Annotated in this window: 49 protein-coding genes and 1 pseudogene (2 of these 50 cut by a window edge); 20 read left to right on the forward strand and 30 right to left on the reverse strand. The window is 74.9% G+C overall.

Annotated elements, in window-relative coordinates; genetic code table 11:
• On the forward strand, positions 1 to 458 hold the final stretch of the coding sequence (locus ACH4N1_RS22350; RefSeq protein WP_398099420.1) for a SpoIIE family protein phosphatase. 1,609 nt of this gene lie to the left of the window's left edge; only the last 458 of its 2,067 coding nucleotides appear in the window; its start codon lies off the left edge, out of view; its stop codon occupies positions 456 to 458.
• 169 nt (positions 459 to 627) lie between these two features.
• Here the strand turns inward: ACH4N1_RS22350 and ACH4N1_RS22355 are convergent, their stop codons facing one another.
• The 3 genes from ACH4N1_RS22355 to ACH4N1_RS22365 form a co-directional block, all read right to left on the reverse strand.
• Complete coding sequence (locus ACH4N1_RS22355) at positions 628 to 2,004, reverse strand: alpha-lytic protease prodomain-containing protein (RefSeq protein WP_398099421.1); 1,377 nt, start codon at positions 2,002 to 2,004, stop codon at positions 628 to 630.
• 253 nt (positions 2,005 to 2,257) lie between these two features.
• Positions 2,258 to 3,610, reverse strand: coding sequence for a serine/threonine-protein kinase (locus ACH4N1_RS22360; protein WP_398099423.1), 1,353 nt, complete (start codon positions 3,608 to 3,610; stop codon positions 2,258 to 2,260).
• Positions 3,611 to 3,796: 186 nt separating this feature from the next.
• Positions 3,797 to 4,969 (reverse strand): ROK family protein, encoded by a 1,173-nt coding sequence (locus ACH4N1_RS22365; protein ID WP_398099425.1) that lies wholly within the window; start codon positions 4,967 to 4,969, stop codon positions 3,797 to 3,799.
• A 194-nt stretch (positions 4,970 to 5,163) separates the two neighbouring features.
• Here ACH4N1_RS22365 and ACH4N1_RS22370 point away from each other — a divergent pair, with 194 nt between their 5' ends.
• Positions 5,164 to 7,281, forward strand: a complete 2,118-nt coding sequence (locus ACH4N1_RS22370; RefSeq protein ID WP_398099426.1) for an alpha-galactosidase — start codon at positions 5,164 to 5,166, stop codon at positions 7,279 to 7,281.
• Between the two features lie 82 nt (positions 7,282 to 7,363).
• Here ACH4N1_RS22370 and ACH4N1_RS22375 read toward each other — a convergent pair whose 3' ends face one another.
• The 3 genes from ACH4N1_RS22375 to ACH4N1_RS22385 form a co-directional block, all read right to left on the reverse strand.
• Positions 7,364 to 10,396, reverse strand: a complete 3,033-nt coding sequence (locus tag ACH4N1_RS22375) for a glycosyl hydrolase (RefSeq protein WP_398099428.1) — start codon at positions 10,394 to 10,396, stop codon at positions 7,364 to 7,366.
• A 164-nt stretch (positions 10,397 to 10,560) separates the two neighbouring features.
• The gene (locus ACH4N1_RS22380; RefSeq protein ID WP_398099429.1) at positions 10,561 to 11,427 is read right to left on the reverse strand and encodes an alpha/beta hydrolase fold domain-containing protein; all 867 of its coding nucleotides are present in this window, start codon (positions 11,425 to 11,427) and stop codon (positions 10,561 to 10,563) included.
• Positions 11,424 to 11,981, reverse strand: a complete 558-nt coding sequence (locus ACH4N1_RS22385) for a quercetin 2,3-dioxygenase (protein WP_363089630.1) — start codon at positions 11,979 to 11,981, stop codon at positions 11,424 to 11,426. Before ACH4N1_RS22385 ends, ACH4N1_RS22380 begins: the two co-directional genes overlap by 4 nt.
• A gap of 194 nt (positions 11,982 to 12,175) precedes the next feature.
• On the opposite strand from ACH4N1_RS22385, the gene ACH4N1_RS22390 reads away from it, so the two are divergent.
• From ACH4N1_RS22390 to ACH4N1_RS22400, 3 genes are all read left to right on the forward strand, one after another.
• Entirely contained in the window at positions 12,176 to 12,652 is a 477-nt protein-coding gene (locus ACH4N1_RS22390) for a MarR family winged helix-turn-helix transcriptional regulator (protein ID WP_398099431.1), read from the forward strand.
• A gap of 116 nt (positions 12,653 to 12,768) precedes the next feature.
• Positions 12,769 to 13,185 carry a polyketide cyclase gene (locus ACH4N1_RS22395; protein ID WP_398099432.1) on the forward strand — a complete coding sequence of 139 codons (417 nt, stop codon included), beginning with the start codon at positions 12,769 to 12,771 and terminating at the stop codon, positions 13,183 to 13,185.
• A complete protein-coding gene (locus tag ACH4N1_RS22400; RefSeq protein ID WP_398099433.1) occupies positions 13,185 to 13,613 on the forward strand; it encodes a MarR family winged helix-turn-helix transcriptional regulator in 429 nt (142 codons plus the stop codon). The genes ACH4N1_RS22395 and ACH4N1_RS22400 overlap by 1 nt, the downstream gene beginning before the upstream one ends.
• 194 nt (positions 13,614 to 13,807) lie before the next feature.
• Here the strand turns inward: ACH4N1_RS22400 and ACH4N1_RS22405 are convergent, their stop codons facing one another.
• Together ACH4N1_RS22405 and ACH4N1_RS22410 are read right to left on the reverse strand one after the other, a co-directional pair.
• Positions 13,808 to 14,788 (reverse strand): polysaccharide deacetylase family protein, encoded by a 981-nt coding sequence (locus ACH4N1_RS22405; RefSeq protein WP_398099435.1) that lies wholly within the window; start codon positions 14,786 to 14,788, stop codon positions 13,808 to 13,810.
• 32 nt (positions 14,789 to 14,820) lie between these two features.
• Positions 14,821 to 15,819 carry a glycoside hydrolase family 11 protein gene (locus ACH4N1_RS22410; protein WP_398099437.1) on the reverse strand — a complete coding sequence of 333 codons (999 nt, stop codon included), beginning with the start codon at positions 15,817 to 15,819 and terminating at the stop codon, positions 14,821 to 14,823.
• Positions 15,820 to 16,141: 322 nt separating this feature from the next.
• On the opposite strand from ACH4N1_RS22410, the gene ACH4N1_RS22415 reads away from it, so the two are divergent.
• A complete protein-coding gene (locus ACH4N1_RS22415) occupies positions 16,142 to 17,032 on the forward strand; it encodes an SDR family oxidoreductase (RefSeq protein WP_398099438.1) in 891 nt (296 codons plus the stop codon).
• 47 nt (positions 17,033 to 17,079) lie between these two features.
• Here the strand turns inward: ACH4N1_RS22415 and ACH4N1_RS22420 are convergent, their stop codons facing one another.
• Positions 17,080 to 18,036: an anti-sigma factor RsbA family regulatory protein gene (locus ACH4N1_RS22420; RefSeq protein WP_398099439.1), complete on the reverse strand. Its 957-nt coding sequence runs from the start codon at positions 18,034 to 18,036 to the stop codon at positions 17,080 to 17,082.
• Positions 18,033 to 18,851 carry an MEDS domain-containing protein gene (locus ACH4N1_RS22425; RefSeq protein WP_398099441.1) on the reverse strand — a complete coding sequence of 273 codons (819 nt, stop codon included), beginning with the start codon at positions 18,849 to 18,851 and terminating at the stop codon, positions 18,033 to 18,035. Before ACH4N1_RS22425 ends, ACH4N1_RS22420 begins: the two co-directional genes overlap by 4 nt.
• Before the next feature lie 284 nt (positions 18,852 to 19,135).
• Between ACH4N1_RS22425 and ACH4N1_RS22430 the strand changes: the two genes are divergently transcribed.
• On the forward strand, positions 19,136 to 19,699 hold the full coding sequence (locus ACH4N1_RS22430) for a Dps family protein (protein ID WP_398099442.1): 564 nt from the start codon (positions 19,136 to 19,138) through the stop codon (positions 19,697 to 19,699).
• 130 nt (positions 19,700 to 19,829) lie between these two features.
• Here the strand turns inward: ACH4N1_RS22430 and ACH4N1_RS22435 are convergent, their stop codons facing one another.
• From ACH4N1_RS22435 to ACH4N1_RS22465, 7 genes and pseudogenes are all read right to left on the reverse strand, one after another.
• Positions 19,830 to 20,222 carry an STAS domain-containing protein gene (locus tag ACH4N1_RS22435; protein ID WP_398099444.1) on the reverse strand — a complete coding sequence of 131 codons (393 nt, stop codon included), beginning with the start codon at positions 20,220 to 20,222 and terminating at the stop codon, positions 19,830 to 19,832.
• Between the two features lie 140 nt (positions 20,223 to 20,362).
• A pseudogene (locus ACH4N1_RS22440) lies at positions 20,363 to 20,902 on the reverse strand (B12-binding domain-containing protein); the annotation flags it as partial.
• Positions 20,899 to 22,509: a PP2C family protein-serine/threonine phosphatase gene (locus tag ACH4N1_RS22445; protein WP_398099573.1), complete on the reverse strand. Its 1,611-nt coding sequence runs from the start codon at positions 22,507 to 22,509 to the stop codon at positions 20,899 to 20,901. The pseudogene ACH4N1_RS22440 and the gene ACH4N1_RS22445, both read right to left, overlap by 4 nt.
• A 132-nt stretch (positions 22,510 to 22,641) precedes the next feature.
• Positions 22,642 to 24,222 (reverse strand): FAD-dependent oxidoreductase, encoded by a 1,581-nt coding sequence (locus tag ACH4N1_RS22450; protein WP_398099445.1) that lies wholly within the window; start codon positions 24,220 to 24,222, stop codon positions 22,642 to 22,644.
• 44 nt (positions 24,223 to 24,266) lie between these two features.
• The gene (locus ACH4N1_RS22455) at positions 24,267 to 25,001 is read right to left on the reverse strand and encodes a methyltransferase domain-containing protein (protein WP_398099446.1); all 735 of its coding nucleotides are present in this window, start codon (positions 24,999 to 25,001) and stop codon (positions 24,267 to 24,269) included.
• Positions 25,002 to 25,057: 56 nt separating this feature from the next.
• Positions 25,058 to 26,248: a lycopene cyclase family protein gene (locus tag ACH4N1_RS22460; protein ID WP_398099447.1), complete on the reverse strand. Its 1,191-nt coding sequence runs from the start codon at positions 26,246 to 26,248 to the stop codon at positions 25,058 to 25,060.
• 242 nt (positions 26,249 to 26,490) lie between these two features.
• Positions 26,491 to 27,111, reverse strand: coding sequence for an RNA polymerase sigma factor (locus ACH4N1_RS22465; protein ID WP_398099449.1), 621 nt, complete (start codon positions 27,109 to 27,111; stop codon positions 26,491 to 26,493).
• Positions 27,112 to 27,587: 476 nt separating this feature from the next.
• Between ACH4N1_RS22465 and ACH4N1_RS22470 the strand changes: the two genes are divergently transcribed.
• From ACH4N1_RS22470 to ACH4N1_RS22495, 6 genes are all read left to right on the forward strand, one after another.
• Positions 27,588 to 28,838, forward strand: coding sequence for a polyprenyl synthetase family protein (locus ACH4N1_RS22470; protein ID WP_398099451.1), 1,251 nt, complete (start codon positions 27,588 to 27,590; stop codon positions 28,836 to 28,838).
• Entirely contained in the window at positions 28,835 to 30,379 is a 1,545-nt protein-coding gene (gene crtI / locus ACH4N1_RS22475) for a phytoene desaturase family protein (RefSeq protein WP_398099453.1), read from the forward strand. The genes ACH4N1_RS22470 and crtI overlap by 4 nt, the downstream gene beginning before the upstream one ends.
• Positions 30,376 to 31,407: a phytoene/squalene synthase family protein gene (locus ACH4N1_RS22480; protein ID WP_398099455.1), complete on the forward strand. Its 1,032-nt coding sequence runs from the start codon at positions 30,376 to 30,378 to the stop codon at positions 31,405 to 31,407. The genes crtI and ACH4N1_RS22480 overlap by 4 nt, the downstream gene beginning before the upstream one ends.
• Positions 31,404 to 32,420, forward strand: coding sequence for a DUF5914 domain-containing protein (locus tag ACH4N1_RS22485; protein WP_398099457.1), 1,017 nt, complete (start codon positions 31,404 to 31,406; stop codon positions 32,418 to 32,420). The genes ACH4N1_RS22480 and ACH4N1_RS22485 overlap by 4 nt, the downstream gene beginning before the upstream one ends.
• Before the next feature lie 631 nt (positions 32,421 to 33,051).
• On the forward strand, positions 33,052 to 34,254 hold the full coding sequence (locus ACH4N1_RS22490; protein ID WP_398099459.1) for a cysteine desulfurase-like protein: 1,203 nt from the start codon (positions 33,052 to 33,054) through the stop codon (positions 34,252 to 34,254).
• A 155-nt stretch (positions 34,255 to 34,409) separates the two neighbouring features.
• The gene (locus ACH4N1_RS22495; protein ID WP_398099461.1) at positions 34,410 to 36,521 is read left to right on the forward strand and encodes a SpoIIE family protein phosphatase; all 2,112 of its coding nucleotides are present in this window, start codon (positions 34,410 to 34,412) and stop codon (positions 36,519 to 36,521) included.
• 34 nt (positions 36,522 to 36,555) lie between these two features.
• Here the strand turns inward: ACH4N1_RS22495 and ACH4N1_RS22500 are convergent, their stop codons facing one another.
• Positions 36,556 to 36,780 carry a hypothetical protein gene (locus ACH4N1_RS22500; protein WP_398099463.1) on the reverse strand — a complete coding sequence of 75 codons (225 nt, stop codon included), beginning with the start codon at positions 36,778 to 36,780 and terminating at the stop codon, positions 36,556 to 36,558.
• A gap of 486 nt (positions 36,781 to 37,266) precedes the next feature.
• Between ACH4N1_RS22500 and ACH4N1_RS22505 the strand changes: the two genes are divergently transcribed.
• Positions 37,267 to 38,412 carry a PP2C family protein-serine/threonine phosphatase gene (locus ACH4N1_RS22505; protein WP_398099465.1) on the forward strand — a complete coding sequence of 382 codons (1,146 nt, stop codon included), beginning with the start codon at positions 37,267 to 37,269 and terminating at the stop codon, positions 38,410 to 38,412.
• A 111-nt stretch (positions 38,413 to 38,523) separates the two neighbouring features.
• Entirely contained in the window at positions 38,524 to 39,699 is a 1,176-nt protein-coding gene (locus ACH4N1_RS22510) for a spore photoproduct lyase family protein (RefSeq protein ID WP_398099467.1), read from the forward strand.
• A gap of 113 nt (positions 39,700 to 39,812) precedes the next feature.
• On the opposite strand, the gene ACH4N1_RS22515 is transcribed toward ACH4N1_RS22510, so the two are convergent.
• The 5 genes from ACH4N1_RS22515 to ACH4N1_RS22535 all read right to left on the reverse strand — a co-directional run bounded on the left by ACH4N1_RS22515 (position 39,813) and on the right by ACH4N1_RS22535 (position 44,788).
• On the reverse strand, positions 39,813 to 40,691 hold the full coding sequence (locus tag ACH4N1_RS22515) for an SDR family oxidoreductase (protein ID WP_398099575.1): 879 nt from the start codon (positions 40,689 to 40,691) through the stop codon (positions 39,813 to 39,815).
• Between the two features lie 100 nt (positions 40,692 to 40,791).
• Positions 40,792 to 42,417: a phytoene desaturase family protein gene (locus ACH4N1_RS22520; protein ID WP_398099469.1), complete on the reverse strand. Its 1,626-nt coding sequence runs from the start codon at positions 42,415 to 42,417 to the stop codon at positions 40,792 to 40,794.
• A complete protein-coding gene (locus tag ACH4N1_RS22525; protein WP_398099471.1) occupies positions 42,410 to 42,898 on the reverse strand; it encodes an SRPBCC family protein in 489 nt (162 codons plus the stop codon). Before ACH4N1_RS22525 ends, ACH4N1_RS22520 begins: the two co-directional genes overlap by 8 nt.
• Before the next feature lie 178 nt (positions 42,899 to 43,076).
• Positions 43,077 to 43,946 (reverse strand): restriction endonuclease, encoded by an 870-nt coding sequence (locus tag ACH4N1_RS22530; protein ID WP_398099473.1) that lies wholly within the window; start codon positions 43,944 to 43,946, stop codon positions 43,077 to 43,079.
• A gap of 347 nt (positions 43,947 to 44,293) precedes the next feature.
• The gene (locus ACH4N1_RS22535; RefSeq protein ID WP_398099475.1) at positions 44,294 to 44,788 is read right to left on the reverse strand and encodes a hypothetical protein; all 495 of its coding nucleotides are present in this window, start codon (positions 44,786 to 44,788) and stop codon (positions 44,294 to 44,296) included.
• Between the two features lie 121 nt (positions 44,789 to 44,909).
• Between ACH4N1_RS22535 and ACH4N1_RS22540 the strand changes: the two genes are divergently transcribed.
• Together ACH4N1_RS22540 and ACH4N1_RS22545 are read left to right on the forward strand one after the other, a co-directional pair.
• Positions 44,910 to 45,557: an HAD family hydrolase gene (locus ACH4N1_RS22540; protein WP_398099477.1), complete on the forward strand. Its 648-nt coding sequence runs from the start codon at positions 44,910 to 44,912 to the stop codon at positions 45,555 to 45,557.
• 121 nt (positions 45,558 to 45,678) lie between these two features.
• A complete protein-coding gene (locus ACH4N1_RS22545; RefSeq protein WP_398099479.1) occupies positions 45,679 to 46,980 on the forward strand; it encodes a phytase in 1,302 nt (433 codons plus the stop codon).
• A gap of 53 nt (positions 46,981 to 47,033) precedes the next feature.
• On the opposite strand, the gene ACH4N1_RS22550 is transcribed toward ACH4N1_RS22545, so the two are convergent.
• The 3 genes from ACH4N1_RS22550 to ACH4N1_RS22560 all read right to left on the reverse strand — a co-directional run bounded on the left by ACH4N1_RS22550 (position 47,034) and on the right by ACH4N1_RS22560 (position 51,015).
• Entirely contained in the window at positions 47,034 to 47,906 is an 873-nt protein-coding gene (locus tag ACH4N1_RS22550) for a DUF1932 domain-containing protein (RefSeq protein WP_398099481.1), read from the reverse strand.
• 257 nt (positions 47,907 to 48,163) lie between these two features.
• Positions 48,164 to 49,648, reverse strand: a complete 1,485-nt coding sequence (locus ACH4N1_RS22555; protein ID WP_398099483.1) for an MFS transporter — start codon at positions 49,646 to 49,648, stop codon at positions 48,164 to 48,166.
• Between the two features lie 314 nt (positions 49,649 to 49,962).
• Positions 49,963 to 51,015, reverse strand: coding sequence for a helix-turn-helix domain-containing protein (locus tag ACH4N1_RS22560; protein ID WP_398099485.1), 1,053 nt, complete (start codon positions 51,013 to 51,015; stop codon positions 49,963 to 49,965).
• A 310-nt stretch (positions 51,016 to 51,325) separates the two neighbouring features.
• Here ACH4N1_RS22560 and ACH4N1_RS22565 point away from each other — a divergent pair, with 310 nt between their 5' ends.
• Positions 51,326 to 52,651 carry a lipase family protein gene (locus tag ACH4N1_RS22565; protein WP_398099487.1) on the forward strand — a complete coding sequence of 442 codons (1,326 nt, stop codon included), beginning with the start codon at positions 51,326 to 51,328 and terminating at the stop codon, positions 52,649 to 52,651.
• A 29-nt stretch (positions 52,652 to 52,680) separates the two neighbouring features.
• The gene (locus ACH4N1_RS22570) at positions 52,681 to 53,193 is read left to right on the forward strand and encodes a molybdenum cofactor biosysynthesis protein (RefSeq protein WP_398099577.1); all 513 of its coding nucleotides are present in this window, start codon (positions 52,681 to 52,683) and stop codon (positions 53,191 to 53,193) included.
• Positions 53,194 to 53,200: 7 nt separating this feature from the next.
• Here ACH4N1_RS22570 and ACH4N1_RS22575 read toward each other — a convergent pair whose 3' ends face one another.
• From ACH4N1_RS22575 to ACH4N1_RS22585, 3 genes are all read right to left on the reverse strand, one after another.
• Positions 53,201 to 53,650 (reverse strand): ATP-binding protein, encoded by a 450-nt coding sequence (locus ACH4N1_RS22575; RefSeq protein WP_398099489.1) that lies wholly within the window; start codon positions 53,648 to 53,650, stop codon positions 53,201 to 53,203.
• Between the two features lie 212 nt (positions 53,651 to 53,862).
• Positions 53,863 to 54,717 (reverse strand): chitosanase, encoded by an 855-nt coding sequence (locus tag ACH4N1_RS22580; protein ID WP_398099491.1) that lies wholly within the window; start codon positions 54,715 to 54,717, stop codon positions 53,863 to 53,865.
• A gap of 211 nt (positions 54,718 to 54,928) precedes the next feature.
• On the reverse strand, positions 54,929 to 55,201 hold the full coding sequence (locus ACH4N1_RS22585; RefSeq protein ID WP_398099493.1) for a hypothetical protein: 273 nt from the start codon (positions 55,199 to 55,201) through the stop codon (positions 54,929 to 54,931).
• A gap of 232 nt (positions 55,202 to 55,433) precedes the next feature.
• Between ACH4N1_RS22585 and ACH4N1_RS22590 the strand changes: the two genes are divergently transcribed.
• Positions 55,434 to 56,066: a hypothetical protein gene (locus ACH4N1_RS22590; RefSeq protein WP_398099495.1), complete on the forward strand. Its 633-nt coding sequence runs from the start codon at positions 55,434 to 55,436 to the stop codon at positions 56,064 to 56,066.
• A 156-nt stretch (positions 56,067 to 56,222) separates the two neighbouring features.
• On the opposite strand, the gene ACH4N1_RS22595 is transcribed toward ACH4N1_RS22590, so the two are convergent.
• Positions 56,223 to 56,400, reverse strand: partial view of a M4 family metallopeptidase gene (locus tag ACH4N1_RS22595; protein ID WP_398099497.1) — the 3' portion only. It continues 2,093 nt past the right edge of the window; only the last 178 of its 2,271 coding nucleotides appear in the window; its start codon lies beyond the right edge, outside the window — the gene reads right to left on this strand; the stop codon is at positions 56,223 to 56,225.

Genomic DNA, 56,400 nt, shown 5'->3' on the forward strand with positions numbered 1-56,400 from the left:
ACGCGGATCTCGAACTCGACCCCGGCTCGGTGCTCCAGCACCTCGACAAGATCACCCGCGGCCTGGAGCACTACATCGTCACCTGCCTCTACGCCGTCTACGACCCCCGTACGGGCCAGTGCCGGATCGCCAACGCCGGCCACATGCCGCCCGCGCTGGCCGGCCCCGGTCATGAGCCCCGGCTGCTCGACCTGCCCACCGGGGCGCCGCTCGGCGTCGGCGGCGTGCCCTTCGAGACCACCACGACCGACCTGGCCCCCGGCGACATGCTGGTCCTCTACACGGACGGCCTCGTGGAGACCCGTCAGCACTCCATCGACGACCGTCTCGGCGTGCTGCTCGGCTTCCTCGACGAGCCGGGGCGTCCCCTGGAGGAGACCTGCGACCTGCTCCTGCACGGCCTGCGCCACCCCGAGGACCACGACGACGTCGCCCTTCTCGTCGCGCGGACCGCGTAGGCGACGGCCGGACCGCGCAGGCGACGGTTCGCCGGGCCGTCGCCTGCGCGCCGATCCGGCGCACCTGCCGCCGGGCGAGCCCTCGGTGCTCCCCGCCCACCGCCCCGGCGGGACGGGCGGGTCCGGCGGCGGGATCCATTCCGCCGCCGGGTCCGGCGCGGTCCGGCGGTCAGGAGCGCTGCCACAGTGCCGGGGCGGCCTCCGGCGATCCCGTGCCCTGCGCCTGGTGGTTCTGCAGGCATCGGTAGCCGACACCGCCGAAGGAGACGGTCTCCCCCACCTCGTAGACCCGGCCGGGGGCCCAGGTGTCGGTGGGGGTGGCCGGCTGCGGAGCGGGCGTCACGGCCTCGCCCGCGGTCTTCAGGGTCAGCCCGTACTGGCTCAGGAGGGGGTTGACCGGCTGGAAGAACGTGGTGCCGCCGCGCGTGCAGTCCCCCGAGCCGCCGGAGGTGACGCCCTGGGCCTGGGTCCCGGCCAGGAACGGCCCGCCGGAGTCGCCGGGTTCGGAGCACACCGTCGTCCGGGACAGGCCGTCGACGGTGCCCTCGGCGTAGGTGACGCTCACGTCGTGCTGCTCGACCGTGCCGCAGTGCCAGCCGCTCGTCGAGCCGGAGCGGCACACCGACGCCCCCACGAGCGCCCGGACCGAGCCGGAGACCTGGACCTTCGCGCCGCCCTCCCCCCTGACGTCGGGGGTGGCGGTCCAGTTGCCGTTCACGCCCACCCAGGCCATGTCCTTGCCCGGGAAGACGGACGCCTGGAACGATCCCTGGTCGGTCCCGTCGGAGCCCGTCGTCGTGTCCCCGGCCCTGCCGCAGTGGCCCGCCGTGGCGAAGCCCTGCTGCTCCGCCCTGGTGACGGAGAAGCCCACGGAGCAACGGGCGGTGTCCTCGATGTAGTAGGCGTCGCCGCCGACGATGTCCGCCATCGGGCGCGGGCGCTCGGCCGACACCCGGATGCCGAGGCCCTTGCCCTGGACGCCGGCCGCCTCGATGAAGGCGGTCGCGGCCGACCGGCTGGTCGCCTGGACCACGACCCGGTTCGCCCTGACGTCGACGTACCAGACGGGCGTCTCGGCGGTCCGGACCCGGCCGGCCGCCTCGTCGAGGGCGTTCTTGAGGGAGAGCAGGCCGCTGAGGGGGGTGGTGACGACGGCGGCCTGCGCGCCCTCGGCGCGGATCGCGGGTACGTCGGCGGCGTCGGTGGTGGCGACCGTGAGGCCTTCGGAGGTCCGGCCGGTCACCCACGCCCCGGCGAAGCGCGCGCCCAGCGCGTTGTGGAGCCGGCCGGCCCGGGGGCCCGCCTCCGCTTCGTTGGCCAGGCGTGCGGTGGCCTGCCCGGGCGTCAGGCGCAGGTCGCGCTGGAGGGCGGTGAGCACCTCCCGCGGGGGTTCGCCGGCACCGAGGGTGCGGGCGGCGGCGGGTCCGGGCCGTACGGGGTGCGACGGCCCGGCGGCCGCGACCGCCGGAACGGCCGCCAGGACGAGGGTGGTGCCGACGGCGGTCAGGGCGGCGCGGCGTCTGCCGGCGGGGGGTCTGGCAACCATGCGGAGTGTCTCCTCGGGTCGGGGCGGATGACGCGAGGCCTTGCCCGTGACACGCGAGGGGATGCCGGAGGCGGGAGGGTTTAGCGGCTTCGGGGGACGCCGGGGGCTGCCATGTGCAGTACACCGGCCGACGGGGCGGGCCCGACGCGCCCCCGCCGCCGGTCGACGGCGGTCCGCCACCACCCGCCGGCCCCGCGACGGCCTCTTCAGCCTCTTCGCGGCCGGCGCCGGTCGGTCGGGGGCCGGTCGGCCGTCACCGTCCCGCGGCCCGGTTCTGTTTGCTCCTGGCCTGTTCCTTGCCCTTGGCCGCCGCGGCCGGCACCCGGGTCTTGTCGGGCTTGCCGTGCGTCCGGGGACCGTCGGCCGCCGGGGGTTCCTGCGCCGGGCCGCCGGCCTCGCCGCCCTGCCCGGACGACGGGGTACGGGCCGCGGGGGTCGCGGCCGTGGTCTCGTCCGCGGCCGCGGAGGGGGCGCCGGAGGCCGGGCCGGCCGGCGTGTCCGGGACGGTCGCGGGCGGATTCACCGGCCCGGTGGCGGGCGGCGCGCCGGCACCGGGGTCCTGCGCACGCGGGGTGCCGTCGTCGGGCGCCGCTCCGATGGAGCCGGTCAGGGTGACGCCGAGCACGGCGGCCAGCGCGGCACCCGCCACCGCGAGGGTGCGCCCGCCCGGGCGGCGGGGAGCGGCGGGGGTCGCCGTCCGGCCGGCGGCGGCGCGGGACCCGCCGGTGTGGCCGAAGAGGGCGCCGCTGACGCCGGACGTCCCGGCCGCGCCGGTGGCGTCGGGTGTGTTCATGGCGGCCAGCGCCCGGGCGCAGGAGGCGGCGGCGGGGCGGGCTTGCGGGTCCTCGGCCGTCATGGCCGCCAGCAGGCCGGCCAGTTCGTCGTCGAGGAAGCGGGGCAGGACCGGCGGGCGGTGCAGCCGGGCGATCGCCGCCTGCAGCGGCGCGCCGGGGTACTCCAGTTCGCCCTTGACGCACTCCAGCAGGGTGAGGCCGAGGGCGTAGACGTCGGCGGCGGGCCCGGCCTGACGGGACATGACCTGTTCGGGTGCCAGGTAGGCGGCGGTGCCCTCCAGCACGTCGGGGGCCGTCCGTCCGGTGCCGTCGGCCGGGCGTGAGATGCCGAAGTCGGACAGGTGGGGCGCGCCGGCGGTGTCCAGGAGGATGTTGGACGGTTTGACGTCGCGGTGCACCACGCCCGCGGCGTGCACGTACGCGAGTGCTTCGGCGAGGGCCGCGCCGAGTTCGCGGACGGTGGCCGGGGGCAGGGCTCCGGCCCCTATGCGTGCGCGCAGGGTCAGTCCCTCCAGGAACTGCATGACCAGGAAGGGCAGCTCCTCGTCCCGGCCGGAGTCGTAGACGGTGACGAGGCCGGGGTGCTGGAGTCCGGCGAGCAGGACGGCCTCGTCGGTGAAACTCTCCTCCGACTGTTCCGCGCCGCCCCGGAACACCTTGACCGCGACCCGCCGCCTGAGCCGGAGGTCGAAGCCCGCGTGGACGTCGGCGGCGCCACCCCGCCCGACCAGGGAGCCCAGCCGGTAACGGCCCGCCAGCACCCGCCCCTCGCGGGGGCGTTCCGCTACCGGGGGCCGGGGGTGTACGGACACGCGCTCCCCTGTCGCGGGGATGCGGGAGGTCGGAGATATCACGCAGCCCCGGGTACCCGTCCTTCGGCCACGCACTCCGGCCCGCGATCGGCTCCGACCGACTTCGGCTCATTTCAACCGACTTCGGCATTCCGCAATCGATTCGGGAGATTTCTCCCGATGATCCGTCAAGGGGGTGCGGTTCCGTCAATGGGGTGCGGTGATGAAGGACTGGATCGCCGTGGCCGCGGCCCCGCGCGCCCACTCCTCGAAGGGCAGCGGCCTGGTCCGCACGTCGCACCGCGCGGCCGAGCCGAACGCGGCGGCCGTGAACGCCTCACGGATGTGCTCGGCGAACAGGTCGTAGGCGGCCAGGCCCTCGCCGGAGATGATCACGCGGGAGGGTCCGAGCAGGTTGGCGACGGTGGCGATGCCGCGGCCGATGGCGTTCCCGGCCCTGGCGTACGCCTCGCGCGCCCCGGCATCCCCGTGCCGCGCCCGGTCCACGGCCTCGGCGGTGTCCGCGACCTCGGCTCCGCCCGTCTCGCGGATGCGGGCGAGGATCGCCGCGTCCGCGGCGACGGCCTCCACGCAGCCGCGGTTGCCGCAGCGGCAGAGCGGCCCGTCCGGGTCGACGGTCACATGACCGATCTCGCCGGCCACGCCGTGCGCTCCCGCGACCACCCGGCCGTGCACGACCAGGCCGCACCCGATGCCCGCGCCGACGGTGACCACCGCGAAGTCCGACAGGCCCACGCCGGCGCCGAACCACTGCTCGGCGACGGTGAGGGCCCGTACGTCGTTGTCGACGGTCACCGGCAACCCGGTGACGGCGGCGGCGAGTCCGGCCAGCGGGACCTCGCGCCACTCCAGGAACGGCGAGTACCGCACCACGCCCTCGGCGCGGTCGACGTCACCGGAGACGGCGATGCCCAGGCCGGCCACCCGGACGCCGTAGCCCTCCGCCTCGGCGAGCAGTTCCCGCACGAGGTCCGCGGTCGCGGCGAGGACCGCCTCGGGGGCGCGGTCGGCCAGCGGTACGCGACGGTCGACGAGGCTGCGGCAGCGCAGGTCGGTGAGCACGCCGATGATCTCGTCACCGGTCAGCTTCACGCCGACGAAGAGCGCGCGGCCACCGTCGACGCGCACCAGGCCGGCGGGCCGTCCGAGCGCCGGACGGGTCTCCGCGTCCGCGTCCTCCACCAGATAGCCCGACTCGATCAGGGGACGGACGGCCTTGGTGACCGCGGCCGCGGACAGACCGGCCCGCCGGGCCACCTCCCCCCGGGTGAGGGGGCCGTGGGAGAGGACGGTGGTGAAGACGTGCGAGGCGGCCGGGGTGGTGGCGGGGAACGTCTCGGCGTCGGTGGGCGAGGGCATGGCCGGGAACCTAGATCCCTTATTTTCCGCTGTCAATGAAAGAACCCGTCAACCCTTGAACGGCCGACAGGACCTGTGATCTCCTTTGCAAGCCGCGATGAGGGCGGAGTCTTGTCATGTGATCGAAGGTCACGCTTGGCTTCGCGTCACTTCGCCCCTCCTTCGTCCGTTCATCCACGTGAGGCCCGACACCGATGATCTCCTTCTCCCCGGACACCGGGATCTGGCTGCTGACCACCCCGCGGACGTCGTACGCCCTGCGGATCGACGAGACGGGTGCTCCCTGCCATCTGGCGTGGGGGCCGCGGCTGACCCTCCCGGAGGCGGAAGAACTCCTCGTCCCCGCCGATTCGGCGGGCGACAGCTTCGAGGGGCGCCCGGCCGTGGGCGAGGAACTGCCCGTCGACGGCGGCACCCGCTTCGGCCCGCCCTCGCTCCAGGTCCGCCACCCCGACGGCTCCCGCGCCTTCGAGTGGGAGCCCGTCGGGCACCGGGTGCACGAGCCCGCGCCCGGCAGCGCCGAACTCGTCCTGGAGTTCCGCGACCGCCTCTACCCCCTGCACGTGGCGCTCCACTACCGGGTGCGCGAGGACACCGACGTCATCGAACGCCGGACCGTGCTGCGCAACGCCGGGGACCAGCGCGTCGAGCTCCTGCGGGCCGACTCCGCCGCCTGGACGCTGCCCGTGCTGCCCGACTACCGGCTCAGCCACGTCACCGGGCAGTGGTCCGCCGAGAGCCAGCTGCGCCGGGACGCCCTTCCGTACGGCGAGACCGTGCTGACCAGCAGGCGCGGCATCACCAGCCACCACGCCAACCCGTGGGTGATGCTCGACGCGGGCGACGCCGGCGAGGACCACGGACGCGTGTGGAGCGCCGCCCTCGCCTGGTCCGGCACCTGGCGCGTCACCGTGCAGCGCACCCCCGACGGGCGGGCCGGCTGGACCGGCGGCGCCGGTCACGAGGGCACGAGCCTGCCGCTCGCTCCCGGCGAGGAGCACGCCACCCCCGTGTTCGCCGGCCTGTGCACCGACGGCGGGTTCGGCGCCGCGAGCCGCGCCTGGCACGCGTACACGCTCGCGCACGTCCTGCCGCGCGGCCGGGAGACCGCGCCGGTGCTCTACAACTCGTGGGAGGCCACCGGCTTCGACGTCTACGAGGCCGGCCAAATGGCCCTCGCCGAACGGGCCGCCGCACTGGGCGTCGAGCTGTACGTCGTCGACGACGGCTGGTTCGGCTCGCGCCGCAGCGACCGCGCCGGCCTCGGCGACTGGACGCCGGCGCCCGACCGCTTCCCCGACGGCCTCGGGCCGCTGTCCGACGCCGTGCACGGGCTCGGCATGCGGTTCGGCATCTGGGTGGAGCCGGAGATGGTCAACCCCGACAGCGACCTGTACCGCGCACACCCCGACTGGGTCCTGCACATCCCCGGCCGGGTCCGCAGCGAGCTGCGCAACCAGCTCGTCCTCAACTTCGCCCGCGACGACGTGGCCGACTGGGCGTACCGGTGGCTGACCCGGCTGGTCGGCGACCACGCCGTCGACTTCCTGAAGTGGGACATGAACCGCGCCTTCAGCGAGGCGGGCTGGCCCGGCGCCGCCCCGGACGGCGACCGGCTGTGGAGCGCGTACGTCACCAACCTGTACGGCGTCCTGGACCGGCTGCGCGCCGACCACCCGGGGCTGCGGATCGAGACGTGCAGCGGGGGCGGCGGGCGCGTCGACCTCGGTGTCCTCGCGCGCACCGACCAGGCCTGGGCGTCGGACAACACCGACGCCGTCGACCGCCTGGTCATCCAGCACGGCTTCGGCCAGGTCTACCCCGCCCGCGCGATGTCCGCCTGGGTGACCGACGTGCCGAACCAGGTCACCGGCCGCACGGTGCCGTTGCGGTTCCGCTTCCACTCCGCCATGGCCGGGCTGCTGGGCATCGGCGGCGACCTCACCCACTGGTCGGAGGAGGAACTGGCCGAGGGCGCGGCGCTGGTGGCCGAGTACAAGAAGGTGCGCCACCTCGTGCAGCACGGTGCGCTGTACCGGCTGTCGGAGCCGGGCGGCGACCGTCCGACGGTGGTGCAGTACGTCGCCGAGGACGCCGCCGAGCTGCTCGTGCTGGCCTGGCAGCGCGGGCCCCGGCACGGCAGCCCGCGCCTCCCGGTGCGCCTGCCGGCGCTCACGCCCGGCGCCCGCTACCGGGACGCCCGCACCGGCACCGTGCACCACGCCACCGTCCTCGCCGAGTACGGCCTCCACCTCGACCTGCCGCGGGGCGACTGGTCGAGCACGGCCGTCCACCTGGTCCGCACGGACTGAGGGAGGCCGGGACGGCGGGCCGAGGCCCGCCGTCCCGGGTCCGCCCCTCGCGGACGCCCGGTGATCCCGGGGACCCCGGCGGTCAGGACACGCGCGCCTGCGCGTACGGCACCAGGCGCACCGGTCCGACCAGGCCGTGGTCCTGGCGGGCGACGCCGCCGAACACGGCGGGCTGCGCCACCCGCAGACGGTTGATCAACGGGGTCGCCACCTCCACCTCGACGACGTTGGCCCCGGGGCGCAGCAGGGCGGTGCCGAGGTCGACGACGGGGTGCAGCCGGTCCACCGGGGCGAGCCGTACGCCGTTGACGCTCACCCGGCACGTGTCGCTGACCTGGCCGAGCTCCAGACGGGCGCCGTGGGCGGCAGTCCAGTCGGCGGGCAGGTCGAGGGTCGTGCGGTAGCGGCCGATCCCCGCGCTGTCCGCCAGTTCGGGGATGCGCGACCAGGGCAGCAGCGCGTCCAGCGTCACGGTGACCTCGACGTGTTCGGTGCGGGTCGCCCCGGTGCCGGGCCGCCAGTCCTCGACGTCGAGCCGCCACGGGCCCGGGGTGATCGCCGCGGGGACGGCACGGACCGTCGTGGTGACCGGCCGCCCCCGGTCCGGCCGGGTCGTGTACGTCCCGGGTGCGCTCGCCCGGACGACGAGCCCCTCGTCGGTGAACAGGGCCTCGTCGGCATCGGTGGCGACGACGTGCGGGCGGGAGCCGTGGCGGTCCCCGAAGAGTCCGGGCCGGCCCAGCGCGACGACGGCCGTCTCCCCCGGCCGGAGGGCGATCCGCAGGGTGAAGTCGTCGCCGTCCCGGGTGTACCGGGCGAGCCGGACGGCCTCGCCCGACCAGGGGTCCAGGAGGTAGGGCACCGCCTCCCCGGACCCGGTGCGGCGCAGCGTGACCTCGTGGTCGACCGCCGCGACGGCCGGCTTCACGGTCTCCGCGTGCTTGCCGTTGCAGAGGTAGTAGAAGTCCGCCCCGGAGGTCGCCCGGTGGGCGTTGAGGAGGGTGGAGGGGGTGCTGTGGCGGACGTCCGGTGTGACGCCGAGCCGGTTCAGGGCGTCGCCGACGAGCGCCTTGTCGGTGACGCGGGCGACGTTCGGCAGGGCGAGCAGCCGGGCGAGGACGTCCCGCAGCCGGTCGGTCTCGCCGTCCGCGGGCACGCCCGGCGTCAGTGCCTGGTCGAAGGCGCCGAGCAGCACCACGGGCAGCCCGGCCTCGGCGAGGGCGAGCACCTTGCGGGCGTCGTCGAGGGCGAGGGTGGGCGTGGAGCCGTAGAAGAAGTCGCCCTCGACGAAGAGGGCCTTGTACGCCGGGCCGTCGGGTGCCAGGCGGCCGTCGCGCACGGTGGCGGAGGGCAGGTCGAGCAGCGGGCCGCTGAGGAACTGGTGGGTCCAGCCGAGCGGGACGCCCGTCGCGGTGAACCAGGAGGCGCCGATGCCGGTGGCGGTGTAGCCGGTCTGCCGCAGGATCGCCACGTCGGCCCGGACGGTGCCCGCCTGGAGCACCCGGTGCACCCGGCCGAGGTAGCCGGCGATGTCGGCCACGTGCCGCCAGGTCGGCTGCCGCGGCCCCCAGGACTCGCCGTAGCCGGAGGTGCCGTTGTACGGGCTGAACGCGGCGAAGCCGGGCCAGCTCACCTGGGGTGCGGTGGCGTACGAGAAGCCGTGCAGGACCGTCTGGTTGACGCCCGCCGCGTAGGCGCCGCCCATGGTGCGCAGGAAGCGGTCCCAGGTGGTGCTGTACGCGGACCCGTTGTAGGCGCCCGCCTCGCAGGACAGGACGGTGTGCCCGGCCATGTCCCGGCCGCCGGCCAGGCAGCGGTAGTCGTCGAGGTTCTTGAAGCCGAGGGACTCGCCCTCGGCGATGTCGAGCAGGGCGGCCGAGGCGATGGCGTCGGTCTGCAGGCCGTACGGCTGGGCGCGCAGTTCCATGCCGAGGGAGTGCACCCAGTCCCGCAGGGCGCGGACGTGGTGCCGGTTGAACAGGTCGGACACGGTCGCCCAGAAGTCGTGCCGGATCTGCCGGGTGAGCTGGGCCTCGAACGCGAAGACCTGGTTGCCGTTGTCGAGCACGACCGCCGGCAGGTACGGCAGGAGCGGCCGCCCGGTGCGCTTCTCGAAGGCCTCCGGCAGCGCGGAGGTCCAGCACAGGCCGTCGGTCTCCAGTTCCACGGAGTCCTCGAAGAAGGCGCCGCCCGCCGCCTTCAGCAGCCCGCGCAGCCGGGGCGTCAGGATCTCGCGTTCCCAGAAGCCGGTGACGGCCCCGGTGCCCGCGGCGCTGAAGTGGTCGACGACGTGGGCCGCCGGCGAGGAGTGCGGCCCGGACTCGGGCTGCTGTCCCGAGCCGCGCCGCCAGTAGGAGATCAGCACCCAGTCGCCGTCCTGCGGGGCCGTCCAGGAGAGGGCGCCGTCGGTGACCAGGGAGGTCAGGTCGCGGACGCTCGCGGGGTCGAGGCCGGTCTCCTTGCGGGTGGAGTGGGCGGTGTCGACGCGGGCCGCCTGCACGGCGAGGAGCCGCTGCCGGGTGACGCCGGGGGCGGGCGCGTGGACGGGCGGGGGCACCGGGCCCTCGTACACCGCTCCGGCGGCCACGGCGGCCCGGCCGTGGGCGAGTTCCTGCGCGGCCGCCTCGTCGTCGGGGGTGACGCCGGGGACCGCGACGGGCCAGGCGGGGCCCAGGGTGAGGTCGACGGTGACGCCGCGTCTGGCGGCTCTGCTCAGGGCAGCCTCGACGCCGTCCCGCCAGGCTCCGCCGCCCCAGCCGTGCCGGGCGGTGTCCAGGACGGACTTGTCCTTGACGCTGTGGTGGACGGCGGCGATCTCCATGCCGCCGAAGCCGGCGTCCGCGATCTGGTCGATCTCGCGGGCGATCTCGTCCGGGTCGACCAGTCCGTCCGGCCACCACCAGCGGAACTTGGGGCGCACGGACCGCGGGGGGTTCGCGAACCAGTCGGCGCCGGGGCCGGCCTCCGCGGCCGCGGTCCCCGTGGCGTCGGTCGCCGGGGCCGCGGGGGCGGCGGCCGCCACGCCGGGCAGGGCGCCGAGGACCGTCGCCCCGACCCCCGCCGCCAGTCCCGCGGCCAGGGCCGTCCGCCGGGGTATGCCGCCGCTCTGCGTCATGCCTTCATCCATGGTGCGCCTCGAGTCCGGGAGAACAACTCATGATTGAATCGTTTCAATCATGATCGACGCGGGAACGCTAAACCGGCCGTTCGGACCAGGTCAAGAGGTCGGACACGGCCGGCTGCCCCGGAGACCCGTGGGCGCGGTCCTCCGCCGGGGCCCTACCGGGTCACCGTCCGGACCCAGTCCAGCGTGCGGACGAAGAGGTTCTCGACCCGCTCGTCGGACAGGCCGTACCAGACGTGGTCGGCGCCGGGGACCGTCCACAGGTCGACCGGGACGCCCGCCTCCGCCAGCCGGGCGGCCAGGGCGCGGCTGTGGTCGCAGTCGACCATGGAGTCGTCCTCGCCGTGGACCAGCAGGAACGGCGGCGCACCGGGCCGGACCCGAGCCGTGGGACTCGCCTCGCGGGCGAGTTGCGGCACGTCGGCGGGTGCCGCCCCGAGGAGCAGCGCCTCCGGGGAGTCGGCGCCCTGCCGGGTGAGGTCGCTGGGTGCGTACCAGGCGACGGCGCCCTTCGGCCGGGGTGTCCCCTCGGACAGGGCGAGCAGGGCGGCGAGGTGCCCGCCGGCCGATTCGCCCCACACGGTCGTCCGGTCGGCGTCCGCGCCGAGTTCGGGGGCGCGCAGGGCCAGCCAGCGCAGGGCGGCGCGCAGGTCGTCCAGCGGGGCGGGGAAGACGGCCTCGCCGCTGAGCCGGTAGTCGATGGAGGCGACGGCCAGTCCGGCCGCGGCGATCCGGGCGAAGGGACCGGGCTCCCAGCCCCGCGTCCGGTACCCCATGTCCTCGCGTCTCCCCCGGCGCCAGGCCCCGCCGTGCACGAACAGCACGAGCGGGACGGACGGCCCGCCGGGGCGGTGCTCCGGGAGCCACAGGTCGAGTTCGAGCGGCCGCGCCCCCGGCACGTCCGCGTAGGGGACGCCGCGCAGGAGGCGGACCCCGCCCTCCAGGTGCACGGCCGGCGGCAGCGGGGCCTCGTCCGGGTGGGGGGCCGCGATGACGGCGAGCAGGTCGGGACGCGCGGTCACGGGGTGCGCCACTGGTGGTCGGGCAGAAACCGCACGTCGTACTGCTGGGGCACGGTGGCGAACTTGCTCCGTTCCGGGACGTACGGCGAGGCGGGCAGGCCGGGGCCCTCGACGGGCGTGCCGAGGTTCTCGAAGAAGCGCTCGAACGTGCCGCCGGGGCCGGCGGCGACGCCGACGATCCGGCTGCCGTGGCGCTCGATGCGGTAGGCGTGGGGGCAGTTCTTCGGGACGAAGCCGAAGTCGCCGCTGGTCAGGAGCTTCTCGTACTGCTCGCCCGCGGTGTCCTCGACGAACAGCCGCACCGCGCCGTCCGTGACGAAGAAGACCTCGTAGGTGTCCGGGTGGAGGTGGGCCGGGATGGTGTCGCCCTTGGGGCCCTCGCAGGTGAAGAAGTTGAACGTGTTCTCCGTCTGCTCGCCGCCCGCGTAGACGGTGAACAGGTCGGTGAACAGCAGGGCGCGGTCGCCCATGCCCCGTTCGATGAAGTACGGCTTGCCCGGGTCGGGCGGGATCTGCGAGGCACGGCGGTACTGGGTGGCGTACTCGATGGTCACGGCTCTCCTCGGTGGTGCGGCGGCCGGCCGGTGGCCGACGGCGGCCGGCCTTCGGCGGTCGCGCGGCGGTCGGTCACCGGCGTGCGCGGACGTGCGGCGATCGCCGCGGCGCTGGATGTCAGCCAGGCTGACATAATGGTTCGGGAGCGTGCAAGACTTCGCTGACCTTTTCTTCGTCCGACCCTGGGGAGCGCATGGACGCCGGACGCCGCAGCCTGCCGCAGCTGCTGGGCGAGGCCCGTCGGTGGTTCGACGACGCCCTGCTGGCGGCCCTCGAAGCGGACGGCGCCGCACCGGTGTCGTCGACCCAGCTGCAGCTGTTCGCGGTCCTCGACGAACAGGGCACGACGGTGTCCGAGCTGGCCCGCCGGATGGGCGTCACCCGGCAGACCGCGCACAAGGCCGTGCACACCCTGGTCGCCCTGGGCCTGCTGGAGCAGGTCCCCCACCCCGCCTCGGCCCGGCAGCTGCTCATCCGCCGGACCCCCGCGGGCCGTCGCGCGCACGACCGCGCGACGGCCGCCCTCGACGCGCTCGAACGCACGCTGGCCGAGCGCATCGGCGGCCGGTCGGTGCGGGAGCTGCGGGCCGTACTGGAGACGCCTTGGGGCGAGCCTCCGGTGCCACCCGGCCCGACGGGCCGATCCGGGCGGCACCACGAGAGGAAATGACGCCGCGTCGGAGCGGACCGGCCCCGGGTCGAAGGGGGTGCCGAGGGAGGCGTGGACAAATAGTCTCTGCACAGATAATCTCCCCACAGACAATCTTCTTGACGAGGAGGCCACTGATGTGGACGTATGAGCACAGCATCGAGACCAGCGCCGCACCCGAGGCGATCTGGGGCCTGTGGGCCGACGTCGAGAACTGGGGAACCTGGAACGCCGACATCGCGAGCACCCGGATCAGCGGCCCGTTCGAGGCGGGCGCCGAGATCGTGATGACCCCGGCGGGGCAGGACCCGGTACACCTGCTCGTCGCCGAGGCGACCGTCGACGAACTGTTCGTGGACGAGGCCCGGTTCGACGGACTGCTCCTGCGCACCGCCCACCGGCTCGACGAGGGCCGGCGAGGCCGCACCCGGGTGACCTACCGGATGGAGATCACCGGAACCGGCGCCGACGGGCTCGGCCCGCAGATCGGTCCGGCCATCACCGCGGACTGGCCGGAGACCATGGCCGCCCTGGTCGAACTGGCAGAGGGCTGATGGCCCTCAGCCCCGGCGACAGCCCCGGCTTCCTGCTCTGGCACGCCACGCTGCGCTGGCAACGCGACATCACCGCCGCTCTCGGCCCCTTGGATCTCACCCATGTCCAGTTCGTTCTCCTCGCCTGCACCTGGTGGCTGAACGCACGCGGCGAACACCCCAACCAGCTGGCCGTGGCCCGCCAGGCCGGCACGGACGTCAAGATGACCTCGCAGGTCCTGCGCGCCCTGGAGGCCAAGGGACTGGTCAAGCGCGAGGTCGACCCCGCCGACACCCGCGCCAAACGGCTGCGCGTCACCAGCGCCGGCGCCGAACTGGCCCCGCGCGCGATCGCCGCCGTCGAGGACGTCGACGCACGCTTCTTCCAGCCGGTGGCGCACGATGACGCCGTGACCCTGCTCAGCCGTCTGGCCGACCCCGAGCCCTGAGGCCCGACGCGGACGCCGCCGCCCGGCGGTGTCCGCGTGCCCCTCCCGGCCGGCCGCAAGCGGTCCGGTCGGCCACCGCGTTCCCGAACACAGTGACGGCGCCCACGCCCCTCGGCGCCTCGTGGCCGGACCGGGCTCGCGACGGGGGCGCCCGACACCTCGGGTGCCCCCGCGAGCCCGGTCCGGCCATGCGGTCAGCCGGTGCTGCAGGAGACCGTGGGCCAGGTCCAGTTGCCGTTGGGCTGCACGGTGACGCCCCAGGTGTTGCCGCTGCCGTTGGGCTTCGCCGTCAGCACCTGACTGCTGGGATAGGAGGCACTGACGTTCCAGGTGGAGAGGACCTTCGCCGGCGACGGGACGTTCATCGTCACCGTCCAGTCGCTCGACCCGCTCACCGACACGTTCAGGTTGTACCGGTCACCCCACTGCTGACCCGCCGACAGCGTCGCGGAACAACCCGTACCACCACCGCCTCCCCCACCGCCGCCGTCGGGCGCCACCGCCCGGCCGGTCTGGGGGGAGATCATGCCGGCGCACAGGCCGCGGCCCGCCAGACCCTGAGCGATGCGGGGGATGGCGGCGAGGGTGTTGGCGGACCAGTCGTGCATGAGGATGGTCTGGCCGTTGGTGAGGCGCGCGGCGGCCTGGACGATGGCGTCGGTGCTCGCGCCGTTCCAGTCCTGGGAGTCGACGTCCCAGATGACCTCGGTGAGGCCGTACTTGGCCTCGACCGACCTCACCGTCGCGTTGGTCTCGCCGTACGGCGGCCGGAACAGCTTCGGAGTGCCGCCGCCCGCTGCCGCGATCGCCTGCTGGGTGCGGGAGATCTCCGAGTCGATCTGCGACGAGGAGAGCTGCGGCAGGTGCGGGTGGGTGTAGCTGTGGTTGCCCACCCACATGCCGGCGTCGACCTGGGCGCGCACCTGGGCGGGGTTGGCGGCGGCGTACTGGCCCTGGTTGAACATGGTGGCCCGGAGCCCGTTCTGCTTCAGGGCGTTGAGCAGGCCCGGGGTGCTCCCGGACGGGCCGTCGTCGAAGGTGAGTCCGACGTACCCGTTGCAGGCGGCGGCCTTCGCCGGGGCGGCCTGGACGGTGAGGGTGCCGGCGGCGGCCAGCGCGAGGACGGCCAGGGCCGCGCCCGGCCGGCGCGTCGCGAGACGTGGTCTGATGCTCATGGGGATCGGTCCTCCACTCGGGGACGGCGGGATCAGCTCGGGGTGCAGGAGACCGTGGGCCAGGTCCAGTTGCCGTTGGGCTGCACGGTGACGCCCCAGGTGTTGCCGCTGCCGTTGGGCTTCGCCGTCAGCACCTGACTGCTGGGATAGGAGGCACTGACGTTCCAGGTGGAGAGGACCTTCGCCGGCGACGGGACGTTCATCGTCACCGTCCAGTCGCTCGACCCGCTCACCGACACGTTCAGGTTGTACCGGTCACCCCACTGCTGACCCGCCGACAGCGTCGCGGAACAACCCGTACCGCCACCACCGCCTCCCCCACCGCCGCCCGAACCGCTGTCACCCAGCGTGATGTTGGAACTTCCGCTGCTCTGGTATCCCTCGGTGGCGAGGATCATGTAGTTGAAGGTGCCCAGGCTCATTCCGGCGCGGGCCCAGGCGTCGAAGTGGTTGCCCGTGGTGATGGTTCCGCCGGTCCGCTTCGACTGCCGGACGCTCCAGTACTGGTTGAAGGTGCGGGTGCCCTCGATCGAGGGGGCGTTGTACCGCGTGGTCTGGTAGATGTCGTAGGTGCCGCCGTCGCTGGTGACGGTGCCCTTGAAGGTGCCGGTGGGCCGGTAGGTTCCCCAGTTGTCGACGATGTAGTACTCCACGAGCGGGTTGGTCGACCAGCCGTAGAGCGCCAGATAGGCGTTGCCGGAGGGGTTGAAGGTGCCGGAGTAGGTCACGGCCCTGCGGCCGCCGGTGCTCCAGCCCTTGCCGGCGACGAAGTTGCCGGTGTTGCGCCACGAGGTCCCGTAGGTGCCGCCGGAGCCCAGGTTCATGGACACGGTCCCGGCGCTGTCGGTCCAGAACGAGTAGTAGTAGCCGTTGTCGGTGCCGGTCTGGTTCGACGTGACGACGGTGTCCGCGTGGGCGGCGCCCGGCAGCAGCATCGCCACCACGGCGGCCAGGGCGACGGCCCAGGCACTTCGGACGAGCATGCGGAACCGCCCGCGTCCGCGGCTCTTCGGATGGATGAACGCGGTCATGTACGCGCCTCTTCCTTCGGGGACGGGATGGCGAAAGTGTTGAGCTGCCCCCGCCGACAGTCAACAGTTTCGGTCGTCATTTCGAAACGTTCGAAGGAGAACCGGGGTGTTCGGGAGTGGCGTTCCAGCAGACCAGAGCTCTCACCAGGGTGATCTCCGCACACGGGCACGAGGAAGTGGGGACGATGGAGATCCACTGGTGAGATGCGCCGACTCCGAAACATTCGGACTGCTTCCGAACGGGTACCCGGAGGAAGCTTTTCGGCCGGTCACGAGGGGGAACCCGGCCTGCCCACCCTCCCCCGAGGACGAGGAGGTCCACGTGACGGACGAGCACCGCAGGCAGCAGGACCCCACCACCCAACATCCGCGGCCCGACTTCCCCTCCCAGGACCAGCCGCATCCCGGCTGGACCGGACCGATGGATCCGCCGCCCGACCACGGCGAGGAGTCCTACCGCGGTTCCGGCCGGCTGGAGGGCCGCAGGGCGGTCGTCACGGGCGGGGACTCCGGCATCGGGCGGGCGGTCGCCCTCGCCTACGCCCGCGAGGGCGCCGACGTGCTGTTCACCCACCTCGCCGAGGAGGAGGACGACGCGCGCGAGACGGCCCGGCTGGTCGAGGACGCCGGGCGCAAGGCCGTCGCCGTCCCGTGCGACATCCGCGAGGAGAGCCGGTGCAGGGCACTGATCGACCGGGCGGTCGCGGAGTTCGGAGGCATCGACATCCTGGTCAACAACGCGGCGTACCAGATGTCCCAGCCGGACGGCATCGAGGCGATCACCACCGAGCAGTTCGACCGCGTCCTGCGCACCAACCTCTACGGCATGTTCTGGCTCACCAAGTTCGCGCTGCCGCACATGCCTGCGGGCGCCTGCGTCATCAACTCCACGTCCGTGCAGGCGTACAAGCCCAGCCCGCACCTGCTCGACTACGCGATGACGAAGGGCGCGATCGTCACCTTCACGCAGGGGCTGGCGCAGATGGTCGCGGAGCGCGGCATCCGCGTCAACGCGGTCGCGCCGGGCCCGGTGTGGACGCCCCTGATCCCGGCGACGATGCCCGACACGGCCGAGTTCGGCAAGCAGAGCCCGATGGGCCGTCCGGCGCAGCCGGCCGAGCTGGCTCCCGCCTACGTCTACCTCGCCTCGCAGGAGGCCGGTTTCATCACCGCCGAGATCCTCAACGCCACCGGGGGCACCCCGCTGCCCTGACGGCGGGCGGCGGGCGGGGCCGGTCGGCGAGGGTCGGCCGGCCGCACTCAGTCGCGCAGCGCGGTGTGCAGGCGGACGGTCGTCCCCTCCTCGGGGGTGGACCGGATCTCGACGAGGTCGCAGAGGTGGTGCGCCAGCCACAGTCCGCGGCCGCCGACCTGCGCGGCGTTCGGGCCGGTCCGCCCCGCGAGGGGGTCGTCCAGGTGGCCGCGGTCGCGGAACTCGCAGATCATGCGGTCGTCCTCGACCCAGGTCCGGAGCACTCCGTGGCCGCCGCCGTGCTTGATGCTGTTGCCCGCGATCTCCGTGGCGGCGAGGGACAGTTCCCTCAGCCGCGAGCCGTCCAGACCGTGCCGCCGGGCACACTCGGCGATCTTCGCGCGCACCGCGGACAGGTCTCCACCGGCATAGCGCATCTCCTCGTACGGGTCGCACGGCCGGTCGAGGGGATCGAACGGGTAGGCCGCCTCCGCGTCGTACCCGTCGCTCGCCTGCGAGCGGCCGTCGCGGCGCACCTCGGGATGACAGCGCGCCATCGCCTTCAGGTCGGCGTACCCGCCGTCGGCGTCGTACGGGCACAGCAGCCACCAGGCGGGGCTGTGGGCGAAGGCCTTGTTCAGCAGCCACTCGTAGTACTGCAGTTCGCGCACCTCGGCGCGGCTGCGGGCGGCCTCCCAGGGCGACTCGCCGATGCCCCGCACGGGCCGCCCCTCGGCGGTGTGCTCCCCTATCCACCGCTGCCAGGCGGCGATGAGGCGGCCGGGATGGTGGGCGACGGCGCCGGTGTCGACGAAGCGGACCGCCGACAGCTGGGGAAGCTCCGCGCGCAGCAGCGTCACCTTGTCGTTCGGCACGGCCACGACGACGGCCTCGTCCCCGTCGAGCGCCTCGTGGATGAAGTCCAGGGTGCCGTCGAGGAACTCCTGACGGCCCCGGTAGGGATACAGCTCGTGCCGGTATCCCGCGGGGGTGGCCGCGGACTCCCGCGGAGACGACATGGTCATGGCACCATCACCACGGGTACCTCCGGTACGGCGTATCCCGAGAGCCCCCAGCTCAGGCGCACGGTCTCGTTGGCCCCCTCGATGATCACCACTCGCTCCGGCAGACATCTGGCGGCGTCTGCCAGGGCGCGCATGCCGGCCGCGTCGAAGAACTCGAGGTCGTGACATATCAGGCGGAGGGTCGCGGCGTGCGCGACCAGACCGCGCAGTACGGCGCCGAACGCCGGGGCACCTTCGGAATCGATCACTCCGCTCACCGTCCAGCGGCCCTCTCCGGTTGTGTACACCCGGAACTCAGGCGCTGCGGGTCGGCTGCCCACGTGGTGCGGATGCACACACCTGACTTGGTCGAGTGTCGGCGGGTCCCAGTCCGCGGGTTGATAGGTGCACAGCACCATCGCACCGCTGTCCGCGGCGAACTCCTCGAGATCCAGTTCGCTCTGCAGCATGGTCTCGCGCCGGCCGTCATCACGATGGTCGGCCGTCACGTGCCGCAGGACGCGCAGGGCCCGGAAACCCTCGCGTCCGGCGCTCGCGGCCTCCCTGCGCACCGCGGCCAGCAGGGCGGAGCCGTCCAGCCGGGCCGGATCCAGCACGACGCGGGCCGGCGCGCCGGCGATCTCCGGAGCGGGGCGGTCGTCCGTGCCGACGATGACCAGCTTGTCGCCGAAGAGGACGCCGTCGGCCACGAAGGCGCGGCTGTACTCCACGATGTTCTCGGCCGGTTCCAGGAACTGACAGACGTGGTCGCCGCTCTCCACGTCGTCCAGCGTCGCCAGGCTGCGCGCCGCTCTCACCGGTCTCCCCTCGTTCACTCTTTCACCCTACTGGCCCAGGCCGCGGCCCCGGTGGAGCCCCGCGCGCATCCGGACGGCCGACAGGGCCCGAATGTCACCGGTACCCCTCTCGCGGTACCCCACCCGATGCCGGACCGGGCGCGCCCGGTCCTTCCGGCCCCGACACCCGTACGGCGGTCTCCGGCCCGCGCCGCGGCCGAACCGGTGGTCCGATCGGTGGAGCGACGCGGTTCACAGGCCTGTCGCACCGGGTGCGGGGCATCAGGGCACCGAACACCCCATGACCTGAAGGAGCTGCGCAGATGGCGAAGGACCTGACTCCCAAGTACACCGTTCCGGGCATCGAGCGGGAGGCCGCCGGCCGTCTCATCGGCGCGCTGCGCCTGCGGCTGCACGCCCTGAACGATCTGCACCTCACCCTCAAGCACGTGCACTGGAACGTGGTGGGGCCCCACTTCATCTCCGTGCACGAGATGATCGACCCCCAGGTCGACCGGGTGCGGGAGATGGCCGACGACGTGGCCGAGCGCATCGCGGCCCTGGGCGGAGTCGCGCAGGGCACGCCCGGCGCGCTGGTCGAGGAGCGGACGTGGCAGGACTACTCCATCGGGCGGGACAGCGCGATCGCGCACCTGGGCGCCCTCGACATGGTCTACACCGGCCTGATCGAGGGCGTACGGAGCTCGATCAAGGAGGTCGGCGACCTCGATCCCGCCACCGAGGACCTGCTGATCGAGCAGTTGCGGGACCTGGAGCAGTTCCAGTGGTTCGTCCGTGCCCACCTCGAGAGCGCGAACGGCACCCTGGCGACGGCCGACGCCGGCACCGAGCGCGAGGCCGCGGCCCGCGGCGCCGCACTGGACTGATCGCGGGGACGGCCGGGGCCCGCTCGCTCGCCCGTCGGCCGCCGTGCGGGCGGCGGGGCGGGCGGGTCGCGGGGCTCCGGCGGCGGCATCGGCGTCCGCCCGCGTGGTCGGTGTCGGCGAGAAGTGGACGTCAGGGCGCGGGCGCGCTGTCCGACTGGTCGGTGTGCCGCCCGGCACGGGGCTGGGGCTCGGTGAGGTACTCGGTGGTGCCGGTGAGCTGGAGCATGCGCTCCAGGTGGGCGGGCCGGTTGTCGAGATGCAGGGTGATACCGGCCGGGTAGGTCCGCCGGCGCAGCATGAGCAGCATGGCCAGCCCCGTCGAGTCGATCAGGGTGAGGTCGGCGCAGTCCAGGTGCAGGTCCCGCAGCGTCGCCCCGTGCTCCCGCTCGTGATCCTCGATGGCGCACGTGAGCAGGGCCGGGAAGTGCCCGGCGTCATGGTCGAGTTCACCCACGACCGCCAGGGTGAGGGCGCTCGGGCCGGAGGCCGCGGTGGTGATCCGGAAGGGGACGTGCGTGCTCATGCGGGTGTTCCTGTGCCGGTGACGGAGAGGGTGGTGGCGAACGGGTCGAGGGCCGGCGCCGTCTCGTTCAGGAAGCGCCGGGCGCGGGGGAAGTCGTACAGGTGGCCGGCGAGCACCGTCAGGCCGAGGTGGAGGGACTCGACGGGGACGCCGATCGACTGGCAGGCCGTGAGCGCCGCGTGCACCGTGGGCAGCCGGGTGGGGAGCGACGCCGAGAGCAGGACGGCCTCGGGCGCGGTGGCGTGCAGGTGGGCGGCGAGGTGGGGCGTCGGCACGTGGGCGCCCAGGAAGTCCGCCCGCCAGCCGCGACAGCGCAGGGTCTCCGCCACCAGCCGGACCGGCAGGGCGTGCCACTCCCCGTCCACGCAGGCCACGGTCACCCGCGGCCGGTGACCGGTGGGCCGGGGGAGGTCGTGGGCGAGGGCCGCCACGGCGCCGGCGGTGACGGCGGTGGCCGCGTGTTCGGTGGCCACCGTGATCCGGTTGGCGGCCCACTCCTCGCCCACCCGTCGCTGCACGGCGGCGACGACGTCGAGGAGCAGCGCCTCTTCGGGCCAGCCGTCGCGCGCAGCGCCGCGCAGGACGGCGACCGCGCCCGCCTCGTCCGCGTCCACGGCCGCCGCCCACAGCCGCTCGCGCAACGGAGCGACCTCGCGATCGGTCGTTCGCGCGTCGGTCATGCGCCCTCTTCCTCCGTCCAGTCCTGCGCGTCCCGGGTCCGGGCGGTGTGCCCGTCCACGAGGTGGAGCCGTCCTCGGTTGTTCGTCGGGTTGGTGATGGCCAGGGCCGCCATGTCGTCGTGCCTGCTCCCGCCCAGCCACTGTGCCGCGAGCATCTGCACGCGTTCGACCACCGCCTCCGCCGGCATTCTCGCGCATTCGGCCAGGGCCGCGCGCAGCCGGTGCTCACCGTACATCTGGTCGCCCAGGGGACCGCCGCGGGCCTCGGTGATGCCGTCGGTGTACAGCAGGCACGTTTCGCCGGGGCCCAGGACTGCCGTCGCGGTGCGCGCGTTCACCTGCGGGAGGGCACCGATGAGCTGACCGGAGGTGTCGACCTCCTCCACCTGGCCGTCGCGGCGCACGATCAGCGCGGGCAGGTGGCCGGCGCTGGTCACCCGCAGGTGGACCTGTCCGGCCCGGCACCGCGCGGACACCAGCACGAGGGTGGCGAACCGGGTGTGGTGGGAGGTGAGCAGGGCGCCGTTGAGGAGGGTGAGCACCCGTCGGTGGTCGCCGGCGAGCGGCAGCAGCGCCTGGAGGATGCTGCGGATCTTGCCGGTCAGCGCGGCGGCCTCCAGCCCCTTGCCGGCGACGTCGCCCAGCACCACGAGCGTCTCCTGCGAGGGGTCGGCGCCGGGGTGCACGTCGTAGAAGTCGCCGCCGATCCGTTCGTGGTCGCGGGAGGCGCGGTACCGGCCGGCGTAGCCGACGCCGTGCACGTGCCGCACGGTCGGCGGCAGGAGTTCCCGCATCAGCACCGCGGCGATGGACGACTGCTCGGCGTAGAGACGGGCCGCGGACAGCGCGGCCCCCGCCCGTGCGGCGAACAGGCGCGCGAAGACCTCCTCGCCCTCGCTGAACGCCCGGTGGCCGTCGGCCCGGAGCAGGACCAGCGCACCGGCCGGGACGCCGTGACCGGGCAGCGGGGCGACGATCACCGAGCCGATGGACCCGGTGAAGCCGGGCGAGACCGCCCAGTCCGGGATGTCGTCCGGGCTGATCCAGCGGGCGGGGACGGGCGGGAACCCCTGGAGCGCCTCGGCCAGCCCGGGGACCGAGCCGGTGTCGATCTCGAGGGTGACCCGGACGGCAGGGCCACCGTCGTCGGCGTACGTCAGGGCGTGGCGGCGCCCCGAGGCCGGTGCGACGACCACGGCGGCGTCCGCGAGGTGGCCGGCGGCCATCCTCGCGGTGGCGTCCAGGCACTGGTCGACGTTGAGCGAGGACAGCAGGACGCCGGAGACCTCGGCCAGGACGTCGGCCCGCTCCCGTGAACTCCTCAGTGCCTGCTCGGTGAGCCTGAGGTCGGTGTCCTCGACCAGCCACCACACCACGTCGCCGTCGAGGGCCGGGCCGGTGGTCGGATGGGCCCGGAACGTGCGCTCGTCGATCGTCCCCTCGGCCGGCTCCGGCGGACAGCTGCCGGTGCCCGTCCGCGTCAGCCTGTGGTGCGCGTCGGACAGCCAGGACGGTACGGACCGCTGCGGCCGGTCGCCGTCGGCGGGCCGGGGCAGGATCGAGCGGGCGGCCTCGTTGATCTCGACGACGTCGCCCCCGCGTCCCATGACGAGAACCGGGTAGGGGGCGTCGTTCCAGGTGGCGCCGACGCTGCCGGCGCCACCGTGGGGACGGGTGGGGGAACCTGGTGAGGAGATCACGAGCGGGGGAACGCGCGGTGCGCTTCCCCACCCCCATTCCTACAGCTGGAAAATGTTGTCTTTCGACAACCGTCTCGCAGTCGGCACGGCGCGCGCAACCTCTCCCTGCCGGCCCCCGCCCGCACGTGCGAGCCCGCGCAGCAGCGCACCCCGCCCGCGGTCGGGCACGGTCCACAGGGTCTGGCCCGCGACTCCCCAGCGTTCCAGAAGGGCGTTGGCGGCGAGGAAGCCGCTCGTGGCCGCCCGTTCCATGAGGGCCACCGGCAGGTCCGTGCGGACCAGGTCGCCGGCGACGACCAGCCCGGGGTCGGTGGTGCGCACGGTCGGCCGCTCACCGTAGCCCCCGACGGGGAACAGGGGGCAGTCGGCCCGCCACTCGTGGCGTGCGTCGACGACCCGCGCCGCGCGCGTCTCCGGGTACACCCGGTGCAACTGCTCCAGCAGACGGCGCTGTTCGACGTCGTGGGAGGCCCTCTCCGGCAGGGCGTACGCGTGCAGTTCCACGACGGAGCCCCCGGTGCGGGCGGCCCAGCGCGCCGCCTCGCCCTCCCAGCGTTCCAGCACGCTGACGTTGTCGAGGGAGCCGTAGCCGCTGGTGCCGAGGAAGCCGGGCCGGTCGGCGGCGACGGGACGGTCCAGCCACAGGCGCGAGACCAGGAAGGGCGGGGCGTTGCGGAGCCCGGCCACGCGTTCGCGCCATGCGGCGTCGGCCAGCCGCGGGGAACCGGCGACGACGGAACGCAGGCCGGCCGTGTCCAGGGCGAGGACCACGGTGTCGTACCGCCGCTCCTCGCCCGCGGCGGCCACGACGAAGCCGCCGTCCCCGGTGGGTTCGACCCCCTCGACGGACGTACCGGTCCGCAGTTCGGCGCCGTGGCCCTCCAGGTAGCCGGCCAGGGGGTCCCAGAGCGCGGCGGGGAAGGGCTCGTCGGGCACGTCGAAGAGCAGGCCCTCGGCGGAGCCGAGGAAGTAGATGTGGAACATCAGCACCATCTCCGCCGCCGACAGGCCGCGGGGGTCGGCGAAGAAGCTCCGGGAGAACACCTCGAACGCGAGGTGGTGCGCGGCCTCGGGGAAGCGGATCGACTCCAGGAAGTCGTGGGCGCTGATGTCGTCGAGGCGCGTGTAGACGTCCGGTACCCGCACGTCCAGCAGGGGCAGCGCGGCGACCGGGTTCATGCGGGCGAGGTCGCGCAGGCCGAAGGTGGGGCTCAGCGCGACGAAGCCCAGCGCGCTCCACGGCGGGGTGCGCGGAACGTGCCGGAAGCTGTCGTGCGTGCCGCTGCTGTGGCGCAGCGGGTAGTCGGGCAGGCCCGTGAGGCGGCGCAGCCCCGGATCGGTGCGCCGCAGCAGTCCGCGCAGGTTGTAGTACTGGCGGAAGAACGCGTGGAAGCCGCGGCTCATCGTGACGGTGCTGCCGTCGGCCAGGGCGGTCGGCCACCCGGCCAGGCGTCCGCCGAGAGCGGGTTCGCGTTCGTGGAGCGTGACGCGTACGCCCCGTTCGGCCAGGGCCGTCGCCGCCGCCAGGCCGGCGATGCCGCCGCCCACCACGGCGGTGGTCGGCCGGTGGTCACCGGTGAGCGCGGGCGCGCCCGGCCGGGGGCGGATCGTGCGGGCCATGCGGTCCCTGCCGCGGCGGGCCGCCTCGGACCGGCGGGCCGCCGTCATCGCCCGACCGCCGTCTCGGAGCCCGGCCGGCGGGCGACGACGGTGTGGGTGATGCCGGTCTGCCAGCCGGGCAGGGGCAGCGCCCGCACCTGCTCGAAGCCGGCGGAGCGGACCCTCTCGGTGAAGGCCTCCGCCGTGTCGAACCGGACGACGCTGTGCCAGAGGTGGCGGTACAGCTCGCCGTCGCCGAGGACGGTGGCGACGGGCTGGACGACGCCCCGGCACACCGCCGTCCACACCGCGCGGTGGGCGGCCCGGCCGCTGAGGGTGTACTCGTGGACGGCGAGCCGGCCCCGCGGCCCGAGCGCCTCGCGCACCGCGGCGAGCACCGCGTCCGGGTCGGTGGCGTTGCGGAAGAGGTAGGCGGCGAAGACCGCGTCGAAGGGGCCTTCGACCCCGGCCTCCGCCAGGCGTTCCGCCGGGGCGTGCACGAAGCTCACCTCCTGCCGCCACCGTTTGCGGGCCGCCTGTTCCAGCATGCCGGCGGAGGCGTCCACCGCGGTGATCCGCGCCTCGGGGAACGCGGCGGCCAGGGCGGCGGTGGAGGCGCCGGTGCCGCAGCCCAGGTCGAGGACGCGCAGACCGGCCCCGCCGTGCGGCAGGCCGAGGCGGCGCGCGGAGCGCCGCAGATGGGCGTGGTAGCCGGGATTGGCGGCCACCAGGGTGTCGTAGCTGCGGGCGGCATGGTCGAACGCGGCGGCCAGGTCCGCGTCGCGCAGCAGCAGGGTCATGGGGTCTCCTCGGTGGCGTGGGTCAGGCTGTCGCGCGGACGTCGCCGGTCCGGCGGTCAGGGGCGGGGGAAGGGGGTGCGGGGCAGGCGGGACAGGTCCAGGACGGAGCGGAGCATGGGCAGCACGGGGGTGCGCGCACCGACCGAGAGGTCCTCGTGGAGGCGGGTCCCGCCGTCCAGGAAGCGCAGCAGCCGCTCCGCCGGGACCCGGGAGAAGAGCTTCGAGAAGACCTCGGCGCCGCCGACGCGTCCGCTGTCCAGGGCGCGCAGCAGCACCGCGTCCATGGCGCGGGAGCGGGCCGAGTGGGGGGCGGGGGGCAGCGGGTGGCGGCCGGCGGCCAGCGCTGCCGCGACGGCCCGCGTCTGACGCTGGACGGCGGCGAAGGTGTAACCGGTCGACGGACGGGTGGCACCGCCCGCCGCGCCGATCCGGAAGACCGAGGGCGCGGTCCGGCGCGCGAACCGCGCGTCCGTCATGGGGATCACACCGGTCTCCGTCGCGGTCACCTCGAACGCCCCGAGCCCCAGCACGCCGCGGGTGTACCGGTCCAGCGCGGCCTCGTAGGCCGTCCGGGTCAGGGGCGCGCCGGAGAACTCCGTGTACTCGACGAGTGCTTCGCGAGGGCTCGTCGGCAGGACGTAGCCGAATGCCAGCCCGTGCGGAGGCTGCGGGACCCGGAAATCCATGAGGTCGACGGACGCGGGGTCGAACACCGGCTGTGCGGTGCGGACGAACCAGCCGTGGAAGTGCTGCAACAGGGTGGTGCGGGCCGCCGGCAGGCTCCCGAGCGGCCGGGAGTCGAAGACCCAGCGGGCGCGCACGGTCAGCGGCCGGCCGTCGGCGGTGCGGGCCCGGATCTCCGCTCCTTCGGCGGTCGCGTCCACCGTCTCGACGGTCGCCTCGACGCGGCGTACGTGGTCGCGGTGTGCCAGTTCGCGCCCGACGAACGCCTCGAAGTCGTCGGAGCGGATCATCTTGTAGCGCAGGGGCGCGATGCCGTCCTCGATGGTGCGCCCTTCGGGGGTGTGGACCCGCAGGCGCTGCCACGCGGCGGTCAGGACGGCGTCGTAGGGGCCCGGCCCCGGCTCCCAGAAGCACCAGGTGCGGCTCGGCGGTCGCAGCGGGCCGGGCGGGGGTTCGAACAGGAGCACCTGCGGGCGGCGGGCCGGGTCGGCGCGTGCCAGCCGGTACGCGAGGGACAGTCCGGCAGCTCCGGCGCCCACGATGGCGACGTCCGCGTCCCGCACGTGTCGCGCCCTCCCTGTCCTGTCCGTCCGGCTCGGCCCCCGTGTCCGGGCCCTGTGCCCAGCATTCCCCTCCGGACGGCCGGACGGATGCAGGCCGGGCCGGACCGTCGGCCGTGCGGCGCACCGCGGACGGACCGGCGGGTGTGGTGCGGCGGGCGGATCGCCGGTGGCCGCGTGGCGCTCACCCGGTCGTAGGCCCCCTTCCGGGACGGCCAGCGAGGTCGCATCGATTGTGCACCGCATCAGCCGACGCGGGCCTGCGGGTCCTCCTCCCGTACGCGCGTGCCGAGCCGGTGCAGCCCGCGGCGCGCGTGGCTCTTGACGGTGCCCAGGGGCCAGCCCGTCAGCTCGGCGATCTGGCTCTGGGTCAGGTCGCAGTAGAAGGCGAGGGTGAGGACGCGGCGCTGCGGAGCGGGCAGCCTCGCCAGTTCGTGGGTGAGCACGACGCGGTCGAGCACGGCGTCGGGCTGGCCGTGCCGGTCGTCGGTGGTGACGGACAGCCGCGCTCCCGCCGCCGCGACGAGATCGGCCCGCCGGGTCCGCGCCGACAGGGCGTCGGCGATCTTGCGCCGGGTGATGCCGACCAGCCACGCCGACAGCGGGCCGCGCTCGGGCCGGAACCCGGAGCGGCCGCGCCAGGCGGCCAGGAACACCGTCTGTGTCACGTCCTCCGCCTCCCGGGCGTCGCCCAGACTGCGGCGTGCCAGCGTGTGGACCAGGAGTCCCCAGCGGTGGTAGGCGGCGGCCAGACAGGCTTCGTCACCCCTGATGAAGCCCGCCGCCAGTTCGTCGTCGGTGAAGAAGTCCTGGGCGGGGCCCGCCGTCGCCGGAAGGGTCCGCTCGGTGACCTGCTGTGCCGTCATGATGGCTGCTCCTCGTGCGGGCGGTCGTCCGCTTCTCGTCCGGGCCCCGCCGGTGCCGGCCGTCCGCACCCGCGGAGGCCGGGGACCCGGGGTCGCTCGGAGCGACCTTGGTTCCTTCACCATGCGGAGCGATGAACCGTCGCAACAACTCGCAGCGTCTTTGCGTCGTTTTCGTGCGCGCTTCCGCCGGCCCGCCCCCCTCCCGTCCCTCCGGGGCGGAACGGAAGCGGAACGGAATCGGTCCGCGAGTCGCTCGTCTGGCGCATCCATGACCGGCCCCGGCGCGGAATGACTTGAAGTCAGGGCCCACTGCGATCACGACGGGAGCAACCGGCATGCGCCCCAGCACCGCGAGACACGACTCCGCGGCGGACACACCGTCCGGCGCTTCCCGCGCGCCCCGGCCGGGTCCGACGGTGACCCGGCCGGGGCGCGCCGATCGCGGCCCCTCCCCCGACAGCCGACCGGAAGGCGCCATGCCCGCCCGTTTCCCGCTGGACGTCAGCGACCTGTCCGCCCTCGACGACGACGTACCCGGAGTCGTGGGACGTCTCCTCGACCATCTCCTGGCAGAGCGCGCGGACCAGGCCGCCGCGCTGGACCCCGTGTTCGCGCGGGACCTCGCCGAACGCGTCAGGCGCTTCACCCTGGACGGCGGCAAACGGATGCGGCCCCGGTTCGTGTGGTGGGCGCTGCGCGCCTGCGGCGGAGGGGCGGGCGAGGCGGAGAGCGCGCTGCGCGTCGGCGCCGCGCTCGAACTGATCCAGACGTGCGCGCTGATCCACGACGACGTGATGGACGGCTCGGCGTTCCGCCGCGGCCGGCCCGCCCTGCACGCGGACGTCACCGCCCAGTACGCCGGCACCGTGCCCTCCGCCCAGGGCCCCCGGTTCGGCGAGGCCGCCGCGATCCTCGCCGGGGACCTGGCCCTGGCGTGGGCGGACGACGTCGTCGCGGCGACCGAGGCACCCGTGGCCACCGCCCGCGCGGTGCGCGAGGTGTGGAGCGCGATGCGCACCGAGATGGTGGCCGGCCAGTACCTGGACGTACAGGGGCAGGCCACGTCCTCGCGTTCCCTCGCGCGGGCGATCCGCGCCGCGTGCCTCAAGAGCGCCCTGTACTCGGTGGAGCGTCCGCTGGCCCTGGGCGCCGCGCTGGCGGGCGCCGACTCCGCGCGGACCGGGGCGCTGTGCTCGGCGGGCCGCTGCGTGGGCATCGCCTTCCAGCTGCGCGACGACCTCCTCGACGCGTTCGGCGGCGACCGCCGGACCGGCAAACCGGTCGGCGGTGACATCCGGGCGGGCCGGCCCACCTACCTCATGGCCGTGGCCCAGGCCCGCGCGGAGGCGGACCGCGACCGCGGCGCCCTCGCGGTGCTGCGCCGGTCCGTCGGCCGGGCGGACCTGCCCGACAGCGGTCTCGCCGAGGTCCGCGACGTCCTCGTCGCCGTCGGGGCGCGCGACACCGTCGAGGCGAAGATCGAGCGGCTGGTGGCCCAGGGAATGCGCCACCTCGACTCGGTCGTGCTCGACCCCGTGGCGAGGCGGCGCCTGACGGGGCTGTTCCACGCCACCGCCGGTACGTCCCCGGCCGCGCCCCCCGCACCGCCGGCGTCCGCTTCGGCCGGTCCGTGGGACGGCCCGGCCGCCCCGGACCACGACGTACCCCCTCCCCCTGACGGGGGCATGACCGTCCCGCTGCTGCTCACCGAAGGGGCCCCACGATGAGGACCGTTCCCGGACGCACCGACCACGTCGTCGTGGTCGGCGCCGGACTCTCCGGCCTGTCGGCCGCGCTCCACCTGCTGGGCGCCGGCCGCCGCGTCACGATCGTCGAACGCGACGCGCTGCCGGGCGGACGCGCGGGGCTCCTGACGCGCGGCGGCTACCGCGTCGACACCGGTCCGACCGTCCTGACCATGCCCGACCTGGCCGACGAGGCCTTCGCGGCGGTCGGCGAGAACCTGCGCGACAACGTCGACCTGATCCCCCTGCACCCCGCCTACCGGGCCCTGTTCGCCGACGGCAGCCGCATCGACGTGCACACCGACGCGGACGCGATGGAAGCGGAGGTCGAGCGCTTCGCGGGGCCCGGGGAGGCCGCCGGGTACCGCGGGCTGCGCCACTGGCTGGAGCAGCTCTACCGGGCGCAGATGCGGCGGTTCATCGACGCCAACTTCGACTCGCCCCTCCAGTTGCTGACGCCCGACCTGGCCCGGCTCGCCGCGCTGGGCGGCTTCGGCCGGCTCGACGCGCGCATCGGCCGCCATCTGCGCGACGAACGGCTGCGCCGGGTCTTCTCCTTCCAGGCGCTGTACGCGGGCGTCCCGCCGGCCCGCGCCCTCGCCGCGTACGCGGTCATCGCCTACATGGACACCGTCGCCGGCGTGTACTTCCCGCGCGGCGGCATGCACGCGGTGCCGCGCGCCATGGCCGACGCCGCCGCGCGGGCCGGCGCCGACCTGCGGTTCGGACAGGACGTCGTCCGGCTGGAGCGCTCCGGCAGCCGTGTCACCGCCGTCGTCACCGCGGACGAGCGCATCGCCTGCGACGCCGTGGTCCTCACCCCGGAACTGCCGGTCGCCTACCGGCTGCTCGGCCGGACGCCCCGCCGTCCCCTGCGGATCACCCACGCGCCGTCGGCCGTCGTGCTGCACGCCGGGACCGACCGGACGTGGCCCGAGCTCGCGCACCACACGCTCTCCTTCGGTGCCGCCTGGCACCGCACCTTCGACGAACTCACCCGTACGGGTGAGCTGATGAGCGATCCGTCGCTGCTGATCACCCGGCCCACCGCCACCGACCCGTCCCTCGCCCCGCCCGGCCGGCACCTGCACTACGTGCTGGCCCCCTGCCCGAACACGGACATCGGACCGGACGCCGCCGCCTGGGGCGAGCTGGGCCCGCGCTACCGGGACAGCGTGCTGCGGGAACTGGAGCGGCGCGGGTTCACCGGGATCGCCGCGGCCGTCGAGGACGAGACCCTGGTCACGCCGGCCGACTGGCACGCCCAGGGGCACGCGGCGGGCACGCCCTTCTCGGCCGCCCACACCTTCGCCCAGACCGGCCCGTTCCGCCCGCGCAACCTCGTCCGCGGCACCGACAACGTCGTGCTCGCGGGCTGCGGGACCACTCCGGGCGTCGGCGTGCCGACCGTCCTGCTGTCGGGCAAGCTCGCCGCGGCCCGCGTCACCGGCCGCACGGCCGCGGCCCCGCCCTCCCGGCGCGGGCGTTCCGCGCTCGTCACCCCGGAAGGAACCCCGTCATGACCGCCCGCGAACTGGACGCGGCGGGCATCGCCGAGCCGGCCCTGCGCGCCGCCTACACGCGCTGCCGCGTGCTCAACGCCCGGCACGGAAAGACGTACTTCCTGGCCACCCGGCTGCTGCCGGTGGAACGGCGTCCGGCCGTGCACGCCCTGTACGGTTTCGCGCGCTGGGCCGACGACATCGTCGACTCGCTGGAGACCGACGTCCCGCCGCACCGCCGCGCGTCCGCGCTCGCCGCCCTCCAGGAGGGGCTGGAGCGGGGTCTGCGCGGCGGCGGCAGCGACGACCCGGTCGTCCTCGCCCTCGCCGACACGGCCCGCCGGTACGGCATCCCCCACGGGTACTTCCGCGACTTCATGGACGCCATGCGCAGCGACCTCTCGGTCACCGACTACGCGACCTACGACGAGCTGCGCGCGTACATGCACGGCTCGGCGGCCGTGATCGGACTGCAGATGCTGCCGGTGCTGGGGACCGTCGTCCCGCGCGAGGAGGCGGCCCCGCACGCGGCCGCCCTCGGCGTCGCCTTCCAGCTGACCAACTTCCTGCGCGACGTGGGCGAGGACCTCGACCGGGGCCGCGTCTACCTGCCCGCCGACCTGCTGGCGGGCCACGGTGTCGACCGGGACCTGCTCCGGTGGTCCCGCCGCACCGGGCGACGGGACCCCCGCATCACCGAGGCGCTCAGGGCGTTCGAGGACCTGACGCGGGGGGTGTACCGCGAGGCGGCGCCGGGGCTCGCCATGCTCGACCCGGTGGCCCGTCCGTGCATCCGCACGGCGTTCGTGCTGTACGGCGGGATCCTGGACTCCGTCGCCGACGACGGGTACGCGGTCGTCCACCGCCGTGCCGTGGTGCCCCGCAGGCGGCGTGCCGCGGTGGCCCTCGACGGTCTGGTCCGCGTGGCGGCCGCCCGTGCCGCGGCCCGGCGGAAGGCTCCGCCCGGTCCGCCGCGGCCGCCCGCCGGGCTGCCCGGCACGCACGGCACACCGCACGCGCCGGAACGTGAGCACGAGGAGGTCGCATGAGCCCCGACCGTCCGGGCAGGCGCGAACGACGGTTCCCGCTGTCACTGCGCAGGAATCCGGTGTCCTGGGAGCGGCAGCGCCCGACGTGGCGCGAGGCGCGGCCCGCCGTGATCGCGCGGGCGCTGAAGCGGGCGCAGGCACGCCCGTCCGGCAACTGGTACGTCGTGGGCGCCACCCTGGACGTCCGTGACGACCGTCCCCTCGCGCGCACGGTCGCCGGGCGGGAGGTGGTCGTCTGGCGCGACGCCGAGGGCCGGCTGGTCGCCGGACCCGGTGTCTGCCCCCACCTGGGCGCACCGCTGCGGGACAGTCCGGTGCGCTGCGGCACCCTGGTCTGCCACTGGCACGGGCTGGCGCTGCGGGGCGGTCCGTTCGCGGGCTGGGAACCGCTGCCCGTGCACGACGACGGCGTGCTGGTGTGGGTACGGCTGGACGACGTGGGCGGCGAGCCGCCGCTGGCGGCGCCGGTGGTGCCGGTCCGGCCGGCCCTGTCGGGCGCCGTGTCCGCGGTCTACACGGGCGTCGGTACGTGCGAGCCGGAGGACGTCGTCGCCAACCGGCTGGACCCGTGGCACGGGGCCTGGTTCCACCCGTACTCGTTCGTCGACCTGGCCGTGGTCGAGGACGACGCCGGCGCGGCGGCGGACGGGGACGGTTTCACGGTGGACGTCTCCTTCAAGCTCGCCGGACGGCTGGTCGTGCCGGTCCGGGCGGTGTTCACGGCGCCCGAACCGCGCACGGTCGTCATGCACATCACGGAGGGCGAGGGCCGGGGGTCGGTCGTCGAGACGCACGCGACGCCCCTCGGCCCCGACGACCGGGGCCGGCCGCGGACCGCGGTCGTCGAGGCGATCGTGGCGGCCTCGGACCGGCCGGGATTCGCCGTGGCCCGTACGGTGACGCCGCTGCTGCGGCCGCTCATGCGGGTGGCCGCCGGACGCCTGTGGCGCGACGACCTGGCCTACGCGGAACGCCGCTGGCACCTGCGTTCCACGGGCCGCTTCCCCGGCTGACGCTCTCGCGGCCGTCCCCGCGGTACGCACGTGCGGCAGGGGGCGGCCGATCCGGACGCGCGCACGAGCGGCGGCGGGGACGGCCGGTCCGGGTGGTACCGGCGCAGAGCCACGCCCGGAGATGCCTTGACGGCGAAAGCACTCGGGCATGGGGGGGGAAGCGGCATGACGCGCACGACAGCGCGCGGTCCGGGGCGGGAGGAGCGGGCGCTGCCGCTCGCCGCCGGTCCGGCGGACCTCGCGGCGCACGCGGTCGGTGCGGCCTTCGGGACGCCGCGCGGCTGTCGCGCCGGTCCGGCACGGCCGGCCTCGCCCGGACCGCCGTTCCTCGGCGGCGGGCCGGTCCGGGCGACGCGGCGGACGGGCTCGGGCAAGTCGGGCGGGGCGGTGCAGACCTCCCCAGGCGCACCGCCCCGCCTCACACGAAGCACGTGTGCCCAGGAAACGGATCCGCACACCACGGTCCCGCCCGGATTTTTGTGCGCGTGCCCGCCGCCTCCCCCGGGAGGGCCGCGATCACGCCGGGTGCGCGCCCCCGGCGCCGGGAGGGCTGCGATCATGCCCGGGGGTTCCCGGTCCCGGCCGGGAGCGCGCCCCGGCCCGTCCGTCCCTCCACCCCGCAGGAGTACGCATGCACCTCGACGTCGACGCGATCCGCGCGCTGATCCCCGCCCTGAAGTCCGGTACGGCCCGTTTCGACGCGCCCGGCGGCACCCAGACCCCGCAGCCGGTGATCGACGCCATGGCCGAGGCCCTGGCGCACCCGCTGGCCAACCGGGGGCACGTCACGGAGGGCGAGCGCAACGCCGAGGACATCGTGCTGGCGGCCCGCCGGGCGATGGGCGACCTGCTCGGCACCGACCCGGGCACCGTCGTGTTCGGCCGCAGCGCCACCCAGCTCACCTACGACCTCGCGCGCACCCTGGCCAGGACCTGGGGCCCCGGTGACGAGGTGGTGGTCACCCGGCTCGACCACGACGCCAACATACGGCCCTGGATCCAGGCCGCGGAGGCGGTGGGCGCGACCGTGCGCCGGGCGGACTTCGACCCGGGAACGGGTGAACTGGCCCCGGAGCGGATCGGGGAGGTGCTGTCCCCGCGCACCCGGCTGGTGGCGGTCACCGCGGCGTCCAACCTCCTGGGCACCCGCCCCGACATCCCGGCCGTCGCCGAACTCGCCCACCGGGCGGGCGCGCTGCTGCACGTCGACGCCGTGCACTACGCCTCGCACGCCACCGTCGACCTCGCCGCGCTCGGCGCGGACACGCTGGTGTGCTCGCCGTACAAGTTCCTCGGTCCGCACCTCGGCGTCCTCACCGGCCGGGCGGCCCTGCTGGAGTCCCTGCGGCCGGACAAGCTGCTGCCGTCCGCCGACACCGTTCCCGAGCGCTTCGAGCTGGGCACGCTGCCGTACGAGCTGCTGGCCGGGGTCCGGGCCGCCGTGGACGTCCTCGCCGCACTGGTGCCGGGCACCGGGGGCGACGACCGCCGGGCGCGGCTGGTCGCCTCCTTCGCGGCGGTGGAGGCCCACGAGGAGGCGCTGCGGGAGCGCCTGGAGGCCGGACTCGCGGGGGTCGGCGGGGTGACGGTGTACTCGCGGGCCGCGCGGCGCACCCCGACGCTGCTGTTCACGGTGGCGGGCCGACGCCCGGCGGACGTCTCCCGGTATCTCGCCGGGCACGGGGTGGACGCGCCGGCCGGTTCGTTCTACGCGCTGGAGGCGTCCCGCCACCTCGGGCTGGGGGCCGAGGGCGGGGTACGGGTCGGGCTGGCGCCGTACAGCTCCGCCGAGGACGTGGACCGGCTGCTGGAGGCGCTCGCCGTCCTCGGATGAGGCCCCGGTGGGGGCGTGCCGAGCGTCCCGGATCGGCGTAGCGTCCTTGGTGGGAGAGGTGCGGCACGTCCTGCGGGGTTGTGCCGCACCGCGCGTGGAGCCGGTGGTCGCCCGCGGCGGTGCGGAAGGCTCCCCTGCGACGCTGGAGGTGCCTCGTGACCGACCCGGGTGATCCGGCCGCCGACGGTCTGGACGCCGCGTTCGTCGAGACCGTACGCCGCACCGGCGCGTCGATCGGCGCCCTCTACCTGCTCTCCCCCGACGAACAGGTGCTCTCCCTGGACGTGCTGTGCGGGGCGCCCGCCGGGCTGGCCGAACCGTGGACGCGCGTGTCGACGGCGGCTCCGGCGCCGGTGGCCGACGCGGTCCGCGAGGGGCGCATGGTGTGGGTGGGCAGCCAGAGCGAGATGGCACGGTCCTATCCGCGCACCGCGATGGCACTCCCCTATCCGCTGGCCCTGGCCGCCGCGCCGGTCACCGGCGTCCGCCGCTGGGGAGCCCTGCTGCTGATGTGGCCGACCACCCGTCCCCCGTACATGACCGGGCGCGAGCGGGGGAACATCATGTCGAGCTGCCGGCGGCTGGCGCGGCTGCTCGAGGAGGCCGTCGGGCGCGGCGGGCCGCGGGCCGGTGCCGGCGGGCCGCGGGTCCTGCCCGCAGGGGTCGGGCGCCGGGCCGCCGGACCCGCGATGGCGGCGGCCGACTTCGTGGAACGGCTGCCCGGCGGCAGCTGTGCCCTGGACCTGGAGGGCCGCTTCACCTACCTCAGCTCCGGAGCGTGCGAACTGCTCGGGCGCGACGCCGGCGAACTGCTGGGCACACTGCCGTGGCAGTCGCTGCGCTGGCTCGACGACCCCACCTACGAGGACCGCTACCGCGCCGCGGTGCTCAGCCGCGTCCCCGTCTCCTTCACCGCCTGCCGGCCACCCGGCCAGTGGCTGGAGTTCCACCTCTACCCGGACGCCAGCGGCATCAGCGTCCGGATCGTCGCCGTCGGCGAGCAGGCTCCGGTCGTGTCGGCGCCCCGCCAGGTGGTGAGCGCCGCGCCGGCCCGGATGGGGCAGCTCTACCAGCTCACGCATCTGGCGGCGGCGCTCACCGAGGTCGTCGGCGTCCAGGACGTGGTCGACCTGGTCGCCAACCAGATCATGCCCGCCTTCGGCGCCCAGGGACTGGTGCTGTCCACCGCCGAGGCCGGCCGGCTGCGGATCATCGGGCACCGCGGCTACGCGCCGCGGACCATCGAGCGCCTCGACGCGCTGCCGCTGGACACGGGGCTCACCCCGGCGGGGCAGGCCCTGGAGAGCGGCATCCCGGCGTTCTTCCCGGACCCGGAGGAGATGCGGCGTGTCTACCCCGAGGGGCCGAAAATCAGCGGCAAACAGGCCTGGGCCTTCCTGCCGCTGACCCTCTCGGGCCGCGCGGTCGGCATCTGCGTCCTGTCCTACGAGCACCCGCACGACTTCCCGGCCACGGAACGCGCCGTGCTGACCTCGCTCGCCGGACTCGTCGCGCAGGCCCTGGACCGGGCCCGGCTGTACGACACCAAGCACGACGTCGCGCACGGCCTCCAGCAGGCGCTGCTCCCGCGCACGCTGCCCTCGATCGACGGTCTGCGGGTCGCCGCCCGCTATCTGCCCGCCACCCACGGCATGGACATCGGCGGGGACTTCTACGACCTGATCCGCCTCGACGGCGCCGACGCGGCCGCCGTCATCGGCGACGTGCAGGGCCACAACGTCGCCGCCGCCGCGCTGATGGGGCAGGTCCGCATCGGCGTGCACGCCCACACCGCCCTCGGTGCTCCCCCGGACCGGGTCCTCGCCGGAGTCAACCGGCTCCTCACCGACCTCGCCCCCGACCTGTTCACCAGCTGCCTCTACGCCCGTCTCGACCTCGCCGGGGGGCGGGTCTCGCTGGCCAGTGCCGGCCATCCGCCGCCCCTGCTGCGGCTGCCGGGCCACGCCACCCGGCCCCTCGACGTACCGCCGGGACCGCTCCTGGGGGTCGACCCCGACGCCGACTTCCCCGTCACGCGGATCCCGCTCGTGCCGGGGATGACGCTCGCCTTCTACACGGACGGGCTCATCGAGACGCCGGGCGTCGACTTCGAGGACTCCATGAACCAGCTCGCCCAGGAGCTGGACCGCGCCGACGACCGGGACCTGGACGCGCTGGTCGACACCCTGCTGCGGACATCCGGCACGGCCGGGCAGCGCACCGACGACGTGGCCCTGCTGGTCCTGCGGTTCACGGGCCGCCACTGAGCGGGCGCCGGTCCGGGACCGCACGGGCCGCCGGTCAGAACAGGCGCTCCTGCTCGTGGGTCGTGGCGTCGCGCCGCCGGGGCCGGGCCGCCGGCCGCCGGGCGGGCGCCTCGTCGCCGAAGAGGGGAGCCGTCCCGCACTCGTCGGGCTCGGCGGGGACGGCGGCGCCCCCGGTGCGGACGTTCAGCCGCAGCGGCGCCTCCCGGTCGAAGTCCCCCGGTGTCATGGCCGTCCACGCGCGGCCCGGCTCCTCGCTCACGCACCGCTCCTTCCCCGGCTCCGCCGACCGGACGCCCCCGGTGCACATCCTGCCCGACCGGCCCGGCTTCCGGTCGGGCGGCAGGGGGGCGCGAACCCACTGGACGACGTCGGCGTGCTGCGGCACGACCCGGATGAGCCGCGGCACGCCCCCACCGGATCAGCAGGATTCCCGCGGCCTCGGGGAGGAGCCACCGCACCGGCGACACCGGTGACGCCCACCGCCCGGGCGGACCGCCGGGCCGGGGCGCGCAGCAGCCGCGGGCCGCCGCCGCGCGGCACCGCGGCGGCGGCCCTGCGCCGGCGGCGCCGTGGGCGCGGCATCGCCGGCGGCGCCGAGAACGGCGAACAGGACGGCGAGCACGGTCCTGCGCTCACCGTGCCGCGACCGGCGGGCCCGGCGCGGGAGGCGGATATTGAAGGGAGGGGTGTTCCCGCCGCCGGTCCCTGGCGGGACGCCGCAGGCCGGGCACGGAGCGGAGAGACGGTGAGCGCGTCGAGAGAACCGGGCGGGGCGTCGGCGGCCGGCGGGGAGCGCCGCGGCGCGCCGCCGCTGCGGTGGCGGGTCGTGCTGTTCTGGCTCGTCGCGGTCACGGTGCTGCTGGCGGTCATCGGGGTCTTCCTGGACCGCGAGACCAGGCTCGCGCCCTTCCTCGTGGTGCTGCCCGCCCTGATCGCCGGGCGGGGCGACGTGCGCCAGACGGCCGTCGCCTCCACCTGGGTCACGGTGATGATCGCCGCGGCCCTGTTCGACACCGCGGACGACACGATCGGCGCGGCGACGGCGACCGTCGTCTTCGCCCTCGTCTTCAACGGTCTGAGCGTGGCGCGGGCCGCCCAGCGGGTGCGCAGCGACCGGGAGATCGCCCGGCTGCGGTCCGCCGCGGCCGCGCTCCAGCGGCAATTGCTGCGCCCGTTCCCGCTGATGACGGACCAGCTCATCGTGCACGGCGTCTACCAGCCGGTGGAGGAGGACAGCCGGGTGGGCGGCGACGTGTACGAGGTGGTGTCCTCGCCGTACGGCAGCCGGGTCTTCATCGCCGACGTCCAGGGCAAGGGACTGCCCGCCATCAGCGCGGCCTTCTCGGTGCTCAGCGCCTTCCGGGAGGCGGCCGTAGCCGAGCCCACGCTGACCGCCGTCGTCGACGCCCTGGAGGACGCGGTGCTGCGGCACAACTCCTTCGCGGCGCAGGCCGGCGAGAGCGAGCGGTTCGTGACGGCGCTGGTCCTCGGCGTCGGCGCGGACACGGAGGTCCAGGCGATCAACTGCGGCCATGTCGCGCCGCTGATGCTGCACGGCGACCGGAACGGTCCGGTGCTGAAGGACGAGCCGTGCGTCCCGCTGGGGCTCGACGCCCTGTCCCCGCGGCCCCGCACGGTCGAGTGGTTCGCCTTCCCGCAGGGCAGCACGCTGTTGCTGTGCACGGACGGCGTCACCGAGGCGCGCGATCCGTCGGGGGACTTCTATCCGCTGGAGGAGCGGGCCGCCGCCTGGGACGACGTCCGCCCCGGTGATCTGCCGGCGACCGTCTACCGTGACCTGCGCCGGCACGCGAGGGGCACGCCGGGCGACGACACCGCCCTGATGGTGCTGCGGAGGCGGTCGGGCGCCGGGGCGACCGACGGGCCCTGACGGGCCCCGCCCGCGCGGTGCCCGCTCCGGAGCGACCGCCTGCCCGGAATGCGTAAAGTGGTACGCCCGTGGCCGTACGTCACCCCTCACGTCACACCCTTCGGAGTCCGCATGCCCGCCCCGTCGGCCGGCCCGGACGGCGATCCCGACGCGCTGTTCGGACTCGACGCCCTCGAACCGCCCCCGTCCCGCGCCCGCGCCCGGTCGTCGTTTCGCGACTCCGACACGGCGCGCCGGCTGCTGCCCGTGCGGGAGATCCACGCCGAACCGGCCGCCGCGGCCTCCGCGCGCGGCCGCGAGATCATCGCCCGCTTCCCCGGCGCCCGTCTGGTCGAGGTCGACTCCCACTGGCGCGTTCCCGGACTGCACGGCAACGAGGGGAACGTCGAACGGTGGGTGCGCGTCAAGGGCGAGACCCTCGTGCTGGGCGAGCGCAAGACGCTCACCACCCGCCCCAACGGGCGCTCGGCCGACTGGATCGCCCCCGGCCCGTCCAACGGCTGCGCCCTGGCGTGCGCGTACTGCTACGTGCCGCGCCGCAAGGGCTACGCCAACCCCATCACCGTGTTCACCAACATCGACCGGATCATCGCCCACCTCGGCCGGCACATCGCGCGGCAGGGCCCCAAGCGGGAACCCAACCAGTGCGACCCCGCGGCGTGGGTGTACGACATCGGGGAGAACGGCGACTGCTCGGTGGACGCCCTCGTCTGCGACAACACCGCCGACCTGGTGCGCGCCTTCCGCCACTGGCCCACCGCCAAGGCGTCCTTCGCCACGAAGTTCGTCAACCCCGACCTGCTCGCCCTGGAGCCGCGGGGCCGGACCCGGATCCGGTTCTCCGTGATGCCCGAGGCCGACGCCCGCCTCCTGGACGTGCGCACCTCACCGGTCGCCGCCCGGATCGCCGCCGCGGCCGACTTCCTGGACGCCGGTTACGAGGTGCACTTCAACTTCTCCCCCGTCGTCCTGCGGCCGGGCTGGCGGGAGGCCTGGGCCGACCTGCTCCGGCACCTGGACGACGTACTGCCCGAGCGGGTCAGGCGGCAGGCGGCCGCCGAGGTGATCATGCTCACCCACAACCGTGAGCTGCACGAGGTGAACCTGGGCTGGCACCCCCGTGCCGAGCAGGTGCTGTGGCAGCCGGATCTCCAGCAGGCGAAGCGCTCCGAGAACGGCGCGCTGAACGTGCGCTACCGCGACCGGACCAAGGCCGAGGCGCTGAGCGCCCTGCGCGACCTGATCGGTGCCCACGCCCCGTGGCTGCGCGTCCGCTACGCCTTCTGAGCCGGTCGGGCCGGTCGGGCCGGTCGGGCCGGTCGGGCCGGTCGGTCTGAGCCGGTCGGTCCGGTCGGGCCGGTGACACGGCCGCGAGCGGGCGCCCGGGCGGTGGGGCGATTTCAGGGCAGGGGCCGGGCGTCCCGGTCGGCCCGCCCGCCGGCGCCCAGCAGCCCCGTGGGGCGGAAGGGCTCCTCGGCCTCGAGCCGGGGCAGTTCACGCCGGGCGACGCGCAGCACCAGCGGCGGCAGCGCGGCCCGTGCGATCTGCGCGAGCCGCAGCCAGGCGGGCACGTAGACCGCGGTGCTGCGGCGTTCGACGGCGCGGGCGAGGACCTCCGCGACGGTCTCGACGGGGTACACGCGCCGGGCGGGGGCGGGCATGTGGGCGCGCAGTTCCCGCAGGACGGCGTACCGGTCGGCGTCCCGGATCATGTCGGTGTCGGTCCAGTTCAGATAGGCGATGCCGACCGCCACGCCGCGGTGCGCCTCCTCGGCCCGCAGTGCGTGCGCGAAGGCCTCCACGCCGGACTTGGAGGCGCAGTAGGCGCTCATCAGCGGGGCGGCGCCGAGGGAGGCCAGGGAGGCGATCTGGAGGTAGTAGCCCGCCGTCTCGCGCAGGTCGGGCAGGAACGTGTGGGCCGTGAGGGCGCTGCCGGTGAGGTTCACGTCGACGACGCGGCGCCAGGAGTCCATGCCGGTCCCGCCGAAGGGGCCGCCCTCGGCGATGCCCGCGTTCGCGACGACGGCCGACGGTGGGCCCAGCCGGGCGCGGATGATCCCGGCGGCGTCCCGCAGGGCCGCCTCGTCGGTGACGTCGGCCTCCACGGCGAGGGCCGGCGTGGGCAGCGAGGCGGCGACCGCCTCCAGGACCGGCCGCTCGTGGCCCAGCAGGGCCACGCGCGCGCCGCGGCGGGCGAGGGCGCGGGCCTGGGCCGCGCCCACTCCCCGCGCGGCGCCCGTGACGACGACGGTGCGGTTCTCCAGGGGGCTGTGCGCCACGGCACGGTGCGCCCCACCCTTGTGGGCCACGGTCTTCAGGGAGGTGTACGGCACGGCGCGCTCCGATCGTCGGCTGTCGGCTGTCGGCTGTCCGTCGTCCTCAGTCGGGTCGTACGTGCCCCGCGCGGTCGCGGTGGGTGAGGGCGCGCTGGAGTCCGGACAGGCCCGGCGACCGGCGCCGCCGCAGCGCCGCGCGGGCCGCGTTGGCGCCCGGCGCGCCGTGCACGCCGCCGCCCGGATGGGCGCCCGCGGAGGCGAGGAACAGGCCGCGCACGGGTGTCTCCGGCCGTCCGGTGCCGGGCAGGGGACGGAAGAAGAGCTGCTGGTGGATGCCCGCGGTGCCGCCGTTGATGGCGCCCGCGCGGAGATTGCCGTCGAGTGCCTGGAGCGTGGGCGGGGCGAGGACGCGGCGGGCCCGGATCAGCGTGCGGAAGCCGGGTGCGAACCGTTCGACCTGGCGTTCCACCCGGTCGGCCATCAGCTCCTGCTCCTCGGGGTCCCAGGCGCCGGTGAGCCCCTCGTCCCCGGCGTCGGCGGCCACCTCGTGCGGCACGTGGGTGTAGGCCCAGGCCGACTCGGTGCCGCCGGGTGAGCGTGACGCGTCGGCCGTCGTCATCTGGCCGAACAGGCAGAACGGGCGGTCGGGGATCTGCCGCATCGCGATCTGGGCGGCGAAGCGGGTGAGTTCGTCGATCCCGTCGGCCAGGTGGACGGTGCCGGCCCGCGCGGCCTGCTCGGCGCGCCAGGGCACGGGGCCGTCGAGGGCCCAGTCGACCTTGAAGGTGGCGGAGTCCCACTGGAACCGCTCCAGGTCGGCCAGCAGCTGGCCCGGAAGGTGCTCGGGCTCGACCAGTTCGCCGTAGAGGGCGGGGACGGAGACGTCCGCGAGGACGGCGCGGCGGGCGGTGACGGTGCCGCCGTCGGCGGTGCGTACGCCGACCGCCCGTCCGTCGCGGACGACGACCCGATCCACCCGGAGCCCGCAGCGCAGGGTGCCGCCGTGTGCGCGCAGCCGGCGCACCAGCGCGTCGGTGAGGGCGCCGGCGCCACCGGCCGGGACGGGGAAGCCGTACGTCTGGCCCAGCATGGACATCAGCCAGCCAAAGCCGCCGCTGCCGGCGGCCTCCGGGGCGAGGTCGGCGTGCAGCGCGTTCCCGGCGAGGAGGAGCCGGCCGCCTTCGCCGCCGAACTCCTCGGCGCCCATGCGGCGCACCGGCAGCACCAGGGTGCGGGCCAGCCGCAGGCCGCCCGCCGTGCGCAGCCGCAGGGCGAGCCGCCCGGTGGCCTTCAGCGGCGGGAACGGGGTGAACAGGGCGTCGAGGATGTCGGGGCGCAGCCGTTCCCAGATCTCGTGCAGCCGGCGCCAGGCGGCGCCGTCCCCGTCGTGGAAGGCGTCGAGGGAGGCCGCGGTGGCGTCGACCCGCCGGTCGAGGACCGCGCACCTGCCGTCGCTCAGCGGGTGCGCCAGGGCGTGGGGGGCGTGGCTCCACCGCAGGCCGTGCTCCTCCAGGCGCAGGCCCGACACCACGGGGGAGGCGGCGGCCAGCGGGTAGAAGGAGCTGAAGAGGTCGTTGACGAAGTCCGGGTCCACTCCCCTGTCGTGACGCACCGCTCCGCCGGGTCCGGGCTGCTCCTCGACGACCGCCACGCTCCAGCCGGCGTCGGCCAGCAGGTTGGCGGCCACCAGACCGTTGGGCCCGGCCCCGATGACCACGGCGTCAGGCATCGGCACCGCCGTGCGCCCGTACCGGCACCGGTCCGGGCCCGGCGTCCGGGATCTCGTTCTCGCACACCTCGGCCAGCCGGGCGAGCATCGCGCGGTGCCGGAGCTGGATCAGCGCCTCCACGCCCGCGTTGTGCAGGGCTCCACCCACCCCTTGCAGGGGGTGTTCGTCCACGATCACCAGGCAGTGCTCGCCCCAGGGCCGCAGCTCGAGGGCGATCCGCGCCGTGCCGAGCGCGCCCGCCCGGGCCTCCAGCTCCAGGGCGGTGCCCTCCTCGCAGCGCCGTACGACGGTCCGGTTGTTCAGGCGGACGGGTCCGATCCGGACCTCGTAGCCGATCTCCGCGCCCACCTGGGGCCACCGGCCCCGCACCGGGGTGGACTCCGCGGTGCCCACCACCCAGTCCGCGTACCGGTCACCGTCCGCGAGGACGGCCCACACCCGCCGCGGGGATGTCTTGATCAGCCGATGCCGGACCGCCACGACGACCTCCTGTACTCGTCCTTCGCTCACCGCCAAGTGCCCACGCCGGGGACGGCGAACCGGGATGGCGAGGAAGAATTTCCGGTGCGGCGGTGCGGCGGTGCGGCGCCGGTACGGGCGTGCGGCCTCCGGTGTCAGCGGGTGAGCCGTCGGTGTCGGTCCCCGGGGGGGCTGGGGGTCAGCCCTGGCCGGCCGGCTCCCACGGGCGGGGCCCCGAGCCGGAGTGCCACGCGAGCAGTCCCTCGGCGTCCACGCACACGATGCCGCACTGCCGCGCGTACTCGACGGCGGGTGCCGTGAAGTCGTTGGTGGTGACGACGATGGCGACGTCGGCCTCGTGGACGGTGAAGCAGGTGCCGCCGAAGCGCTGCAGGTCCTGTGAACCGACCTTGTGGCCGTCCCCGTAGCGCTTGCACTGGAGGACGAGTCGGCGTCCGTCGGGCGCCACCGCCAGCACGTCGGCTCCCAGGTCACCGGCGCCGCCGACGACCTCGACGTCCGTGCAGTGGTCGCGGGCGCACAGGCCGGCTATCGCCTGTTCGAACTCGTCGGGGTCCAGGGCGTAGTAGTCGGTGACGGACGTGGTGTCCACGGCGGGGGCCGTGTCGATGACGAGGGTCTCCGCCGTGCTGTCGGCGCCGAGGGGCGGGGCCGGGACGGTGCCCCCCACCGGTTCGGCGACCCCTACCGGTTGAGCGATCCCCGCCGGTTGGGCGATCCCCGCCGGGGCGGCCGCGGCCGGCGGCTCGGCGAGCGCGTCGACGGCTGTCTCGGCCGCCTCCTCCAGGGCCTCGGTGGCGTGCCGCACGAGTCTGCGCGCCGACCACCGGCGCCGGCCCCGATAGCAGGCGACGGTCGCGGCGATGCAGAGGACGAGCAGGGTCACGGCCCACGCGGGTCGGCGTTCCGCGGCGGCGGCGGCGGTGCGGGCGACCACGCCCGCGAGCGTCAGGAGGAGCGCGAGAAGGACGAAGAACAGGGCCGTCGTGCGCAGGTCGAAACGACGGCGGGGACGTGCGGGGCGTATCGGGCGGGTGGGTACGGTCACGGTGGTGGTTCCTCCCAAGCGGCCTTCGGCGAAGATCACTTGGGCTTGTGCCCCGGCTGGGGCGGTTCATCGTGACCGGTCGCCCGGCCTTGTGCGCGCGGTGCGGCACGGCTGGTTCCCCGCCCTGCGGGCGGTACGGCGCGGCCGGTCGCCCACCCTGCCGCGCACGGTACGGCGCGGCCGGTCCCCCGGCGTGCGCGCGGTACGACGCGACCGGTCGCGTCGTGCCCCACGGGGTACGACGCGACCGGTCGCCGGGGGTCGCGGGGCCGGCCGGTGGCGGCCTCCCCGGCTCCGCGCGGTGGGCCCGGACGTGCCGGAGTGTGACCCACCGCGCGTGCGGGGCGTCAGATGCGGCCGCCGGTGAGCCGGGTGATCGGGCCGAGGGTCTGGCGGCCGGAGCGGCGGCCCACCGTGTACGACACGGCCGTCAGCGCGGTCACACCGGCGCCCACGCCGGCCGCGATCAGCTTGCGGTGGGCGATCACCGTCCAGGCCGTCTTGGCGGTGGCCGCGACCTGACCGGTGGCCGTCTTGGCCGTGGCCGCGACCTGACCGGTGGCGGACTTGGCGGTGGCCGCGACCTGACCGGTCTTCGCGACGAGCACCTTGCGGCCCGCCTCGACGCCACGGGCCGCGCCCTGCGCCACGCCCGCCGTCTTCTCGGCGGCGCGCCCGGCCCCGGAGCCGGCGGCCGACGCGGCGTCATCCGCCTTGTCCGCGGCGCCCTTTGCGGCGCGTGCGGCGGGAGCGGTCGTCTTGTCCGCCGCGCGCCGGGCCTTGGATGCGGTCGCGCGCTTGGTGTCGCGCTCTTCGTTCGTGTCCGTGTTCGGTTCAGTCATGGACTTCGCGTTGCCGCTCCCCCGGGCCGCAAACCCGCCGCGGTGCCCGCATGCCGCCCGCGGTGGGCCGGGCGGGGCCGGGCGGGGTCCGGTGGATCGCCGCATGGGTAGGGTCCCGGTCATGCGCCTCGCCCTCTTCGACCTGGACGGCACCCTGGTGGACCGTACGTCCGCCTTCGCCGACGCCATAGCCGACCTCTGCCACGACCACGCGTACGGGCCCGAGATCGAGCGGTGGCTGCTGACCGAACTCGCCGACCACGCCGAGCGGTCGGACTTCGCGCGGCTGCGCGCCGCGTTCGGGCTGGGCGAGTCGGCGGACCACCTGTGGCGGGTGTACGTCGACCGCATGGCCGCCGCCGTCACCTGCCGTCCCGCGGTGCTGAACAGCCTGGCCCGGCTGCGCGAGCGCGGCTGGAGCATCGGTGTCGCCACGAACGGGTCCTCCGACATCCAGCGCGCCAAGGTCAGGGCCACCGGGCTCGCCGATCTCGTCGACGGGATCGCCGCCTCCGGGGACATCGCCGTCCGCAAGCCCGATCCGCGCCTGTTCGAACTGGCGGCGGCGCGCTGCGGCACCCAGATCGGCGCGGGCGACTGGATGACGGGCGACAATCCGGAGACCGACATCCGCGGCGGTCATCGGGCGGGCCTGCGGACGATCTGGGTGACGGGGCGGCCCTGGCCCGAGGGCCTCACCGTCCCCCACCACCGCGTCGCCGACGTCCCGCGGGCCGTCGACCACCTGCTCGCCCACTCCTCGGGGTAGCCGCGCCCGGTGGTCGTTCCCCTCGCCGGCACCCGCCCTTCACCCCCGCGCCGCCCCGCCGTTCGCCCGCACCACCAAGATCGTCACGTTTGGTCCTGCCCCCCATCGAAGGAAGGTCGACGTGGCCAGATCGCTCCCGAGGACCCTCGCCGTGTCCGTCCTCACGGCGTCGCTCGCACTGACCGCCGCACTTCCCGCCTCCGCCGGGGACGACGACGCCCTGCCGGCCGTCCTCCCGCGCGTCGAGACGCCGGCCCTCTACGACGACGAGGCGGGCGGCAACTCCGACGCGGACGACCCGGCGATCTGGCGCAACGCCGCCGACCCGGACGCCAGCCTGGTCGTCGCCACCGCGAAGGAGGGCGGTCTCCGGGTGTACGACCTCGGCGCCCGGCTCGTGCAGTCGCTCGCCGCGCCCGCCGGACCGGGTCCCGGGGACGCACCCGGCCGCTACAACAACGTGGACGTGGTGCAGGGCCTGAAGCTGTCCACCGGGCGCGCCGACCTCGCGGTCACCACCGACCGGGGCAACGACCGGCTGCGGATCTACCGCATCGACCCCGCCTCGCCCGGCCGTCCCCTCTCGGACGTCACGGACCCGGCGGCCGCGCCGGTCTTCTCCGCCGATCAGGCGGAGATCAACGAGCAGCGCACCGCGTACGGCCTCGCCACCTGGACCGACAGGTCCAGCGGCCGCACCTACGCGCTCGTCAGCCGGCGCGAACGCACCACCATCGCCCTGCTCGAACTGACGCCGACGGCCGGCGGCAGGGTCGGCTACCGCAAGGTCCGCACCCTGGACCTGCCGTCCTCCTTCCGCCTGCCGGACGGCACGTCCTGGTCGCCGTGCGCGGAGCCCGGTGAACTGCCGCAGGTCGAGGGCATGGTCGTCGACCCGGCGAACGGCACGCTGTACGCCGGCCAGGAGGACGTCGGCATCTGGCGGATGCCCGCCACCCTCGGCGGAACGCCCCGACTCGTCGACACCGTGCGGGAGTACGGCGTGCCCGGCACCTACGACGAGGCCACCGAGGAGTGCGTGAGCGGGGCCGACCCCGGGTACGGCGGCACGCGGATCGCGGCGGACGTCGAGGGCCTGACCCTGGTCGCCGAGGCGGACGGCGACGGCTACCTCCTGGCCTCCAGCCAGGGCGACGACACCTTCGCCGCCTACGACCGCGAGCGCGGCGACGACCACGAGTACGAGGGCGGCTTCCGGGTCGCCGCCACCGCGACGGGCCCCGACGGCTCGGAGGAGTGCGACGGCGCCGCGGCGCTCGACGCCCCGCTGGGCCGCAGGTTCCCGGGCGGTCTGCTCGTCGTGCAGGACGGTCACGACGACGCCGGGCGGGCCGAGGACCGTACCGCGACGAACTTCAAGTTCGTCGACCTGCGCGAGGTCCTGACGGCGCTCGACGACTGAGCCGGCGTCCGGGTGCGGCGGGCCGGGGCTCCCTTCCGCCGCACCCGGACGGCTCACGCCGGGCCGGGCTCCGCGCGCCGCCCGGCCCGGCGCAGGTCGGCGATGAGCCGGGCGCCGGTCACGGTCCCGTCGTCCTTGTGCGCCTCCCAGCGTGCGAAGGTCTGCGCGGCGGCCTCGGCGAAGCCGGTCGGCAGGCCGACCTGTGCGCAGGCCCGCGCGATCTCGGCCATCTCCGGTTCCCAGCGCCAGGCCTTGCGGCCCGCGCCGGCCAGCCGCTCGGGTCCGGCCAGCGGTGTGCCGGGCAACGCCCCCGCGGCCAGTTCGACCAGTTCGTCGAGGACGCCGTGGCCGTCGGCCAGCGCGCAGGCCTGTGCGGCGAGAGCGTAGGCGATCTTGTTGTAGGAGGCGAAGGACAGCTTGAGCGCCGAGGCGCGGCCGATCGGGCCCGCCAGCGGGTGGGGCGCGAGCGCGGTGCCGGCGAAGAGGTCGGCGACCCGGGCGACGGCCGGGGCGTCGCCGGAGAGGTACAGGCGGCTCGTGCCGGGCTCGCGGGGTGGCGGGCCCGTGATCCCGCCGTCCACCACCGTGGCGCCGCCGTCCGCGAGGATCCCGGCGATCCGCGCCATCCGCTCCGGGCTGACCGCGTTGGCGTCGACGTAGAGACCGCGGAAACCGGCCCCCGCCACCTCCTCGGCCACGTCGAGGGCGGCGGCCGGCGGGCAGACGCTCAGGACGACCTCGCAGCTCTCGACCAGTTCCCCCAGATCGGCCGCGGCACGCAGACCGATGCCGGCCGCCCGCCGCCGCGTCGCCGCCGACCGTCCCGCGGGCAGCCACCGGACCTCGGCACCCCCCGCCACGGCCTGCGCCGCCACGCTCGCGCCCATGTCGCCGGGGTGCAGGATTCCCACGTCTCGATGAACCATGAGCGGACCCTACTGACCCGGCGGCACCGCCGTGGCCGCACCCCGGCGGGTCGTGGCCGGATCCGGTGGCACGGCGCCCGCCGAGCGGCCGGCCGCGCACACCGTCGCACGGCCGGAAGCGGCGGCCGGAGGCGGTGACCGGAAGCGGCGGCCGGAGGCGGTGACCGAAGGCGGCGGCCGGAAGCAGTGACCGGAGGCGGGTGACGCGCCGCCGGCCCTGCGCCGCGGGCGCACTGCCGACGTGCGCGGACCGTGCCTCATCCGCCGGGCGGCGCCGCCCCGTCGCCCTTGAGGCGTTCGAGGTCGGAGGGGCGGACCTGGATCACGACGAGGGCGATCAGGGCGGCGACCAGCGCGAAGACGGCCGCTGTCACGAAGGCCGCGGAGACGCCCGCCGTCAGGACCTCGTCGCCCCAGGGCGGCGAGAGTTCGCCGGTGCGCTGGAAGCGCAGGCGTTCCACCGGGGTCGCCTGGGACAGGAACGCCGGGACCTGGGTGTCCGCCTCGTTGCCGCTGGCCGTGCCGAACATCGTGACCAGGATGGACAGGCCGAGCGAACCGCCCACCTGCTGGGTGGCGTTGAGCAGCCCGGAGGCCGCGCCGGTCTCCCGGGTGGGCACGTTGGACAGCGCCATCAGGGTCAGGGAGACGAACTCCATGCCCATGCCGAGGCTGAAGACCAGCATCGGGCCGAGCACGCTGCCCGCGTAGGTGGAGTGGACGTCGGTCAGGGTCAGCCAGCCCAGTCCCGTCGCGGCCAGGATCGCGCCGGTCACCATGAACGGTTTGGGACCGTACGTCGGCAGGAACCGTGAGGCCAGCCCGGCGCCGACCGCGATGACCGCGCTCACCGGGAGGAAGGCGAGGCCCGCCTCGAGGGGGCTGAAGTCCAGCACGTTCTGCACGAACAGGGTGAGGAAGAAGAACATGCCGAAGATGGCGGCGGCCAGGCAGAGCATGATGCCGTAGGTGCCCGCGCGGTTGCGGTCGGCGAACATGCGCAGCGGTGTGATCGGCTGCCGGGAGCGCTTCTCCACCGTGACGAACACGGCGAGGAGGACGACGGCCCCGGCGAAGGAGGCCAGGGTGAGCGTGTCGCGCCAGCCCTCCTGGGCGGCCCGGATGAAGCCGTACACCAGCAGGACCATGCCCGCGGTGGAGCTCGCCGCGCCGGCGATGTCGAAGTGGCCCGGATGGCGTGCGGATTCCTTGATCCAGCGGGGTGCCGCGAGGGCGATGAGCAGGCCGATCGGGACGTTGACGAAGAAGACCCAGCGCCAGTCCAGCCACTCGACGAGGATGCCGCCGGCGAGCAGTCCGATCGCGCCGCCGCCCGCCGAGACCGCGGCGAACACGCCGAACGCCCGGTTGCGCTCGGGTCCTTCGCGGAAGGTGGTGCTGATCAGGGCGAGGGCGGTCGGGGAGGCGATGGCCCCGCCGACGCCCTGGAGGGCGCGGGCGGCCAGGAGTTGGCCGGGCCCCTGGGCGAGCCCGCCGAGGAGCGAGGCGAGGGCGAACAGCAGCACGCCGAAGACGAAGACCCGCCGCCGTCCGAGGATGTCACCCGCGCGGCCGCCGAGCAGCAGCAGACCGCCGAAGGTGAGCGTGTAGGCGTTGACCACCCACGACAGGTTGGCGGTGGAGAAGTCCAGGGAGCGCTGGATGTCGGGGAGCGCGATGTTCACGATGGTGATGTCGAGGACCACCATCAGCTGGCACGAGGCGATGACGAACAGGGCCATCGCGTTTTTGTCACCGCCCGCGGGACGGGCGGAGGTCCGGGACGCGGAAGTGGGTTGCGGAGATGAACTCATAACGTGTCGCCCGCACGGGGGGCGGGCCCCTGGGGATTCAGTGAACGATCGCATCCAGTGTCGTGTTCACCGTTCGACCGTACGCCGCCGCCCGGGCCGTCACCACTCGATCACCGGGGCCGTGCGCCGGGCCGTCGTCCGGTCCGCCGTCGGGCGCCCGCCCGCCGGGCATCGGCGTACCAGGACTCCCCCGTGGTCCTGGCACGCCGCCCCGGCTCCGGCGGCGATCCGCCGCCGCGCTGTCACCAGGATGCGCCGGAGCGGGGGGCCGTGTCGTTGGCGAGGCGTCCACGGTCGCTTGGCGGAGCGTCTCCGGGCGGGCCGGGCCGCGGGCGTTCGCGGGCGCGCAGCTCGCTGGGCGGGAGGCCGTAGGCGGTGCGGAAGGCGCGGGTGAACTCGGCGGCCCGCGGGAAACCCCAGCGGGCGGCGACGGCGTGGATCGGCTCCGTGCTCCGGGCGGGGTCGAGGAGGTCGCGACGGGCGTGCTCCAGCCGCTGGTCCCTGATGTACGAGGCCACGGTGAGGCCTTCGGCCCGGAAGAGGCGGTACAGGTGGCTGCGGGAGATGTGGTGGGCGGCGGCGATCGTCGCGGGGGTCAGCCCGGGGTCGGCGAGGTGGCGGCGGACGAACGCCTTGACGCGCAGCGCGAGGGTCCGGTGCCGGCTCTCGGGCGGCAGACTCGGGTCGGCGTCGAGGGCGTGCGCGAAGGCCGCCGCGACCAGGTCGGTGACGACGGTGGCGAGGCGGGGGCCGTCGGCGGGCCGGTAGCGGGAGGTGTCCGCGGCGATCCGGAGGAGGAACTGCGCCAGCAGCGCGCCGATGCCCTCCGTGGCCGAGATGCGGCGTCCCATCACCTGGTCGGCGTGCCGGCCGGGCAGCGGCACCTGGGCGCGGGGCATCTCCACCCCGACGATGGTGACGGGGTCGGCTCCGGTGTGGATCTCGAAGGGGCGCGAGGAGGTGCTGACGTGGAAGTCGTTCATCGTGTAGACCGCCTGCCTGCTGCTGCCCCAGCTGGCCGCCCCCTCGCCCTTGAGGAGCAGGGAGAGGTGGTAGGCCTCGGGGTCGGAGGCGCGGATGAGCCGGGGGGTCCGGCGGAAGACCAGCGGGTCGAAGGTGGCGGGCCACACGGTGACGTCGCCGAGGAGGATCGCCCGCTGGGAGCCGTCGTAGTCCGCGGCGTGTTCGCTGCTGAGCTGCATCGGCGCGTGGGTGCGGCCCATGCGCTGGATCCAGGCCTCGAACCGGTCGGCCGCCGGGAGGTCCTGGGTCCGGAAGACCGACTCGTGCACCACGCACGCAGTCAATCACACCGGTGACCGCGGCGAGTTGGGGGCGGTCGGGGCACGTCACCGGCACGATGGGGTGCGGTCCTGATCACCGTCCGCCATATTACTGAACCGTAACCTGCTTACCGCTACCCCGGGTAACCCCGTCGCCGTTACCTTCCTGACAGCTCGTCCAAGAGCGTTTCACGTACGGCATGCGGCGGCGGTGGGACGACCGGCGCCGCATGCCGGGCGGTCCGTCCTCACCGGACCGCGCGTCACCCGAGCCGCAGAGTGAGGCTCGGCCTCCCCTCTCCCCCCCCCCCGGAGGTCCGCCATGCCCGCCCCCGCCCGCCTGCTCGCCGCGGCCGTCACGGCCGCCGCCTGCCTCGGCACGACAGCCGTTCCGGCCGCCGCCACGACACCGACCGGACCCGTGGTCTCCCGCGGTGTCACCATTCCCGCCTTCTACACCCCGCCCGCCTCGCTGCCGGGCGCCGACGGCGCGCTGATCCGCACCGAACGGCTCCCTCTCGCCCTGAGCCTGCCCGGCATCGACGGTCCGCTGCCCGGCCGGGCGACCCGCCTGATGTACCGGTCCACCGACTCGGCGGGCCGGCCGATGGCCGTCACCGGCGCCTACATCGAACCGACGGCCGCCTGGAAGGGCACGGGGGCACGGCCGCTGGTCGTCGTGGCGCCCGGCACCATGGGACAGGGCGACCAGTGCGCCGCGTCCCTCGGTCTGGAACGCCCGCTCGTGCTCAACGGGCAGACGGTGTCGGTCGGTTACGAGGACCTGGCCATCTACCGGCTGCTCGCCCGCGGGGTCGCCGTCGTGGTCACCGACTACACCGGCCTCGGCACCACGGACCGGCTGCACACCTACGTCAACCGGGTCGACGAGGCCCACGCCGTGCTGGACGCCGCCCGCGCCGCCCGCTCCCTCGACGGGACGTCCCTCACCGACGGCTCACGGGTGGCGCTGTTCGGCTACAGCCAGGGCGGCGGGGCCACCGCGGCCGCCGCCGAACTCCAGCCCGCGTACGCCCCCGACGTCCCGCTGGCCGGCACCTACTCCGGAGCGCCGCCCGCCGACCTGGTGGCCGTCACCGCGGCCATCGACGGCAGCGACCTCGCCGGGGCGCTCGGCTGGTCGGTCAACGGTTTCCTGGAGTCCGACCCGGAGTTGAAGCCGATCGCGGAAGCGCACCTCAACGCGGCCGGCAAGGCGGCCCTGAAGGATCTGTCCACCATGTGCGTGGGCGACGCCCTCCTCGCCTACAACTCGGCGCGCAGCACGGCCTGGACCACCGACGGGCGCTCCCTGGGCGCCGTCATCGAGGAGGAGCCCGCGCTCGGGGCGTTCCTGGCCGACCAGCGCATCGGCAGGATCAGGCCCGCGTCCCCGGTGCGGGTGGCGACCGGCACCGCCGACAACCTCGTACCGCACGGACAGGCCCGCGACCTCGCCGTCGCGTGGTGCGCGAAGGGGGCGGACGTCACCTACAAGCCCGTCGTCCTGCTGCCGCTGGGCAACGCCCTGCTCAACCACTTCGCACCGCTGCTCACCGACCAGGGCGACGCGATCTCCTGGCTGACCGACCGCCTCGACGGCCGGCCCGCCGGCTCCGACTGCGCCACGCTGCCGTACAAGCCCTGATCCGAAGGAGAGACCCTGGGGTGGGCGGCATGGCCGAGGTGGAGATCGTGCAGTTGCCGGTGTCGCCGGTGCACCGGTTCTCGGGGCGTCCCGCGGACGGGCCTTCGGAGGGTCTCGGCGACGAACTCGTGCGGTCGGTGCGGGTGCGCGCCGGTCTCGGGCTGGTCAGCGACCGCTACTTCGGCCGGCCGGCCCACCGGGACGCCTCGGTGACCGTCATGGCGGCCGAGGGCCTCCCCCGGGACATCGCGCCCGCCGCCGGCCTCCGGCACACCCGCCGCAACATTCTGCTGCGCGGCGTCGACGCCGACGCCCTCGTCGGCAGGACCGTCGTCCTGGACTCCGGGGGCGGTGCCGTGACCCTCGCCGTCAACCGTCCGGCCCGGCCGTGCGCATGGCTGGACGTCACGGTAGGGCCGGGTGCGCAGCGTGCCCTGCGCGGCAGGGGCGGGGTGCGGTGCACTCCCCTGTCGGACGGGGTGCTGACCGTCGGCGGAGCGACGTCCCGCGTCCTCGGGGAGAGCACCACGGCCTCCGCCTGACCGCCGTCTACAGACCGTCGAGCAGCCCGAGCCGGGCGACGATCCGCTTGCCGACCGGCTCCGGTACGACGTCGACGCCCTGGGCGACGGCCATCACGATCTCCAGGCCGTGCTGACCGACCCGCGTCGGATCCGCCCCGCGCGGCGTCGGCAGCGCCGGATCGCTGTCCCAGACCGCGATCTCCACGGCGGCCCCCACGATGCGCAGATGCAGCAGGACCGGTCCGGGCGCGTACCGCAGGGCGTTGGTGACCAGTTCGCTCACCACGAGCTGTGAGAGGTCCATGGTGCGGGCCGAGACCGGCACCCCGTGCTCTCGCTGCGCGCTCGCGAGGAAATCACCCGTCAACCGCCGCGCGCCCGCGATGCAGCCGTTCTGCCCGTCGAGGGCCACCGTTGTCTCGACCCGGCTCCGCTCAGGACCCGGGAACCCCTCGTCGGGAGGGACAGGTTCCATGCGGACCGCCTTCATTACCCCGTTCATGACCGCGCGCATACCCCTGAATCCGACTCCTACGCCCCAGCCGCACCATTCTTTCGCGGAGCACCGGAAGGGACCCGGTCCCGGCGTCCGGTGGCCGTACGCCCCGTCCGCGGCCGGCGCCACCGCGACGCGGCGGTGACGCCGGCCGGCCTCGGTGCGCGCGGGCCGGGACGGGCGCGCCGCGGTCAGTCGAGGTGGTAGCTGTCGCCGTACACCTTCCAGTCCAGGGGCGGTTGGAGGTCCAGGTTGCCCTTGCGCAGGAAGACGCGCTGGGCGGTGTCGACGCGGCTGGTGTCGCTGTGCGCCTCCTCCTGCTTCATGGCCCACACGCGTGCGTCGAGGAAGGCGTTGAGGTACGCCGTCTCGTCGCCGCCCCGGGCCGGGGTCCTCGCCTCGGCCAGGGCACGCCGGCGGATGCTGCCGAAGCTGGTGGCGTCGCCGCCGTCGCCGTGCATGACGATGGCGTCGTAGTAGGCGAACTGGCCCAGGACGCGCAGGCCGTCGGCCTTGGCGCGGCGGACGGCCGGATCGAAGTAGACGCGGTCGCGTTCGTCGTTCTGCGCCTGCTGGAACACCGTGTCCCGGGCGGCCGTGCGCCAGTCCCGCGGGTAGTTCGGGTCGAGGCCGTCGTGGGAGTCGGTGCCGTCGACCGCCCGCAGGGCGGGCAGGTACCCGGCGAGCACGTTGCCGGGTGCGCGGTCGGCGTACAGCTCGACGAGGTCGAGCATGTCGCCGGTGCCGGAACAGAAGCCGATGATGCCGGCGGTGTAGCCGCGGCCGTCGCCGATGTCCTCGATGTACTGGTACTGGGCCTTCCAGTCGAGCGAGGAGTTCTCCGCGCTCGACACCAGCTTCATGGCGATCTCCTTCTTCGCCGGGTCGTCCAGCCCCACCGCCGCGCGGAGTTGGGGGGCGGCGGACGCCGACGGCGAGACGAGGAGGGGGGCCGCCGTCACGGCGGCGAGGAGGGCGAGGACCCTGCGGCGGGAGGCGGCGAACGGGGCGGCGGTCGGACCCTGCGCGTCGGGGGATGCGTGCACCACAGTGACTCCAGGAAAGTGGGGGGGGTGGAGGGAGGTGGGTCTGCACTGCGACTGACAGGAAAGTTTCCTATCAAGTCCGACCGTACGAGGTAACCCTCCTGAAGGAAGGTTCGTACGATCGGACAAGCCTCCGGCTCGCCGCTCCCGTCGCCTCGTCGCCTTATCGCCGCGTCGCCGCGTCGCCGCGTCGCCCATCGTCCCTCGGGCGTCAGGGCGCGCCGGGCGCGTCCCCGCGCCAGTCGAAGCGGCGGGCGCCTCCGGACCGCTCCTTGTACAGGGCCCAGCCGCCGGGGCCGTAGCGGCCTATCTCGGTCGTCAGCGCCACCTCGTGCAGGTCGCTGTCCGGGCGGTCCGTGACGTCCAGGAGCAGCCCGTCCAGCGGACCGCCCACCAGCTCCGCGTACTCGCGGTCCGGGCGGGGTGCCGCATCCTCGTGGTCGGCGCCGTAGACCCGGCCCCGCATGAAGTCAGCCTCGTCCATGACCAGCAGCTTCGCACCCGACACTGACAACGGCCCGTCGAGCAGCCGCCGGCCGGGCCGCCCTTCGGCCAAGGCGGTGGCCGAAAAGCGCCGAGCGCGGGCATTTCGTCACCCCGCGGGTATGCATCCGGTCCTGGCACATCGCGGGGTACGGGGTGGGGGGGTGCCGGCCCTGGGGACACGCAGGGGGAAGCGGGCGTCGGCGGGCGGGTCCCGGCGTGCCCGGCGGACCGTGCGGGAACCGCGCGCGTCGGGACACCACGGGCCGCGGCTGCGCGAGGCGCTGCCCGGCCTCACCGTGCTGACCGCCGTCGTGTGCGGGACGGCCGCCGGGCTGGCGCTGGCCGGCCGGGCCGTCGGCCCGTGGGTCCCGGCCCTGGTGCTGACGGTGCTCGGCGTGGTCGCCCTCGTCGTGCTGCGGCGGTCCCGGCACCCGGCGCGGCGGCGTCACGGCCACTACACCGCCGAGGAGTTGGCGGATCTGGATCAGCGGGGGCTGATGATCGCGGTGGCGCGGATGCTGCGGCGGGACGGCTGGCGGGTGCTGCCGCCGTCCGCGCACGACGCCGTCCATCTCGCCGCCCGCGACCGGCGGGGACGGCTGCTCGACGTGTCGTTCCGGCCGGTGGCCGAGCCGCTGCCGGACGAGGAGGACGCCTGCTCGTGCCGGTCACGGTGGCGGTCCGCCCGTTCGGTACGGCTCGTGGTGCACCGCGGGACGTTCTCGCACCGCGACGAGGTGTGGGCCGCGCGCCAGGGGCACACCCATCTCGTCGACGGCGCCCGTCTGCTGCTGTGGGCGGGCGGCACCCCGCTGACCGAGATCACGGGCCTCGGCACCCCGGCACCGCAGCGCCGCCCCTGAGCCGGCCGCCCGTCGGCGCCACCACGCCCGGGCCGGACGACCGCCCGCACCATCGGCACCGCCCGCGGGTGTGCGACGCCGGCGGCCGGACCGGGTGGGTTCCCGCGCCCGACAGGGCCCCGGACCGGGTGGGGTCCGGGGCCCGGCCGGTTCGCGTCAGGGGGTGAGCTGCCAGCCCCGGATGTAGCCGACGTCGATCGCCGCGAGGTCCCGCACGCGCAGCTTCCACGTGCCGTCGACGGGCTGGGCGGAGGCGTCGACGACGAAGGTCTGGTCGACGTTGTCGGTGGCGCCGCCGCTGCGGTTGAGCAGCGGGTACACGGTGCCGTCGGGG

Origin of the sequence: Streptomyces sp. NPDC017202 (assembly GCF_044331705.1) — a bacterium.
Lineage (GTDB): Bacteria > Actinomycetota > Actinomycetes > Streptomycetales > Streptomycetaceae > Streptomyces.

Bases quoted from the DNA above. Each gene is read 5' to 3' on its own strand.
- ACH4N1_RS22445 (WP_398099573.1), bottom strand. From the start codon at position 22,509: ATGGGACGCGGGGGCGACGTCGTCGAGATCAACGAGGCCGCCCGCTCG.
- ACH4N1_RS22465 (WP_398099449.1), bottom strand. From the start codon at position 27,111: ATGACGGCACAGCAGGTCACCGAGCGGACCCTTCCGGCGACGGCGGGC.
- ACH4N1_RS22395 (WP_398099432.1), top strand. From the start codon at position 12,769: ATGTGGACGTATGAGCACAGCATCGAGACCAGCGCCGCACCCGAGGCG.
- ACH4N1_RS22485 (WP_398099457.1), top strand. From the start codon at position 31,404: ATGAGCCCCGACCGTCCGGGCAGGCGCGAACGACGGTTCCCGCTGTCA.
- ACH4N1_RS22575 (WP_398099489.1), bottom strand. From the start codon at position 53,650: ATGGAACCTGTCCCTCCCGACGAGGGGTTCCCGGGTCCTGAGCGGAGC.
- ACH4N1_RS22400 (WP_398099433.1), top strand. From the start codon at position 13,185: ATGGCCCTCAGCCCCGGCGACAGCCCCGGCTTCCTGCTCTGGCACGCC.
- ACH4N1_RS22555 (WP_398099483.1), bottom strand. From the start codon at position 49,648: ATGGCCCTGTTCGTCATCGCCTCGTGCCAGCTGATGGTGGTCCTCGAC.
- ACH4N1_RS22430 (WP_398099442.1), top strand. From the start codon at position 19,136: ATGGCGAAGGACCTGACTCCCAAGTACACCGTTCCGGGCATCGAGCGG.
- ACH4N1_RS22420 (WP_398099439.1), bottom strand. From the start codon at position 18,036: ATGACCATGTCGTCTCCGCGGGAGTCCGCGGCCACCCCCGCGGGATAC.
- crtI (WP_398099453.1), top strand. From the start codon at position 28,835: ATGAGGACCGTTCCCGGACGCACCGACCACGTCGTCGTGGTCGGCGCC.
- ACH4N1_RS22435 (WP_398099444.1), bottom strand. From the start codon at position 20,222: ATGAGCACGCACGTCCCCTTCCGGATCACCACCGCGGCCTCCGGCCCG.
- ACH4N1_RS22585 (WP_398099493.1), bottom strand. From the start codon at position 55,201: ATGGACGAGGCTGACTTCATGCGGGGCCGGGTCTACGGCGCCGACCAC.
- ACH4N1_RS22370 (WP_398099426.1), top strand. From the start codon at position 5,164: ATGATCTCCTTCTCCCCGGACACCGGGATCTGGCTGCTGACCACCCCG.
- ACH4N1_RS22450 (WP_398099445.1), bottom strand. From the start codon at position 24,222: ATGGCCCGCACGATCCGCCCCCGGCCGGGCGCGCCCGCGCTCACCGGT.
- ACH4N1_RS22565 (WP_398099487.1), top strand. From the start codon at position 51,326: ATGCCCGCCCCCGCCCGCCTGCTCGCCGCGGCCGTCACGGCCGCCGCC.
- ACH4N1_RS22455 (WP_398099446.1), bottom strand. From the start codon at position 25,001: ATGACCCTGCTGCTGCGCGACGCGGACCTGGCCGCCGCGTTCGACCAT.
- ACH4N1_RS22540 (WP_398099477.1), top strand. From the start codon at position 44,910: ATGCGCCTCGCCCTCTTCGACCTGGACGGCACCCTGGTGGACCGTACG.
- ACH4N1_RS22390 (WP_398099431.1), top strand. From the start codon at position 12,176: ATGGACGCCGGACGCCGCAGCCTGCCGCAGCTGCTGGGCGAGGCCCGT.
- ACH4N1_RS22375 (WP_398099428.1), bottom strand. From the start codon at position 10,396: ATGACGCAGAGCGGCGGCATACCCCGGCGGACGGCCCTGGCCGCGGGA.
- ACH4N1_RS22480 (WP_398099455.1), top strand. From the start codon at position 30,376: ATGACCGCCCGCGAACTGGACGCGGCGGGCATCGCCGAGCCGGCCCTG.
- ACH4N1_RS22520 (WP_398099469.1), bottom strand. From the start codon at position 42,417: ATGCCTGACGCCGTGGTCATCGGGGCCGGGCCCAACGGTCTGGTGGCC.
- ACH4N1_RS22410 (WP_398099437.1), bottom strand. From the start codon at position 15,819: ATGACCGCGTTCATCCATCCGAAGAGCCGCGGACGCGGGCGGTTCCGC.
- ACH4N1_RS22365 (WP_398099425.1), bottom strand. From the start codon at position 4,969: ATGCCCTCGCCCACCGACGCCGAGACGTTCCCCGCCACCACCCCGGCC.
- ACH4N1_RS22570 (WP_398099577.1), top strand. From the start codon at position 52,681: ATGGCCGAGGTGGAGATCGTGCAGTTGCCGGTGTCGCCGGTGCACCGG.
- ACH4N1_RS22550 (WP_398099481.1), bottom strand. From the start codon at position 47,906: ATGGTTCATCGAGACGTGGGAATCCTGCACCCCGGCGACATGGGCGCG.
- ACH4N1_RS22510 (WP_398099467.1), top strand. From the start codon at position 38,524: ATGCCCGCCCCGTCGGCCGGCCCGGACGGCGATCCCGACGCGCTGTTC.
- ACH4N1_RS22490 (WP_398099459.1), top strand. From the start codon at position 33,052: ATGCACCTCGACGTCGACGCGATCCGCGCGCTGATCCCCGCCCTGAAG.
- ACH4N1_RS22405 (WP_398099435.1), bottom strand. From the start codon at position 14,788: ATGAGCATCAGACCACGTCTCGCGACGCGCCGGCCGGGCGCGGCCCTG.
- ACH4N1_RS22535 (WP_398099475.1), bottom strand. From the start codon at position 44,788: ATGACTGAACCGAACACGGACACGAACGAAGAGCGCGACACCAAGCGC.
- ACH4N1_RS22470 (WP_398099451.1), top strand. From the start codon at position 27,588: ATGCCCGCCCGTTTCCCGCTGGACGTCAGCGACCTGTCCGCCCTCGAC.
- ACH4N1_RS22355 (WP_398099421.1), bottom strand. From the start codon at position 2,004: ATGGTTGCCAGACCCCCCGCCGGCAGACGCCGCGCCGCCCTGACCGCC.